A 57,671-nucleotide genomic window follows, 5' to 3' on the forward strand; every position below is an offset into this window, starting at 1 on the left:
AAATATTGTGTTAAGGCAGACTATACTGAAGCTTGTATTGAAAATATAAAAATTGCGCGTGGGCAAACTTTAAGTTAGAAAGAAGGAATTAACTTTGAAAACAAAGATTGCTACTTTAGATGGAGCTAATGATATAAAGTACATAAAAGAAGCAGCACAAGTTATAAAAGATGGAGGAGTAGTTGCATTTCCAACTGAAACTGTATATGGATTAGGAGCAAATGCTTTAAAAGAAGAAAGTGTAGAAAAAATATTTATAGCAAAGGGAAGACCACAAGATAATCCTTTAATTATACATGTTGCTTCAAAAGATATAAGTGAATATGCAAAAAATATTCCTGAGGTTGCAACTAAATTAATGGATAAATTTTGGCCAGGACCGATGACATTAATATTAGAGAAAAAGGATATAATACCAATGAAGACAAGTGCAAATCTAGATACTATAGGTATTAGAATGCCATCAAATGAAGTGGCATTAGAACTTATTAAGGAATCAGGAGTTCCTATTGCAGCACCATCTGCTAATATAAGTGGAAGACCAAGTCCAACAGACATTGAACGATGCATTGAAGATCTTACAGGAAGAGTAGATTATATAATTGGTGGACAAAAGAGTAAAGTTGGGTTAGAATCTACTATAGTGGATTGCACTGTATATCCTCCAGTAGTTTTAAGACCAGGTGGACTAACTTTAGAAATGCTAAGAGAAATAGATAAAAACATAGCAATTGATAAAGGATTACTTAATAATTCAGAAGAATTTAAACCAAAAGCACCAGGCATGAAGTATAGACACTATGCGCCAAATGCAAAGCTTAAAATTATAAAAGGAAATAAAGAAAAAACTATTGAAAAAATTAATGAAATGGTACAAAATTATATAGATGATGGAAAGAGAGTAGGAATACTCATAACTAAAGAGAATAGTCATAGATATCCTAAGGGAGAAAAGGTTATTCTTGGAGAAGAAAACAATTTAGAAGAAATTGCATCAAATCTTTTCGAAGCCTTAAGATCTTTTAATGATCTAGATGTAGATATAATACTTGCAGAGGCTTTTAATGAAGAGGGCTTAGGCGTTGCTATAATGAATAGATTAAGTAAGGCAGCAGGCCATGATGTTATAAATGTGTAATAGTGTTTGGAGGTTTTTTTATGAAAGTACTCTTCGTATGTACAGCAAATACATGTAGAAGCCCAATTGCAGAAGAAATATTTAATAAACTGAATAGTGATAAAAGTTTAAGAGCTAAATCAGCTGGCATTACTATTGTTCCAGGAAGCTTCGTGACTGAAAATTCGGTAGAATTAATAAAAGAAGAATTAGATATAGATATTCAGGATAAAGAAGCTATTCAATTAAATAGGAATATGCTTCAAAGGGCTGATATTGTTTTAACAATGACTAATTACGGTAGAGACTTTATAAAAAATAATTATCCAGATTATAAAGAGAAAGTATTTTCAATATGTGAATATGCTGGCGTTACAGGGGAGATAACTGACCCTTACGGCAGCACAATTTCTGTTTATCATAAAATATATAAAGAATTAGAGGATATAATTCCTCGTATAATAGCTAAATTAAAGAAAGATGGAAGTGTGTAATATTTTTATTACATACTACACTTTCTTTTTTTATAAATTAAAATACTTATGAAAATAATTGGAGGTGGCGTTATGAAAATAGCATTAGGATCAGATCATGGTGGATATAATTTAAAAAATGAAATTGCATCATTTTTAAAAGATAATGGGTATGAAATAAAAGATTTTGGTACTTATAGTACCGAATCATGTGATTATCCAGAATATGCACAAAAGGTTGCAGAAGCTGTTGCAGCAAAAGAATTTGATTTTGGAATATTAGTTTGTGGAACAGGTATAGGAATAAGTATAGCTGCAAATAAAGTACCAGGAATTAGAGCAGCATTATGTTCAGATACTTTTAGTGCACATGCAACTAGACAACATAATAATGCAAATATTCTTGCTCTAGGTGAAAGAGTTGTAGGACCAGGTCTTGCAATAGATATAGTTAAGACATTCTTAGCTTCAGAATTTGAAGGTGAAAGACACCAAAAGAGAATAGATAAAATATCTCTTATAGAAGAAAAATATAATAAATAATTAATTAATATATTGGAGGAATTTAAAAATGAGTAAAGTTACAGAAATCAATCATCCATTAATACTACACAAGTTAGCATTTATAAGAAGTAAGGAAACAGGCTCAAAGGATTTTAGAGAGTTAGTTTCAGAAGTTTCAATGTTAATGGCATATGAAGTTACAAGAAATCTTCCAACTGAAAATGTTGAGATAGAAACACCTGTATGCAAAACGAAATGTAAGATGTTAGCTGGAAAGAAGCTAGCTATTGTACCAATATTAAGAGCGGGACTTGGAATGGTAGATGGTGTTTTAAAACTTATACCAGCAGCTAAGGTTGGACATATTGGATTATATAGAGATGAAGAAACACTACAACCAGTTGAATATTTCTGTAAGTTACCTCAAGATATAGCAGAAAGAGAAATAATCGTTGTAGATCCAATGCTTGCAACTGGTGGATCAGCAGTAGATGCATTAACTATGCTTAAAAATAGAGGCGCAAAGTGCTTAAAGTTAATGTGTTTAATTTCATCACCAGAAGGAATAAAGGCAGTAAAGGAAGCACATCCAGATGTTGATATATTCGTTGCTGAAATAGATGAAAAATTAAACGAGCAAGGATATATAGTACCAGGCCTTGGTGATGCTGGAGATAGATTATTCGGAACTAAATAGTTTCTTTGATTTATAATTAGTAAAATAAATAATAAAATCCCCCTATTTTATAAGAAATAGGGGATTTTATAGATATTATAATTTGAAATATAAGAATTTTAGATATCATCTACATCAAATGAAAGTTCAATTTTCTTAACAGATGGCACAAGTTCTGTTAATCTCACACCAGCAGATTCAAACATTCTCTTGGATGCCTTAACTACATCTGTGTCAGCATATTTATTACTTAAATAGATTACTTCCTTTATGCCACTTTGAATAATAGCTTTAGCACATTCATTACAAGGAAATAGCGCAACATAAAGTTTTGCATTTTCAAGTGAAACACCTCTATTATTTAAAATAGCATTAAGTTCTGCATGCACAACATAAGGATATTTAGTTTCTAAGAAATCACCATCTCTTTCCCATGAATAGCTATCATCTGAGCAGCCAAATGCAAATCCATTATAACCAACAGATAATACTCTATTAGTAGGGCTTACAATACATGCACCAACTTGTGTACTCGGATCTTTACTTCTTTTAGCTGATAAAAGTGCAAGTCCCATAAAATACTCGTCCCAAGATATAAAATCAGTTCTTTTCATAATAGAAACTCCTTCATATAAAAAAATTATGTAATTTATTAATATTATAATATAAAGGCAAGAAAAAGGGAAAAAATCGTCTGAAAAAGTATTTGTTTAAAATTTAACAAAAAACTATTGATTATTATTAAAGTAATGGTTATAATAAAAGTATGTTAAGAGTTTAACAAAGATTAAGAAATTTGTTAATTATAAATTTGGGAGGTTTTATTAATGAGAGATGTAGTAATTGTAAGTGCGGTAAGAACAGCACTAGGTTCATTTGGAGGATCATTAAAGGATGTTCCTGCAGCAGATTTAGGTGCATTAGTAATAAAGGAAGCAGTAAAGAGAGCTGGAATAAAACCAGAAATGGTAGAAGAAGTTTTAATGGGAAATGTTATTCAAGCAGGTCTTGGACAAAACGTTGCTAGACAAGCTACAATAAAAGCAGGTCTTCCAAACGAAGTTTCAGCAATGACTATTAATAAAGTATGTGGATCAGGATTAAGAGCAGTTAGTTTAGCAGCTCAAATGATAAAAGCTGGTGATACAGATATAGTTGTAGCTGGTGGTATGGAAAATATGTCAAGAGCACCATATCTTTTAGACACTGCAAGATGGGGTCAAAGAATGGGTAACGGAAAAATGGTTGACTCAATGATAAATGATGCTTTATGGGATGCATTTAATAACTACCACATGGGAGTTACCGCTGAAAATATAGCTAAAGAATGGAATTTAACAAGAGAAGAGCAAGATGAATTTGCTGTAGCTTCTCAAAATAAAGCAGAAAGAGCTATAAAAGAAGGAAGATTCAAAGACGAAATAGTTCCAGTTGTAATACCACAAAGAAAAGGAGAACCAAAAGTATTTGATACAGATGAGTTCCCAAGATTTGGAGCAACTATAGAAGGATTATCAAAATTAAGACCAGCATTCCAAAAAGAAGGAACAGTTACAGCAGGTAATGCTTCAGGTATAAATGATGGAGCAGCTGCATTTGTAGTAATGAGCGCTGAAAAAGCAGAAGCATTAGGACTTAAGCCAATGGCTAAGATTCTTTCATATGGATCAAGAGGATTAGATCCAGCTATCATGGGATACGGACCATTCCATGCTACAAAGAAAGCTTTAGAAGGAACTGGATTAGAAGTTAAAGACATAGACCTTGTAGAAGCAAACGAAGCATTCGCAGCTCAAAGTTTAGCAGTAGCTAAAGATTTAGGATTTGATATGAGCAAAGTTAATGTAAATGGTGGAGCTATAGCTTTAGGACACCCAGTTGGAGCTTCAGGAGCTAGAATATTAGTTACATTACTTCATGAAATGGAAAAGAGAGATGCTAAAACTGGTTTAGCTACACTTTGCATAGGTGGAGGAATGGGAACAGCATTAGTTGTTGAAAGATAATTATAAAAAAATATAAGTATAATTATACAAATATACCTTAGAATTTTGTTCTAAGGTATATTTTTTTATTTTTGAATAAATATAAAAATTATACTACAATTTTATGAAAACATTTAAAAAAAATCGAAAAATAATAATAAAAAATAAAAAAGCTATAAAAATATTAATTTTACACACAATAAATATGAATAAAGTGAAAACAGTATTAACAATATAATAATGCATTGAATAAGAGGAAAATTTTTTATTCAAACCTAATACTATTTTAATAGAGTGATTATTATACTTATATAGGTTATATATATCAAAAATAGGAAATAACATCAAATATTTTAAAATTTCTATTGGAAATACCAATTTATTATGACTATGAAAAAGAGATATAATTTCAAAATATTCAGAAAATTGAATAGATAACAAAAATTCAATTTGTAAAATGTGAAAAATAAAATAAAACGGATATAGTAGCAGTAAACATGAAGTATTAGAAGATAATTTTGCTTAAAAATCAAAAAATAACAAATTTTAATTAAAAATCAAGTTTTGGACAAAAAAATATATAAACTATAATTAAGAATATAATTGCCGAGGGGGTAAATTATGGTTGGAAATTTAAGTGGAATACTTAGACAAACTTTTAAAAGTAGTGGGATCATTCTTACTGCGGGACTTATAATTACATATTTAATAAATGCAAATTACTGTTTCCCATTTTTAATGGGATCAATTATTAGTATTTTAAATTTCTTAATAAGTGGTGCAGTTACTGAGAAGACTATTAATAGTGACATGAGTTTAAAAGGTATTATGCTTATGGTTAGTTTTGTAATAAGAATAATAATGGTATCAATAGTAGGATTGTTATTATTGCAAAACCAATTCAATATAGTATTTTATCTTATTGGATACATGTCCAACTTCATTTCTCTATTCATGGCAATTAAATATGAAGAAAGGAAGTGATTGAGTGGAAGCGTTATTTAAAGAAATTGGCTCTACTGTGTTACAACAATGGGGAATAATTATTATAGTAGCCATTGTTTTGATACTAATGACAAGAAATCTTTCAGTAGTACCTAAAGGAAAAAGTCAATCAATAATTGAGCTTTTTGTTGAAGGAATTAGCAATTGGACTAAGAACACTATGGGAGATAAATACACAGGATTTGCAGCTTATATCGGTGCGTTAGTTCTTTTCTTATTTTTTATGAATATAACTGACCTTATAGGTTTAAGACCACCAACAGCAGATTATAGTGTTGCATTAGTACTATCATTAACAACATTCTTAATGGTTCAAATAAATGCAATTATAAAGAATGGCGGTTTTGGATATCTTAAAGGATATATTCACCCAAGCCCAGCTTTATTACCTATCAATATACTAGAGAGAGTAATGCTACCAGTTACATTAAGTTTTAGACTTTTCGGTAACATTACAGTTGGAGTAGTAATTGTTGAATTGCTATTACAAGCATTAGGTAACTTAACTTGGTTTGCTCAATTAGCTATCCCAGTGCCATTTATGGCATACTTCGATTTATTTGACGGATTTCTTCAAACATTCATCTTTACTATATTGACAATGATTTATATAAAGATGACAGCAGAGGAGTAGCCCAAAAAAATCAATTTTTAGTCAGAGAAACTTTTAAAGTATTAAGGAGGAATTATTTATGACTGGAGCAGAATTTATAATAGGAATGCGTGCAATAGGTGCAGGTCTTGCAGTTATTGCAGCAGTAGGTGCAGGTGTTGGTATTGGTAATGCAACAGCAAGTCTATTAAAGAGTATAGCAAGACAACCTGAAGCAAGTGGTAAGCTTATGTCAACATACTTCATTGGTTGTGCCTTAGCAGAAACAACAGCAATATACGGATTACTAATTTCATTCATCTTATTATTTGTTGGTATCCACTAAAATTTGAATACTATAAAAAAAGTAGGGTTTTAATAAGCCTGGAAGGGAGGCTTTAAATTTGGAAATTAATATGAATATTAACATACCAGAAATGATAGTAACACTAGTAAATCTACTTATATTATTTTGGTTAGTTAAACATTTTGCTTTTGATAAAGTAAATAAAATCTTAAAACAAAGAAAAGATCTTATTGAAAATACAATAAGTAAAGCTGATGAAGACTTAGAAAAAGCAAGAATATTAAAGCTTCAAAATGAAAGAGAAATCAGTTCAGCTAAAGAAGAAGGAAAAGAAATTGTTAGTCAATATAAGACTAAAGCAGACAATGTTTATAAAGAAATAGTAGAGGATGCTAGAAGAGAAGCAGGAACTATTATTGATAAGTCTAAAGTTGAAATTAATAGAGAGCGTACAAAGGCTCAAGCGGAGATTAAAACACAAGCAGTAGAGCTTGCTGTATTCCTTGCAGAAAAAGCACTTGGAGACTCAATTGATGAAAAGAAACATAGAGAACTTATAGACGATTATATAAGCAAGGTAGGTATGTAATTATGTACGAATATTTAGATCGTAGATATGCTTTAGCTTTATATAAAGTAGCAGAAGAAAAAAATAAAGTCGAGGAGTATCTTGAAGACTTAAGAGAGATTTGCAATATTATTGATAACAATAAAGAATTTTACGAAGTCATTAAATACCCTCAAATAAGTACAAGACAGAAGAAGAAAATTTTCATTGATTTATTTAAGGGTAAAATTGATGAGGAATTATTATCATTTTTACTAATACTTATTGAAAAAGGCAGAATCTTATATTTAAAAGAAAAGCTTAATCAAATGGAACAAATCCATTTAGAAAAAGAAAATAAGGTAATTGCAAAGGTTAAAAGTGTTATAGAACTTACAGAAGATGAGACTTCAAGGCTAAAAGAAAAGCTAGAGAAGAAATATAACAAGACAGTAATTATAGAACATGAAATTGATAAGAGTATAATAGGTGGACTTTATGTAAGAGTTGGAAATGATGTTATTGATGGATCAATAAAATCAAGACTTGAAGACATGAGAGCCTTAATGCTTAAGATGGAATAGAGGTGAAACCATGAATATCAAACCAGAAGAGATTACTTCTATAATCAAAAATGAAATTGAAAAGTACGATAAACAAATTAAAACAATAGATTCAGGTACAATTATTCAAATTGGTGACGGTATTGCGAGAGTATATGGTTTAGATGATTGTATGGAAGGTGAATTATTAGAATTCCCAAATGATGTTTATGGTATGGCATTAAACCTTGAGCAAGATAATGTAGGATGTGTTTTACTTGGTTCTGAAGAAGGAATCAAAGAAGGAGATGTCGTTAAAAGAACTGGTAAAATTGTTGAGGTTGGAGTTGGAGCAGAATTAATAGGTAGAGTTGTAGACGGCTTAGGAAATCCTATTGATGCAAAAGGTCCAATAAAACCAGAGGCATATAGACCAATAGAAGTTCATGCTCCTAGTATCCTAGATAGAAGCTCAGTTAATGAACCATTACAAACAGGAATAAAGGCAATTGACTCAATGATTCCAATTGGTAAGGGACAAAGAGAACTTATCATAGGAGATAGACAAATAGGTAAAACTGCTATAACTATAGATACAATCATTAACCAAAAGGATAAAGATGTAATCTGTATATATGTAGCAATAGGTCAAAAACAATCAACAGTAGCACATATAGTGAATACATTAACAGAATTTGGTGCAATGGATTATACAACTGTTGTTGCTGCAACAGCTTCAGAATCAGCACCATTACAATATTTAGCACCTTATGTTGGATGTTCAATTGGTGAACATTTCATGCATCAAGGAAAAGATGTATTGGTTATATATGATGACTTATCAAAGCACGCTGTTGCTTATAGAACAATGTCATTACTACTTAAAAGACCACCAGGCAGAGAAGCGTATCCAGGGGATGTATTCTATATCCATTCAAGATTACTTGAAAGAGCAGCTAAACTTTCAGAAAAGAATGGCGGAGGTTCATTAACTGCACTTCCAATAATAGAAACACTAGCAGGAGACGTTACAGCATATATCCCAACTAATGTTATATCAATAACAGATGGTCAAATATTCCTAGAATCAGATCTTTTCTATTCAGGACAAAGACCAGCTGTTAATGCAGGTATTTCAGTATCAAGAGTTGGGGGTAACGCTCAGATTAAAGCCATGAAACAAGTTTCAGGTACTTTAAGATTAGAGCTTGCCCAATATAGAGAATTAGCATCATTTGCTCAATTTGGATCAGATTTAGACGCGGACACTTCAAGAAGACTTGAAAAAGGTAAGAGAATGGTTGAAGTTTTAAAACAAAATCAATATTCTCCAATGGCAGTTCAAAATCAAATCATGATTCTTTATGCAGCAGTAAATGATTATTTATCAGATATAAAGGTTGAAGATATAAGAAAGTTCGAAAAAGATTTCTTAGAATACATGGATACTCAATACAGAGAAGTAGGAAAAGAAATAATAGAAAAGAAAGTTTTAACTGATGAATTAAAAGCATCCCTTGAAAAAGGAATTACTGAATTCAAAAAAATATTCTTAAATAACGCATAGCTTATACATTAAGCTATGCCATCTTTTAGGAGGTGGAGGTATGGCAGGAGCTGGACTTATTGAAATTAAGCGTAGAATTAAGTCAGTAGAAAATACTAAAAAAATAACAAAAGCCATGGGACTTGTTGCCACTTCTAAGTTAAGAAGAGTCAGAATGGAATTAAATAAAAATAACAGTTACTTTGAAGCGACTAGAGATATAGCCCAAGAAGCTTATTCATCAATGGATGTTGAAAAAGAAGGTATATATTTTAAAGGCGGTCATTCAAAGAGAAAGTTATATATAGTTGTAACATCAGATTCAGGATTATGTGGAGGATATAATGTTAATATAGCATTATCTCTTAAAAATCATGTTGGAATGGAAAAATCAGATAGTCTAGTTATGTGTTTAGGTAAAAAAGGTGTATCTTACATGAAAAGATATGGCTTTGAAACTGTAGCAGAGTACGTTGATATAAAAGAAGCTAGTGATATGAAAGAAGTTTCAATGATTTATAAGCATGCATTAAGATTATATAATTCAAATGAGGTTGGTGAAATTTATGTTGTTTATACACACTTTAATTCACCAGTTTCTCAAGAAGTTAAAGTTGATAAAATGTTACCTATAGAATTTGACGAAATAAAAGAAGATATTGGATTTATGTTAGAACCAAATGATGAATCTTCAATAGAGGCAACTTTTGATTTTTATTTAAAATCAAAATTAATTAATTGTATTTTAAATGCAAAAACTAGTGAGGAATCTTCAAGAATGACTGCGATGGACGGAGCTACAAAGAATGCAGATGACTTGTTAGATTCATTAAACACTAAATATAATAGAATTAGACAAAGTGCTATAACTCAAGAAATTGCAGAAATAGTTGGTGGAGCAGAAGCACAAAAATAGTGAGGAGGTATCATTAAATGCCTAACAATATAGGAAAAGTAGTTCAAGTTATTGGACCAGTAGTTGATATAAAATTTGATACTGAGTCACTTCCAAATATTTATAATGCTATTGAAATAGAGATGGGTGGAGAAACTTTAGTAACTGAAGTTGAACAACACGTCGGAGATGATATAGTAAGAACAATAGCTATGGAAGCGACAGAAGGATTAAGAAGAGGTATGAAGGCAGTTAATACAGGAAAACCAATATCAGTTCCTGTAGGAGAATGCGTTTTAGGAAGATTATTTAATGTTTTAGGAAAACCAGTTGATAAAGAAATATCTGGAGATGTTGTGACTAAGGAATTCTATCCAATACATAGAGCCGCACCAACATTTGCAGAACAATCAGTTGAACCTGAAATGTTTGAAACAGGAATAAAAGTTGTTGACCTTATAGCTCCTTACCAAAAAGGTGGTAAGATTGGTCTATTTGGGGGTGCTGGAGTTGGTAAGACAGTACTTATTCAAGAACTTATAAACAATATAGCAAAAGAACACGGTGGATTATCAGTATTTACAGGTGTTGGAGAAAGATCAAGAGAAGGTAATGATCTTTACTATGAAATGAAAGAATCAGGAGTTTTAGATAAGACTGCATTAGTATTTGGTCAAATGAATGAACCACCTGGTGCTAGAATGAGAGTTGCACTTACAGGTCTTACAATGGCAGAGTATTTCAGAGATCAAGGTCAAGACGTGTTACTATTTATAGATAACATATTTAGATTCTCCCAAGCAGGTTCAGAAGTTTCAGCACTTCTTGGTAGAATACCTTCAGCAGTTGGATACCAACCAACACTTGCAACTGAAATGGGTGCTCTTCAAGAAAGAATAACATCAACAACACATGGTTCAATTACATCTGTTCAAGCAGTATATGTACCAGCGGATGACTTAACTGACCCAGCGCCAGCTACAACATTCTCTCACTTAGATGCAACAACAGTTTTATCAAGAAGTGTAGCAGAACGTGGTGTTTATCCAGCTGTTGACCCATTAGATTCAACATCAAGAATATTAGATCCAAGAGTAGTTGGAGAAGAACATTATTCTGTTGCATCAAAGGTTAAACATATATTAGAAAGATATAAAGAACTTCAAGATATTATTGCTATATTAGGTGTTGATGAATTATCTGATGAAGATAAATTAACTGTTGGTAGGGCAAGAAAAGTTCAGAACTTCTTATCACAACCATTCACAGTAGCAGAACAATTTACTGGTATGAAAGGTAAATATGTTACAGTAGAAGAAACAATAAGAGGATTTAAAGAAATTATTGAAGGTAAGCACGATGATTTACCAGAATCAGCATTCTTATTTGTTGGAAATATAGATGAAGCTATAGAAAAAGCTAAAACTTTAGCATAAGGGGATGATGCAATATGGCTAATACCTTTAAACTAAAAATCATGACACCTAATAAAGTCAAGATAGATGAAGAAGTTTTAAGCTTAACTACAAATACATCAGAAGGTAAGTTTGAAATTCTTGCAAACCATGCTTCTATAGTAGTTAACACAATACCTTGTGTAACAGAAATTACTAAAGCGAATGGAGAAAAGATAAATTTATTTACTTCAAGAGGTGTAATTGGTTTTAAAAATAATGAATTAAACTTCTGTTGCGGATCCTGTGAAACAAAAGAAGAAATTGATACTGGAAGAGCAGAAGAAGCTAAAAAAAGAGCAGAAAAGCGCTTAAATGATGAAAAATTTGATCGAGAAAGAGCAGAAGCTGCTTTAGGCAGAGCGCTTGCTAGATTAGAATTAAAAAGTAAATAAGAATATAAATTATAAACACCCTAGGTAGCTAAATTAATTTAGATACCTAGGGTGTTTTAATTTAGCCAATTTATGACAATCTATCACAAAAAAATATTAAATTTATATATTATAGTATAAAGGCGAATATGTATATTAAAGGGAAAAAATGACAACAATAAAGGTGAAAGGCGGGGAGGGCGTATGGAATTAAAAAGCTTATTCATCTATTTTATTGTTTTCTCAATTAATTTATTAGCATTACCAAGTGAAGAGAATATAAATATCAATAATTATCAATATATAGAAAGCATAGTTAAGAGTGAAACAATATTTTCTGAAAATGGAGTTAAGATTCAATATAATATTAAGTCTGATATAAATGATGAAATAAAAAGAATTAAGGATATATATAACGAAGGATACAGTATAGAAAATTTAACAGATAAAAATCATTTTTATATTAAAGGAGATAATGATCTAGAAATAAAAGTATGGGAAGAAGAGGATAGAGTTTTTGTTGAAGGGGCTATAATTAATTCTAAAAAAGAAGCTTCCACAGTTGAACTGAAGAAGGAATTGCAAAAATTAGAAGATAATAAAGCAAATTCATTAATATATTTTGAATATTATAAGGGAAAACTAAATTCTGTAAAAAGTATAAAAGATATAAGTTTAAGCAATGAGTTAATTAAAGTGCATAATGGCTATGTTGGAAAAAGCAAACTTAAGGATGGAAATCAAATAAGCTATGGAATTATGGAATATGACACAGGGGTATATGTAATTGTGGGGACTCCTATTATATTTACAACATACTAACAATTAATTATGGAGGAAAATATGGAAAAAATAATAGTAAAAGGGGTTAAGAAACTAACAGGAGAAGTAAATATAAATTCGGCTAAAAATTCGGTGTTACCAATAATAGTATCAACAATACTATCTCCTAATAAAATAATAATAGAAAATACTCCTATGTTAGAAGATGTTCAAGTTATACTAAATCTACTTAATGGCTTGAATACAGATATGAATTATTCAAAGATTAATAACTCACTTGAAATAAATACAAGTAACTTAAAAAGTTTTGATACAACTAATGAGCTTGTAAGAAAAATGAGAGCATCATTTTTAATTATGGGTCCAATGCTCGCAAGGTTTGGACATTGTAAATTATCTATGCCAGGAGGATGTAATATAGGTAGTAGGCCTATTGATTTACATTTAAAAGGCTTTAAGGCATTGGGAGCTGAAATTATACAAGGACATGGATTTGTTGAGGCAAAGGCAAAGAAGCTTATAGGTAATAGAATATATTTAGATTTCCCATCTGTTGGAGCAACAGAAAATATAATGATGGCAGCAGTTTTAGCAAGCGGAACAACAATTATAGAAAATGCTGCTGAAGAACCTGAGATTTGGGATTTAGCAAATTTCTTAAATTCAATGGGTGCTAAGATAAAAGGAGCGGGACTTGGTAAGATTACTATAGAAGGTGTAGAATCTTTAAAAGGAGTAATTTACAGGCCTATTTATGATAGAATAGAAGCGGGTACATTTATGGTAGCTGCTGCTATAACAAATAGTATGATAAAGATAAATAATGTAACTGAAGATCATATGAGACCTTTAATTGAGAAGTTAAAAGAATGTGGAATTATATTAACAGAAGAAGATGATGGAATAATAGTGGATGGTAGATTTGATAAAAAACCAGTAGATATAAAGACACTGCCATATCCGGGTTTCCCAACAGATATGCAACCTCAAATGATGGCTCTATTATCTGTTATTAATGGATCTAGTATAATTACTGAGACTGTATTTGAAAATAGATTTATGCATGTAGCAGAACTTGTTAGAATGGGGGCTAGGATTAAGATAGATGGTAGAACAGCAGTTATTGAAGGAGTTTCTAGGCTTACTGGCTGTGAAGTGAAAGCTACAGACTTAAGAGCAGGAGCAGCTATGATATTAGCAGGGTTAGTAGGGGATGGATATACAGAAATAAGTGATATATATCATATAGATAGAGGATATTTAGATATAGAAGAAAAGTTTAGAGGCTTAGGAGCTGATGTTTGTAGAGTTAAGAAATAGAAGGTGGTATACCTTCTATTTTTTTTATCTTCTTTACATAAACTTCAAAGAGTAAGTATATTTATAAATAATAAACATATAAATAGATGTACATACATTTAGGAGGGATTAGAGAGTGAGAGAAAAAGAGATTATTGAAAATCTTAAAAATATAGGGCTTATTACAGGCTTCATATTAATATTTATGGTAATAATTCCTTTTATACTTATGGGAAGTGGTATAAAGGATTTCACCTCTCCTACTAATACAGGTTCTGATGGGAAAGAGATTAGTATAGCTGTAAAAGGAGAAGATAAAGCAAAGGTATATATAACAAAAGAAAAGAAAGTTAAAGAAATAGATGTAGAAGAATATATATTGGGAGTAGTTTCAAGTGAGATGCCAGCTAGTTTTGAAGAGGAAGCATTAAAGGCTCAAGCTATTGCAGCTAGAACTTTTTATTATAGTAAAAGAAATAAGAGTTGTAATTTATCTAATGGCGGCGAAATATGTGATGGAGTTCATTGTCAGGCTTATATGAGTAAAGAGGAAAGATTAAAAAAATGGTCTGATAAGGATAAAGATAAAAACTATGAGAAAATAAAAAAAGCTGTAGATGATACTAAAGGGAGTGTATTAACATATAATGGTGAGATTGTACTATATCCACAGTTCTTTTCAACTAGTGCTGGGAAAACAGAAAATGCTGAGGATGTTTTTTCATCAAAGGTTCCATATTTAAAATCGGTCAATAGTGAAGGAGAAGAAGTATCTAGTGCATATGAATCAGAAAAAGAAGTAACAAATAAAGATTTTGTAGATATAGTTAATTCAAAATATAGTAAAGCAAAATTAAAAGTTGATAATCTAAAAGAAAAAGTAGAAATAAAATCAAGAACACAAGGTGGTGCAGTTCTTGATGTAAAGCTTGGAGGAGAGACAATAAAGGGAACAGATTTTAGAAAGCTATTTGATTTAAAATCAGCAAATTTTACACTTGAATACTCAAAAGATAAGATAAAGATTAAGTGTAAAGGAAATGGTCATGGTGTTGGGATGAGTCAGTGGGGAGCTAATATTATGGCTAAAGATGGTAAGGGGTATGAGGAAATATTAAAGCATTATTATACTGGTGTAGAGATTGGAAAAATAGTTTATAAATAAATACTGTAAAGTGTTATAAAAAGATGATGTTTGGTAAATAATCAAATATCATCTTTTTTTAATGGATAATATTAAAAATATTAGAAAATATGTATTATTTTTCATAAAAAGGACAAAATGATTATTGGAGGTGTTGATTATGAACCAAAAATCAAACGGATTTAAAGAAAATTCTAAAAACACGATGTCAGGTATTAAAAAGTTTTTCAAAAAGGAAGGATTTTATGTAGCTCTATTTATTGGACTATGCGTAGTTACTATAATTGGTGCTGTTGCAATTAAAAATATAGGCACTAAATCTAAACCAGAAGCAAAAGCGCCTGAAGATAAGGAAATCACTTTAAATGTTGAAGAGAATAAGAATACAAATGTAGAAACATCAGTAGAAAACTCTGAGAGAGTATCTAATGACAAAAAAGAAGAAAAGAAAACAACAAGTAAGGCTGTTGGAACAAATAGTAAGATGAATTTTTCAAATCCTGTAGAAGGAAAGCTTTTAAAAGGGCATAATGAGCCATATTTATTTAAAGATGGTAAAGCAGTTGCAGAAGGTGAAAAAGGTGATTCAAGCTTAAGCTATGGTGGTATATCAGTAGGAGCTAAAATGGGTACTCCTGTAAAAGCTTCAGAAGATGGAGTTATAGAAGATGTAGTTGAAAATGATGTAACTTATGGAGTTACAGTAATTATAAAACATGCAAACGGAGTAAAAACATCATACGCAAACCTAGATAAAAATGTAAAAGTTAAAAAAGATGATAAGGTTAAAAAAGGACAGGAAATAGGTAAAGTTGGTAACACAGCTAGTACATTAAAAATGTGTGTAAAAGATGATTTTATGCATATAAAAGTTTTCTCAAAGAAAGATAATACTTATTCAGAAGTAGATCCATTAAAGTACTTTGCTTATAAAAAATAGGTAAAGAAAAAATTAATCAGCCGTTTTAGGCAAAATGGCTGATTAATATTTTAAGTTTATAAAAATATTATCATTAAAATAAATATAAGTAATTAAGGAGGTAGCATTTTGAAAGACTACATTGAAGAGAGAGTATTAGAAGTAGCACAATATATTATTGATTCAAAAGCTACAATAAGAAAAACTGCAAAAGTTTTTGGTGTTAGCAAAAGTACAATCCATAAGGATATGACTGAAAGATTACCAAAGATAAATCCAATAATAGCTGAAAAAACTCATACTATCTTAGAGTTAAATAAAGCAGAGAGACATATAAGGGGTGGAAAAGCTACAAAAATGAAGTATAAATCTGCCGAATAAATCAAATTTTAGGTAAAAAGTTGAATTAAAATCATATTCCATATATAATTTACTGTATAGTTATATAAAAAAATGTAAAAATTTCTAAAATAAATTGTTAATAATTAGGAGTGGAATTTGGAATGTGGTTTTGGAAGTCAGGAACTGATCTAGGTGTAGATCTAGGAACAGCAACGGTATTAGTATACGTAAAGGGTAAAGGTATAGTATTAAAAGAGCCATCAGTAGTTGCTATAAATACAAGTACTGGAAAGGTATTGGCTGTAGGAGAAGAAGCAAGAAAAATGATTGGAAGAACTCCAGGAAATATCATTGCAGTTAGACCATTGAGAGATGGTGTTATTTCCGATTATGATGTAACAGAAAAGATGCTTAAGGCATTTATAAGTAAAGCATGCGGATCAAAGAAAATTGTAGCGCCTAAAGTAATGGTATGTGTACCATCACAAGCATCAGAAGTCGAAAAGAGAGCTGTTATGGAAGCTGCTAGAAATTCAGGAGCAAAAGTAGTACATCTTATAGAAGAGCCACTTGCAGCTGCAATTGGAGCGGGATTAGACATAACTAAGCCTGATGGATGTATGATTGTAGATATAGGTGGAGGAACATGTGATGTCGCGGTAATATCATTAGGTGGTGTAGTTGTAAGATCATCTATAAAGGTTGCTGGAGACAGATTTGATGAATCTATAATTAGATATGTAAGAGTAAAGTATAAAATAATGATTGGTGAAAAAACAGCAGAACAAATAAAGATGGAAATAGGTTCAGCCTTTAGCGGATCAAGAAATGAAGAGATGACAGTTAAAGGAAGAAACTTAGTGACAGGTTTACCTGATGAAATAAAACTAACTTCAGATGAGATAGGAGAAGCGCTTAAAGAACCGGTTAGCTTAATAGTAGAAGCTGTTAAGGGAGTATTAGAGAAAACCCCTCCAGAAATAGCTGCTGATATTATGGATAAGGGTATTCTTATGACTGGTGGAGGAGCATTATTACATGGCTTAGATAAGCTTATAGAATCAGAAACTGGGGTAACTGTGAATGTTGCTGAAAATTCAGTTGAAGCTGTTGCGGAAGGTACAGGTTCTGTTTTAGGATATATTGATAAATTAGATAAAACAGTAAATAACCAAGAAATCATATTAGTTGAATAGCATAATAAATAAACCCTGAGTATACTCCGGGTTTATTTTTTTACTTTAATGATGGAGTTTTATCTGGATTAGAATATTCATAGTAGGCATGAAGTATACCTTTAGATATAACTCTTGCCATATTTAGAACTAAGGAGAGTCTGATCGATCTAGTATAGAAAAGATCAGCATTTTCATTAGAATCTATAATGCCAACTATAGATTTGCTTCCAACATCGGGCAATGATTTACCAACGCCCTTTCCAGGTCGTATTGCAAAGTTTCTAATATGAATTTCTCCAATAGAAGATTCCTGCCCTAGGCATGCATCTATACCAAGTATATATGCATTAGGATGCTCTTTAGTTATATTATTTAATTGTTTATCTATATTTAAAGCATGTATAGGATTATTGATTGAACCATACACAGGAAGCGGAAATAGACTTTCCTTTAGTAAGGTACCAACTAATGGTCCTAAACAATCACCAATACATTTATCTGTCCCAATACAAACTATTATAGTATTTTCAGAAAAAGAATCTAAAATAGCTTGAGAAATATTATAATAAGCAAGTGGGGATGTGTGATGAATCCTTTTTTCCATATAAGCACCTCCATGCTTATAATATATGAAGATGTATTTGAAAATAGAATAATTTGAATAAAAATATCTTATATGGAAAGTATTCTCTATAGGAGGTGTATTATGAAAAAGATATTAATTACAAGTATATTAGCTATATCAACTTCACTTGCGGTATATTTTGTTGCTTTTTGGCAACCTAAAGAGGAGATTAATAATAACTTAGTATTGGAAAATTCAAAAAAAACAGAAGATAATAATACAAAAAAAGATAATAATGAAGATACAAATAAAGAAAGTAGTATTGATATAAATAAAAATAATAACTATAATAATGAAGAAAAAAATGAGAAAGATAAGATTAATGATAATTCTTCAAAGAATAAAGAAGATAAAGATAATTTAAATATCTCTAATAATGAAGAAAACAAAGAAAATAAAAATTCAAATAATAGTTCTAATAATAAAAAAGAAGAAACACAAGCTACAAATGCAAAAATATTTAATGTGAATAAAGAGGAGATATTAGGTAATCTTAGTTTAGTTGAAAAAACAAAGTTATTTACAATAGCTAATAAAATATCAACTGTAGATGTAGAAAGAATGAAAAATAGTTTAAAGAAAAATGGAGAGAAAGAGGGAATAACAGAGGTTGTTAGAGTTTTAAAGCTTAGACTTAAATCTGATGATTATAATGAAATAAAAAATATATTATCCCCATATATAAATATAGAATTTCTGGAAAGTTTAGTATAAAAATAAATAAGTATATTGTGATGAAAAAATAAGTATATAGAAGAAAAATAGAGAAATTTTAGTTTAATTTCTTATTTTGATATGTTTTGTCATTTGAAATAAAGAGTATATAAATATATACTAACTATTGTCGGTTGGCCGAAAGGCAAAACGACTTAAAACTTGAAAGAAAATCTGGTGGAGTTCCCGAGTGGCCAAAGGGGGCAGACTGTAAATCTGTTGTCAGTTGACTTCGAAGGTTCGAATCCTTCTTCCACCACCATTCTTAAGGGCGCATAGCTCAGCTGGGAGAGCACCTGCCTTACAAGCAGGGGGTCACAGGTTCGAACCCTGTTGTGCCCACCACAAGTTTTAATAAATAAAAAGTTTAAAGAATATATGCGCTGGCGTGGCTCAATTGGCAGAGCAGCTGACTTGTAATCAGCAGGTTATCGGTTCAAGTCCGATCGCTAGCTCCAAAATGAGGTGGAGTTCCCGAGTGGCCAAAGGGGGCAGACTGTAAATCTGTTGTCAGTTGACTTCGAAGGTTCGAATCCTTCTTCCACCACCATTTTTTATGGGCGCATAGCTCAGCTGGGAGAGCACCTGCCTTACAAGCAGGGGGTCACAGGTTCGAACCCTGTTGTGCCCACCAAACTTTAAACTAATTTTTTAAATATATATGCTGGCGTGGCTCAATTGGCAGAGCAGCTGACTTGTAATCAGCAGGTTATCGGTTCAAGTCCGATCGCTAGCTCCAAATAAGGTGGAGTTCCCGAGTGGCCAAAGGGGGCAGACTGTAAATCTGTTGTCAGTTGACTTCGAAGGTTCGAATCCTTCTTCCACCACCAAAAGCACTAAGATTAATCTTAGTGCTTTTTAATTTTATATAAAAATAATTTTATTAATATAGTGTAGTTATAATAAAATTTTATTATCATTTAAAATATAAATCTATATTATTTAAAACTAAAATATGCTCTATAGATTAGAAACTTTAGTATATAAAATAACAAATAATAAATATTAATAAATTTTATATATTAATAAATAAATATTAAGTTATTATTTTACACCTAATAATATCTACTTTTAATATAATATTAGAACCCTCTAAAATAGGGACTTTATGCATTGGAAAATTATATATAAAGTATAAAAGAATTCAAAAAGTAAAAAAATAGGATATTTTTACACACATAAAATCTATTGACTCTGCAAAATCTATGTGTTACAATTTCTACAGAAATTCAATTAATAAATAAAAAATATATAGACTCTTATCAAGAGAGGTGGAGGGAAACGGCCCTGTGAAGCCCAGCAACCTACATATAATCTTTAATGTTGATTATAAAGTGTGGTGCTAATTCCTGTAGAGCAATCTACAAGATAAGAAAGATTAGGAAACTTGATCTCTTCTTATCGAAGAGTTTTTTTTATTGTCAAAATTCGAAGAAATTTGGAAGGAGAAATATAAATGAAAAGATTATTCACATCAGAATCAGTTACTGAAGGACATCCAGATAAAATTTGTGACCAAATATCAGATTCAGTATTAGATGCTATATTAGAAAAAGATCCACATGCTAGAGTTGCTTGTGAAACATGCACAACAACAGGTATGGTAATGGTTATGGGAGAAATAACAACTAATTGTTATGTTGATATTCCTAAAGTTGTTAGAGAAACAATAAGAGAAATAGGATATGATAGAGCAAAATATGGATTTGACTGTGATACTTGTTCAGTAATGACTGCTATAGATGAGCAATCATCAGATATAGCTATGGGAGTTGATGAAGCTCTTGAATCAAGACAAGGTGAAAAAGATGAAGTTGAAGCAGTAGGTGCCGGAGACCAAGGTATGATGTTTGGTTATGCTACAAACGAAACAGAAGAATTTATGCCAGCTCCAATAGCTATGGCTCATAGATTATCAAGAAGACTTACAGAAGTAAGAAAAAATGGTACATTAGAGTACTTAAGACCAGATGGAAAAACTCAAGTTACAGTTGAGTATGAACATGATAAACCAAAGAGAATAGATGCTATAGTTATCTCAACTCAACATGGTGAAGAAGTAACTTTAGAACAAATCCAAGAAGATTTAAGAAGACATGTTATTGACTACGTGATTCCAGCTGAATTACTAGATGAAAATACTAAGTATTATATAAATCCAACAGGAAGATTCGTTGTTGGTGGACCACAAGGAGATAGTGGATTAACAGGAAGAAAAATAATTGTTGATACATACGGTGGAATGGGAAGACACGGTGGTGGAGCATTCTCAGGAAAAGATCCAACTAAGGTTGATAGATCAGCAGCTTATGCAGCAAGATGGGTTGCTAAGAATTTAGTAGCAGCAGGAGTAGCTGATAAGTTAGAAATTCAATTAGCTTATGCAATTGGAGTTGCTAAGCCAGTATCAATTCAAATAGATACATTTGGAACTGGAAAAGTTGATGAAGCTACTATAGTTAATATAGTAGAAAAAGTATTTGATTTAAGACCAGGAGCTATAATAAGAGATCTTGATCTTAGAAGACCAATATACAAGCAAACAGCAGCTTATGGACATTTTGGTAGAACAGATGCTAATTTACCATGGGAACAATTAAATAAAGTTGAAGAAATTAAAGCTTTATTATAATAAAAGATAAAAAATAAAAAGAAAGATACCTAAAATTAGGTATCTTTCTTTTTGGCTTTTAATAATATTAAATGTATATATTGGAAGAATTTATATATATATATTTGTCGATTGTGTGAGAATATGATATAATTCAGTAAAATTCATATATTTTTCACAATATTCATATGGATTTTACGTTTAATTATATATTTTCGGGGGGAAACGTATGCAAATAATAAGTTATTTAATTTCTGGAGTTTTAATAGCTCTTGGGAATTATTTTTTGTTTGAAAAGAACAAAAGAGTTTTAACTACTGTAAAGGAATTCATAATATACGTGATATCATTCAATATAATATCACTAAGTATATTAAAATTTATTTTGAAAAAAACTTATGTGCTTAAAGCTTCTACATACACAACTGCATTTTCTGTTAAATATATTATTTTTACATTATTTTTAGGGATAATATATTTAGTTATAAAAAGAATTATTAAATCAAAATATAGTTACTTTGTATTAGAAACAGATAAAAAGGGTTGGAAGATAGTAGCAATTAAAGTAGTATCAGTTATATTCGTTGGAATAGGATCATTCTTTTTCTTCTTTTCAAAATGGTTTATTGATTATTTTGGAAATATTACACCAGAACAATTTTTATTTAACTTAAATTCACCTATTAAGGGTACAAGTTCTGATATGTATGCAGAAATTATGATGACACCAGTATTTTCAATTGTAGTTAGTATTGTAATATTCTTAATAATAATAAATTTTAGTTATGATTTATTTATAAATGTAAAAAATACTAAGAAAAAAATACTAAGCCAAAAAAGTTTAAGGGTAATAACATTTATAATTTCGATTGTATGTCTTGTAGGTGGAATAGTATATGGAGTGAAGAAGTTAAGTTTAGTTGAAGTATATAAAACATTTGTTTCAGATTCAAGTTATATCAAAGATAATTATACCGATCCACGTAACGTGAAAATGTCATTTCCAGAAAAGAAAAGAAATTTAATTCATATATACTTGGAGTCTGTAGAAAACACATATTTTTCTAAAGATCTAGGTGGTTATATGGATGTAAATCTAATGCCAGAGCTAGCAGAGCTATCTAAGGAAGGTATTCATTTCTCAGAATCTAATAAATTTGGAGGACCATATCAAACCTATGGATCAAGTTGGTCAGTAGCATCTATGATTAATATGGGTACAGGACTTCCGCTTAAAGTACCTATGGGTGGTAATTCTTATGGAAAGTCAGGTAGCTTCCTACCGGGTGCTGTTAGTATAGGAGATATTTTAAAAGCACAAGGATATGAGCAAACAATAATGTTTGGTGCAGATGCTGATTTTGGTGGATTAACTACTTATTTTACTACACATGGTAATTTTAATATTTTTGACTATAAAGCAGCAAAAGAGAAAAAATTAATACCACAAGATTATGATGTATGGTGGGGATTTGAAGATGACAAGTTATATGAGTATGCTAAAGATGAGATAACACGTTTATCTAAGACTGGAAAACCATTTAATTTCACCATGGAAACTGCGGATACTCATTTCCCTGATGGTTATTTATCTAAAAATGCAGCTAAGAAATATGATTCCCAATATGCAAATGTTATTGCTTATTCAACAAAAGAAGCAGTAAAGTTTATAAAATGGATTCAAGAGCAACCATTTTATAAAGATACTACTATTGTAGTAACAGGGGATCATTTAAGTATGGATAAGGAATTCTTTAAGGATTTTGATAAGTCATATCATAGAACAGTATTTAATTTAATACTTAATTCACCAGTAGCAACTGATAGAGTAAATAATAGAAAATTCTCACCTGTTGATATGTATCCAACTATTTTAGCTAGTATGGGTATAGAAATTGAAGGGGATAGATTAGGGCTTGGAACAAATTTATTCTCAGATGAAGATACATTAATTGAAAGAGATGGATTAAAAACAGTTGATAAGGGATTTGGAGATAAGAGCAACTTCTTTAATAATACATTTATTTCTGAAAAGATGAATAGTACGTTTAATAATACGTTAGTAACTGAAAGAAAGAATGATAAATAATAAAATTCAATAAATAATCAAGAATAAAAGAGTCTAGATATATATCTAGGCTCTTTTTGCAATTAATTGAATTAATAAAGCTTTATCGCCCATAGATTTTTGTTTTCTAATAATATTTTCATCAGGTTTTACACATAATATTATAATATTCACATCATCCTCTTATAACTATTAAAATTTTATATAAAATTACTATGTATTTAAAGTAAAATAATAAATCGATGGTTATGATTGGAAATGGCTGAGTATGATTGGAATTTGAAATAAATTGATTATAAATGAATGAAAATGATTGACTTTGAATTTAAAATAGTATATTATATAGACAAGAGGTGATGTAAATGTTATCAGAAGAGAGGTTTGAAAGAATATTAGAAATTCTAAAAAATAATAATACAGTAACGGTAACAGAACTAGTTGATGAGTTAGATACATCAGAATCTACTATTAGAAGAGATTTAAATTATTTAGATAAACAAAAAAAATTAAAGAAAATTCATGGTGGAGCTAAGGCTTTAAAAACCATTTACGATGGTAAAGATGATGAAGTAGTAATAAGACAAGCTCTTAATGTTAAAGATAAGCTAAGTATAGCAAAATATGCAGCTAAATTAATAAAAGAAAATGATTGTGTTTATATAGATGCAGGTACAACTACTGAGTTAATGATAGATTATATAACTGAAAATAATGCAATTTATATTACAAATGGGATTGCACATGCAAAAAAGCTAATTCAAAAAAAATGTAATGTATATATTTTAGGTGGAGAGCTTAAGCTAGCAACAGAAGCTATTGTTGGTATAGAGGCTATTGATAGTTTAAAAAAATATAATTTTACTAAAGGTTTTTTTGGAACAAATGGAATTCATAAAGACTCAGGTTTTACAACTCCAGATATACAAGAAGCATTAGTCAAAAGAGAAGCTTTCAATAAGAGTAATGAGGCTTATATATTAGCAGATGAATCAAAGTTTGATCATATAGCGGCAATAACGTTTGCGGATATAGATAAAGGAATAATAATAACTACAGAATTAGAAGATAAAGATATTAAAAAATATACGGAAATATTGGAGGTTAACAAAAGATGATATATACAATGACATTTAATCCTTCATTAGATTATATAGTAAAGGTTAAAGAATTTAATTTAGGAGCAGTAAATAGAACTTATGCAGAAGAAATTTTTGCAGGAGGAAAAGGAATAAATGTATCTACTGTTCTTGGAAATTTAGGAATAGAGAATAAAGCTTTCGGATTTATAGCTGGATTTACTGGGGATGAAATAGAAAAGAGAGTAGTCAATTCAGGTTGTACAGCTGATTTCATAAAACTGAAAAGTGGAAGTTCAAGAATAAATGTTAAGCTTAAAAGCAAAGAAGAGAGTGAAATAAATGGTCAGGGGCCAGTCATAGATAAAGAAGGAATAGATAGTTTATATAAAAAATTAGATCAATTAAAAGATGGAGATGTGTTAGTTTTAGCGGGTAGTATACCAAACACATTACCTGAAAATATGTATGAAAATATTATTAAATATTTAAATAATAAAAATATTAAATTTATAGTTGATGCAACTAAAAATTTACTTATTAATGTATTAAAGTATAACCCATTTTTAATAAAACCAAACAATCATGAACTCGAAGAAATATTTGAAGTTAAATTAAATGGAGAAGATGACATAATAAAATATGCCAAAAAGCTTCAAGATATGGGAGCTTTAAATGTTCTAATTTCATTAGCTGGAGATGGTGCAATACTACTTACAGAGGATGGAGAAGTATTAAAAAGTAAAGCGCCAAAAGGAGAGGTTAAAAATTCAGTTGGTGCTGGAGACTCAATGGTTGCGGGTTTTATAGCAGGATACATTAAAGAAAAGAACTATAAATATGCGCTAAAGCTTGGAATAGCAACAGGAAGTGCAAGTGCTTTCTCAGAGGATTTAGCCACAAAAGAAAAAATAGAAGAGATACTTCTTCAATTAACTTAGGATTGGGAGGAAAATTTATGCGTATAACAGATCTTTTAAAAGAACAAGGTATTGAATTAAATTCAAAAGTAAGTAATAAAGCTGAAGCCATAGACAAATTAGTAGATCTTATGGATCAAGCTGGAAATTTAAATAATAAAGAAGAATATAAAGAAGCTGTACTTAAAAGAGAAGAGCTAAGCACAACAGGTATCGGTGATGGAATAGCTATACCACATGGTAAATCAAAGGGTGTAAAAAAGGCAGGACTTAGTTCTATAGTTGTAAAAGAAGGTTTGGATTTTGATGCTTTAGATGGTCAAGATGTTAAACTATTCTTTATGATTGCAGCTCCAGAAGAAGCTAACAATCTTCATCTTGAAGTATTAGCAAGATTATCAACAATATTAATGGATGAAGAATTTAGAAATAAGCTTATAAATGCATCAAGTAAAAAAGAGTTCTTAAAGCTTATTGATGATAAAGAAACTGAAAAGTTTGATAAAGAAGAAGAGAAAGAAGAGAATGGATACAGAGTATTAGCAGTTACAGCATGTCCTACAGGTATAGCTCATACTTACATGGCAGCAGAAGCCTTAGAAGAAAAAGGTAAAGAAATGGGTGTTACTATAAAGGTTGAAACTAATGGGTCAGGTGGAGCTAAAAATGTTTTAACTAAAGAAGAAATAGATAATGCTGAATGTATAATAATTGCAGCAGATAAAAATGTAAAGATGGATAGATTTGATGGCAAAAGATTAATAAAGACTAAGGTTGCAAATGGTATACATAAGTCACAAGAACTTATTGAAGAAGCAACTAGTGGAAAGGCTCCAATCTATCACTCTGATGGATCAAGTGAAGATGGAAATGAAGAGATTGAAAAAGAAGGCGTTGGACATCAAATATATAAGCACTTAATGAATGGTGTATCACACATGTTACCATTTGTTATAGGTGGGGGTATATTAATTGCATTAGCATTCTTATTCGATGACTATAGTATAAATCCTGCAAACTTTGGTATGAATACACCATTTGCAGCATTCTTAAAGACAGTTGGTGGAACAGCATTTGGATTCATGTTACCAGTACTTGCTGGATACATTGCAATGAGTATTGGCGATAGACCAGCCCTTGCAGTAGGTTTTGTTGGCGGTATGCTTGCAAACGAAGGTGGTTCAGGATTCTTAGGTGCATTACTTGCTGGATTTATAGCAGGATATGTAGTAGTATTCTTAAAGAAAATATTCAGTAAGTTACCAGAAGATTTAGAAGGTTTAAAACCAGTTTTATTATATCCTTTCTTTGGTATATTAATAATTGGTGCGATTATAATATTTGTAATAAATCCACCAGTGTCAGCGCTTAATTTAGGATTAACTAATGTATTAAATTCAATGGGTGAAAGTAGTAAAGTATTACTTGGTATAGTTCTTGGTGGTATGATGGCAATTGATATGGGAGGTCCTATCAATAAAGCAGCATATGTATTTGGTACAGCAGGCCTTGCTAGTGGTCAATTTGATATGATGGCTGCAGTTATGATAGGTGGTATGGTTCCACCACTTTCAATAGCTTTATGTACAACATTCTTCAAAAATAGATTTACTAAAAGAGAAAGACAATCAGGTATTACAAACTATATAATGGGATTATCATTTATAACAGAAGGCGCAATACCATTTGCAGCAGCAGATCCACTTAGAGTAATACCAGCTTGTGCTATCGGGTCAGCAGTAGCTGGAGGACTGTCAATGTTCTTTAGATGTACATTAAGAGCTCCACATGGTGGAATCTTTGTAGTACCTGTTATAGGAAATCCATTATGGTTCCTAGTAGCTTTAGTTGCAGGCTCAATTGTAGGTATGATATTACTTGCAATATTAAAGAAACCAATAAAAGAAGCAAAATAAGAATTAATAAAGAGATGCTAAAATTTTAGCATCTCTTTTCATATTTTTAATTAATCAAATATTGTAACAAAGTTATTATTGTTTTTGCCTTCAAAGCACATCTCTATTTGTTCCTTTGTATTTCTTCCAGTTGAAAGCTCAGGAAGATTTTCTAAAGAGAAGAATCCACTTTCTTCAGTTTCTATATTTTCTTCAAAAGAACCATCTATAAGATCACAAAGAACGAAAACCTTATATACTCCATAAGGATAAGGCTTTAAGCTATATTTACTTTTATCAAGTACAGCAATTAATCTTTGGGGCTTAATATTTACACCGGCTTCTTCTTTGCTTTCTTTTATAGCATTTTCTTTTATAGATAAATCTACCTCAGCCCATCCACCAGGAAGTGACCATTTATTATCAATACTTTCTTTGACTAATAATATTTTATTATTCTTAAAGATAGCAGATCTAACATCAACCTTAGGCGTCTGATATCCTATTTCATTACAAAATAAATCTTTTACTTTATCCTTTGGAATATCGGTATATTCCCTTAATATTTCACAAGATAAATCTCTTATTTCCTCAAATCTTTCTATATCATATTTATCTTTAGAATATTCAATTCCAGCTTGGGCTATTGATTGAAGTCTTTTAGCCCAAGATAACCACTTTTCTTCCATAAAAGCACCTCTTAAAATAGTATAAATGCTCAATGAGTATTTTCATTGAGCATTTATATAAAATTTATAATAAAAAATATTTTGATTTATTTTTAAGCTTCGTGTACAAGCTTTCCGTTAACTATAACTTTCTTTACATTAATATCTTCATCAAATATAACTAAATCTGCATCGTAACCCTCTTTAATCAGTCCTTTTCTATCTTCAACCTTACAATGCTTAGCGCCATTATAAGAAGCCATTTTAACAACTTCATTTAATGGGTAATCTGAGTTGTTATAAACATTTCTTACTGCCTTATCAAGAGTTAAGATTGAACCTGCAAGTGAACCAGACTTAATTCTAGCAGCTCCATTTTCAACATTTACTTCTTGACCACCTAGTGAATAAACACCATTTGGCATTCCGCAGGCCATCATAGCATCAGTTATTAAAAGTACTTTATCAGTTCCTTTTTGCTTATAAGCAACTCTAAGAGCTGGATAAGCTATATGAATGCCATCTGAAATAGTTTCAGTTGTTATATCTGAATCAAATGTAGCACCAACAACACCAGGAGCTCTATGAGTAAATGGTGTCATAGCGTTATATAAATGTGTTGAATGTGAGCATCCACATTTAATTCCATCTATAGCTTCTTCATAAGTAGCTTTAGTATGTCCGATTGAACAAACTACACCTTTATCACTTAAGTATTTAATAAGTTCTTTTGCACCCTCTACTTCTGGTGCAATAGTTATTGAAACTACAGCATCTTCACAATTACCAACCATTTTATTATAAGTATCAATTGAAGGAGCTTCTAAGAAGTTAGGATTTTGAGCACCAATAGCACTTGGGCTTATAAATGGACCTTCAAGATGAGCACCTAATACGTTTGCACCATCTGTACCATTAATTTTAGCTTCTTTTATAGCACCCATAGATTTTCTAATATCTTCTACAGCAACAGTCATTGTTGTTGGAGTAAAGGAAGTTGTACCAAACTTACAAATTGTTTTAGCAATTTCATTTATAGCTTCATATGTTCCATCCATAGTGTCATGACCTCCAGCACCATGTATATGAACATCAATAAATCCTGGTGAAAGATACATACCCTCAGCATCAATTACTTCTGAATCTTGAACATTTTTAGGATTTATTTCTTTAATTTTACCATTCTCAACTAAAATTGATCCCTTTTCAATTCTATCAAGAAAAATTATATTACAGTTTTTTATTAACATATATAGCACCTCCATAAATTTATAGCCTCAATTTAAGCTACATAAGAATTATATGTTTAACCTTCTATGATATAATTATATAATATATAGTCAAGAATAAAAATAACTAAGTAAGATTTGGAGAGATAGTATGGAAAACATTATTGGCTTTGTTGAAGCTATTGTTTTTAGAAGTGATGATACTGGGTATACAGTTTCAAAAATAAATGTAAATAAAGAAACAATTACAGCCGTTGGAACAGTTCCTTTTATGAAGGATGGCCAAAATGTAAAATTAAAAGGAGAATGGATTGTTCATAAGCAGTTTGGACAACAATTTAAAATAGAAGAATTTGAGGAGATACTTCCAACATCGGTAGATGCAATAGAGAAGTATCTAAGTGCAGGAATAATATATGGTATTGGTCCTGTAACAGCCAAAAAGATAGTAGATCATTTTGGTGAAGAAACTTTTGATATTATGGAAAATCATATAGAGAGACTTATGGAAGTCGATGGAATAGGAAAGAAAAAGTTTGGAATAATATATGAGTCATACATAGAACAAAAAGACTTAAAAGATATAATAATCTTCTTTCAATCTCATGGAGTTAGTAACAATCAATGTTTAAAGATATATAAAAAGTTTGGGCCAGATGCTAAAAATATAGTTTCAGAGAATCCGTACATATTATGCAAAGAAATATCAGGAATAGGGTTTAAAACGGCAGATAAGATAGCAATGAGTTTAGGGGTAGAGGCAATATCTCCATTTAGAATAAAAAGTGGTATAGAATATGTTATAAATGGATTTTGTGCAGCTGGTAATACATATATGCCGAAGGATAAACTTATAAGTGATGCTTGTGAAACCTTAATGGTAGATTCTAAAATTGTAGAAGAAAATATTTATAATTCAGTTTTAGAAGGGAGAATTATAGCTGAAAAGATACAGGATGAAGATGCTGTATTTACTCTTCCATATTATTACTGTGAACTTGGAATAACGAATAAAATAATAACATTAGGTATAGAAAATTTCCAAACTATAAATACGGATGTGCCTTATGAAATAGAGTTATTTGAAAAGAGATATGATATAAAGCTTGCAGAATCTCAAAAGGATGCAATACTTGCAGCTTTCTCAGAAGGGATAGAAATTATAACTGGTGGGCCGGGAACTGGTAAAACAACAATAATAAAGTGTATTATTGACATATATGAAAAAAATGGTATGAAGGTTTTACTTGGAGCACCAACAGGAAGAGCTGCAAAGCGTATGAGTGAATCTACAGGAAGAGAAGCTAAAACCATACATAGATTATTAGATATGGGAGTTTCAAGCGATGAAGATGATAAATCATTATTTGGAAAAAGTGAGTCAGAACCATTAGAAGCAGATGTAGTAATTATTGATGAAGCATCAATGATAGATATTTTATTAATGCACAATCTATTAAAGGCTATAAAACTTGGTACAAGAATAATAATAGTTGGAGATGTGGATCAATTACCATCAGTGGGACCAGGAAATGTACTTAAAGATTTGATAAACAGTTCCTTAATAAAAGTTGTTAGATTGAAAGAAATATTTAGACAAGGTGCTGAAAGTTTAATTACAGTTAATGCACATAGAATTAATAGTGGTGAAATGCCATATCTTAATAAAAAGGGAAATGACTTTTACTTTATAAAAGAAGAAGATATAGATGGTATATTAACTACAATAATAGATTTAATAAATAGAAGATTACCTAAGTTTAATAAAGATTGGGATAAGTTAAGAGATATACAAGTGCTTACGCCTATGAGAAAAGGTACTCTTGGAGTTCTTAATATGAACGAAAGTATTCAAGCAGTATTAAATCCACCTGCAACCTATAAGAAAGAAAAACAAGTAAAAGAGATGACATTTAGAGAAGGAGATAAAGTTATGCAAACTAAAAATAACTATTCTCTTAAATGGACTAGAGTATCAGGTGAAGGTGATGATGAAGGCGTTGGGGTATTTAATGGAGATATGGGCTTTATACAAAGCATAGATGAAGAACAGAAGATTATAACTGTTATATTTGATGATGAAAGAAAAGTTCATTATGATTATGTATACTTAGATGAATTAGAACTTGCATATGCTATAACGATTCATAAAAGTCAAGGAAGTGAATTTAAGGTTATTATAGTTCCTGCTTTTATGGGATCACCATTCCTTATGAATAGAAATCTTCTATATACAGGAATAACAAGAGCTAAGAAATTAGTAGTAGTTGTCGGAATGCCTAAGGCGCTTAAATACATGGTAAGTAATACTAAAAGTATGGAGAGATACTCGGCACTACAATATAGAATAAAGGATATTATACAAAATGATATTATAGATAATTAGAATTAGGAGTGGGTTATTTGGTTAATTCAACTGATAGAGAATTTAGTTATTTAAATAAAAAGATAAGAAATTATCTAGATAATGAAGAGGCTATGCTAACTATTTTAGGAAAGCCTCTTCAAAGTAATGAAATACTTTATGATGTAGTTAAAGATATTATATGTAATAGAAATGGAAGTGTTCTATATATATGGGGAAATTCTAATGTTGATAAAGATCTTATTTATTATATAAATAAAAATAGTAAATATTATGCATATACTAGAGAAGATATAGTAGATAAGAAACTTGTATTTATGAATTGTAGGTATTTATATAATATAAATAAAAATTATGATCTTATTATAATAGATGATATATCATCATATTCAAAATTATCAAAAGAGACTTTTAAAAGTGTATATGATAAATTAAAAAGATATTCTAAAAAGATAATATTATATTCTTCAATAAATTATAATGAACATGCAAATACAATAAATATGTTGAATTTAGAAGATATAAATATGCTTACAGAGCCTAGAGTTATGACAACTAGGATAGACTTAAGATACGATATTCCATATTTCTTATATGAGTATATATTATGGTTTAAAAATAACAATAAAAACGTAATAACCTATGTACCTTACCTTAAGGATATAGATACAATATATGACTATTATAGAAAAAGAATTGATTTAAAAGGCGTTAAATTATTAAAGTCAACTGATGAAAAGTTAAATAATAATGTATTTAAATTTAAAGATAAGTCAATATTTCTAATAACAAATAAAATAGGAGAGGTATTAGAGACTCCAAATGTAGATGGAATTATAGTATTATCAGCAGACGACAAAAGTATAGATTATAAGAAAATATTGTTTATGTGCAGTAAGGTTTGCAAAAGAGATAATGAATTCTCAGAAGTTATTTTAGTTTGTCATGAAGAAACGGAAAATATAGAAAAGGCAAGGGAAGTAACTAGGAGTTTTAATAAAAGGCTATGGGAAGAAGGATATTTAAGTTATTAGATTATTTAAAAGAAAGTGTACTACAAATACTTTTTTCATATCCATCCACTTGCATAATATGCCAGGAAGAAGAGGAAGAGGGAATATGTAAAAGTTGTCTAAGAAGTATAAAGCTCTGCACAGAGGATGAATATTATGGGTACTATAAAGGTGCTCTTAAAGAATTGATTCATCTATTTAAATTTAAGAAGGACTTTTTAGCTGGTGAAATACTAGTAGATATGCTTGAGACAAAGATATCTAATATCAGTAAAGAGTATATTTTAACATATATACCTATAGGCAAAAAATCAAAAAAGACAAGAGGCTTTAATCAATGCGAATATATTGCAAAACTTCTTTCTAAGCGGCTAGATCTAAATTATATGGAGACATTAATTAAATCAAAAGAAACAAAAACTCAAAAGGAATTAAGCAAAAATGAAAGACGAGAGAACATAAAAGATTCATTTTCTATAAGAGACAAATGTGATATAAAAGGAAAAAAATTCATATTAATTGATGATGTTGTTACAACAGGGGCAACCATAGAGGAAGGAATTAAAATTTTAAAAGAAAATGGTGCAAAAAAAATAAAAATATTGACTATTGCTAAAAGTCGTATATAATATTAATGTAAAGTTAGGTCTGTGGTTGAAAGTCGATGCCAGTCGCAGGCGAAACGATCCACATAAGCTAGGCAAAGATTCTAGTGAGCATGGTGCGGTATAGAGGTAAGTCCTACCAGGTAATAAAACTTGAGAGGGTTAGTAGTGAGAGGGTAATTCCGGGTAGCGAAATCTCCAGTAGGCGAGTGTGGGGGCAAAAACCAGGTCAGCTAACTTTTCAAAAAAAGACACTAAAAATTTAGTGTCTTTTTTTGCATTTAGTTAAAATTATATACAAAAACTAAATTTTCAGTAAATTCAGAAAATAGACTTGCCTTTTATTATGAAGAGGAGTACAATATATTTAACAAATAGATAAACTAATCATTTGAAATCGTCTAAGTTAAACTTAGAATGTAGTGAGAGGAGCTGGACTTATGAAGGTAACAGTTGTAACAAAAAACATTGAATTAACTCCTGCGTTAAAAGATATGGTAGAGAAAAAGGTTTCAAAACTTGACAAGTATTTTGAGAGTAATGTGAATGCGAAAGCAACATTATCTGTACAAAAGAATAGGCATAGAGTAGAAGTATCAATACCATTTAATGGGATTCTGCTTAGAGCTGAAGAGATAACAGATGATATGTATAAATCTATAGATAAAGTAGAAGACAAATTAGAAAGACAAATTAGAAAGCAAAGAACAAAACTTTCTAGAAGAATGAATGATTCATTAAGATTTGGAGAAATCGCAACTGATAAATATGAAAATGAGCATGAAGGTGAAGTAGTAAAAACAAAAAGATTTGCTGTTAAGCCTATGAATGTTGATGAAGCAATTCTTCAAATGGAACTTATAGGACATAATTTCTTCGTCTATAAAGATGCAGATACAAATAATGTCAGCGTATTATATAAGAGGAAAGACGGAGATTATGGGTTATTAGAACCAGATTACGTATAAAATTTAAAACTTAATAAATAGAATTTTATACTCCATAAAGTTAATGATTAATCATAAACTTTATGGAGTTTTTAAGTTATAGTACATATAAAATTAATAAAATTGTGATAAAGTTGAAATATATTAATTAAAAATGGTATAATTTATAAATGTATACTAAGTAAAGAAAGAGAAAATGCTTATCAAATTTTTTAGCGTTTGGAAGGATGAAAATATGGGAATGTTTAAAGCTTTATTTGGAACGTATAGCGAAAGAGAAGTTAAGAGAATAAAGCCATTAGTTGACAAAATCGAAAGCTTAGAATCAACTATGGAAAAACTAAGTGATGAAGAATTAAGGGGTAAAACAGAAGAATTTAAAGAAAGATATAAAAATGGTGAAACATTAGATGACTTATTAGTTGAGGCGTTTGCTGTTGTAAGAGAGGCTTCAGGAAGAGTATTGAAAATGAAGCATTACAGAGAGCAATTAATAGGTGGTATTGTTCTTCATCAAGGAAGAATAGCGGAAATGAAAACTGGTGAAGGTAAAACATTAGTTGCTACATTACCAGCATATTTAAATGCTTTATCAGGAGAAGGGGTTCACGTAATAACAGTTAATGATTACCTAGCTTCAAGAGATAGAGATTGGATGAATAATATTTATGAGTTCTTAGGACTTAAAACAGATGTTATCGTTCATGATTTAAATAATGATCAAAGAAGAGCAGCATATAACGCTGATATAACATATGGAACAAATAATGAATTTGGATTTGACTACTTAAGAGACAACATGGTTGTATATAAAGAAGAAAGAGTTCAAAGAGGACTAAACTTTGTTATAGTGGATGAGGTTGACTCAATTCTTATTGATGAAGCTAGAACACCACTTATAATTTCAGGTGCAGGAGAAAAATCAACAGAATTCTATAAAGTTGCAGACTATTTTGTAAAGACATTAGTTGCCGAAAAAGATTATACAATTGATGAAAAAGCAAATGCTGCAATGCTTACAGAAGAAGGTGTTGAAAAGGCAGAAAAGGCATTTAAAGTAGAAAACTATGCAGATGCTGAAAATATGCAATTACAACATTATGTAACTCAAGCATTAAAAGCTAACTATGTAATGAAACTTGATAAAGATTATATGGTTAAAGATGGAGAAGTTATAATAGTTGATGAATTTACAGGAAGACTTATGGAAGGTAGAAGATACTCAGATGGTCTTCACCAAGCTATTGAAGCTAAAGAAGGAGTTAAGATTGCAAGAGAATCAAAAACTTTAGCAACAATAACATTCCAAAACTATTTTAGAATGTACAACAAATTATCAGGTATGACAGGTACAGCATTAACAGAAGAAAATGAATTTAGAGAAATCTATGGATTAGATGTTATAGTTGTTCCAACACATAGACCAATCCAAAGAATAGATAATCACGATATAGTATATAAAACTGCTATGGGTAAGTATAATGCTATAGTTGATGAAATAAAAGCATCTCATGAAAAAGGTCAACCAGTTCTTGTTGGTACTGCAAGTATTGAAAAGTCAGAAATAATTTCTGCACTATTAAAGAAAAAAGGTATTAAGCACAAAGTCTTAAATGCTAAATATCATGAGCAAGAAGCAGAAATTATAGCAGATGCTGGTGAAGTTGGATCAGTAACAATTGCAACAAATATGGCTGGTAGAGGTACTGATATAAAACTTGGAGAAGGAGCACTAGAAACTGGTGGTCTTAAGATAATTGGTACAGAAAGACATGAATCAAGAAGAATAGATAACCAGCTTAGAGGACGTTCAGGTAGACAAGGTGATATTGGAGAATCAACGTTCTTCATTTCATTAGAAGATGATCTAATGAGAATCTTTATGTCAGAAAAAACTCATGCTATGGTTGATAAACTTGGACTTGAAGAAGACGATGCTATTGAAAGTAAGATAATTACAAAATCAATAGAAAGTGCTCAAAAGAAAGTTGAAGGTCATAACTTTGACATCAGAAAGAATCTTTTAGGATATGATGATGTTATGAATATGCAAAGAGAAATTATCTATAAGCAAAGAAGTCAAGTTCTTGAAGGTGAAAATTTAGAAGAACAAATAGAGGTCATGATTAAAGAAGTAATAAGTGAGGCCGTAGATGCTCATATTACTGGAATGGAAGATGATTATCAAAATGAATTTAAGAACTTAATTCTTTATTTAGATGATATTTGTCTACCAGCAAATAGAATAACTATTGAAGATCTAATGGATCTTTCAAATGATCAAATTAAAGAAAAGCTTACAGCAATAGCTTTAGAAATATATAAAGGTAAAGAAGCAGAATTTGGAGAAGAAAAGCTTAGAGAAATAGAAAGAGTAGTTCTTCTTAAGAATGTTGATATTAAGTGGATGGACCATATAGATAATATGGATCACTTAAAACAAGGTATTGGACTTAGAGCATTTAAGCAACAAGATCCAGTTCAAGCATACCAAATGGAAGGTAGTGCTATGTTCGATGAAATGATAGAGTCAATTAAGATAGATACTGTAAAATATTTATTCCACGTTCAAATGGAAAAAGCACCAGAAGAGAGAGAAAGAGTAGTTAAAGAGACAACAGCAACTCATGTAAATCATGGAGGCGATGAATCTTCTTCAAAGAAGCAACCAGCTAAGAAAGAAGTAACTACTGGTAGAAATGAACCTTGTCCATGCGGTAGCGGAAAGAAGTATAAAAACTGCTGTGGAAGAGAAGTATAGAAATTAAAATGGGCATCGTTATCTTTAAGATAACGATGCTTTATTTAAAATTAAGATAGAGGTGATTATATGAGAATAGAACTTGAAAAAGCATTAGCTAAAATGCCAAGTTTAAAATCAAATTTAGAGGAAATGAGGGCTTCACTTTGACAAAGAAGCCTTAGAGAAACAAATAATAGAACTTGACTTAAGAATGCAAGAACAAGGATTTTGGGATGATATAAAGAAAGCTGAAGAAGTAACTAAAGAAAGTAAGTTCTTAAAATCTAAATTAGAAAGATTTGAAACTTTAGAGACAAAGATTGAGGACATAGAAGTTTTAAAGGAAATTATGGAAGAAAATGATGATGAATCAATAGATGAGATAATTTCAGGAGTTAAGTTCCTAGAAAAAGAAGTTGAAGATTATAAGATAGAGATGCTTTTATCAGGTGAGTATGATAAAAATAATGTAATATTCACATTACATGTTGGTGTTGGTGGAACTGACGCAAATGATTGGACAGAAATGCTTTTAAGGATGTACACAAGATGGTGCGAAAGAAAAGGGTTTTCTGTGGAAACTTTGGACCTAATTCAAGGTGAAGAAGCTGGAGTTAAGAGTGTAACTTTGAGTATAAAGGGTGAATTTGCATATGGATATCTAAAAGCAGAAAAAGGTATTCACCGATTAGTTAGAATATCACCATATAATGCAAATGGAAAAAGACAAACATCATTTGCATCTGTTGAAGTTCTGCCAGAACTTACAAAAGATCAAGATATAGATATTAAGTCTGATGATTTAAAGGTTGATACTTATAGAGCAAGTGGGGCTGGTGGTCAGCACGTTAATAAGACAGAATCAGCAGTTAGAATAACACATATTCCAACTGGAATAGTTGTACAGTGTCAAAATGAGAGAAGTCAAATATCAAATAGAGAAACTGCAATGAATATGTTAAAATCTAAGCTTATAGAACTTAAAGATAGAGCTCATAAAGAAAAGATAGAAGATTTAACTGGCGAACTAAAAGATATGGGGTGGGGAAGTCAAATAAGATCTTATGTATTCCATCCATATAATATGGTAAAAGATCATAGAACAGGTGAAGAAACTTCAAATGTTCAAGCAGTTATGGATGGAGATGTTGATGCGTTTATAAATGCATATCTTTCAAGTGAATTAAATTATTAATTTTTAATATTATAGAGAAGAGCGTAAATATATTTATGCTCTTTTTTTTTGTATTCATTAATGCGTTATAGTAAGTGTTATAAATTTATAATAAATGTTTGGAAATCGATTATAAATTGTGTGAATTGTAAATTAAATTTATAGGTTAATAATTTATAGTAGCTAATTTTATTATAATAAAATTGGGAATATTTTTTAAAAATAGAAAAATAAATATGAAAAATGAAGAAAAATGGAGTAAAAAGTATATTTTATATGGAAAAATTAAGTATAATACATGATATAGGCATAAATTGAAGGATTTTTCTGAATATTCAAATTGATTATGTAAACGTATTTATATATAATTTAATTAACAAAAACAAACAAAAACAAACAAAAACAAACAGAAAAGGGAGTTAAATATGAGCAATGAGTTTTTTAAGTTATTTCAACCAGATTTAATCTTTATTGAATGTTTTAATGATGCTAATGAAGCTTTTGAAAAAATTTCAGACAAGCTATTTAGAAAAGGTTTAGTTAAATCAGATTATGTTAAAGCATTAAAAAAAAGAGAAAAAGAATTTCCGACTGGTATTGATTTAAGTGTTGTAGCACCCAATCTACCTAATGTAGCAATTCCACATACGGAAAGTGAATATTGTAATGAGACTAAAGTAATAGTGGTAAAGTTAAAAAATGAATTAAACTTTAAAAATATGATGAATTCATCAGAAAATCTTAATGTTAAGTATCTCTTTATGATTTTAAATGAAGCTGGAGGAGAACAGGCTAATATTCTAGCAAATATAATGAAATTTATTACCAATAAGGAGAATATAGACAAGCTTGAAGAAGCTAACTCAATAGAAGAAATATATAACATAGTAAATCAATAAAATTTAAATAATATAAAAATATATTTAGGGAGGAATTATTATGATAAAAATTTTAGCAGCTTGTGGTGCAGGAGTAAATTCAAGCCACCAAATAAAAAATGCAATTGAGGAGGAAATGAGAAATAGAGGATATGAAGTTCATGCAGATGCAGTAATGATAAAGGATATTACTGAAGATATGGTAGCTAAGTATGATATCTTTGCACCTATTTCTGCACCAAATTGTGGATTTGAAATAAGTATACCTATAGTTGAAGCTGGACCAATATTATATAGAATGCCAGTAATGAGCCAACCAGTATTTGATGAAGTTGAGAGAATAATTAAAACTTTAAATAAATAAATAATAAGGATTTAAATAATTGATAAAACTTTACAAGAAGAAAAATGGGGAGGAAAAATAATGTCAGGAATAATAGATTTTGCTAACAGTATCTTTAAACCATTAATAGATTTAGGGGCACCGCCACTTATGCTTATTGTTTTAACATTACTTGCTATATGTATGAGGGTTAAGTTCTCAAAGGCATTAGAAGGTGGTATAAAACTTGCAATAGCACTTACTGCAATGGGATCAATAATCGGAATATTAACAGGTAACTTTGCACCAGCACTCCAGGCTTTTGTTAAGTCAACAGGCATTGAGTTATCAATAACTGATGTTGGATGGGCACCACTTGCTACAATTACATGGGGATCAGTTTATACACTTTACTTTTTAATGATCATAGTAATCGTTAACATAATAATGCTAGTAATTAATCAAACGGATACATTGGATGTTGATATATTTAATGTATGGCATTTGTCAATAATTGGTTTGATAGTAATGTATTATTCAGATAACAACTTATTATTAGCAACATTACTGGTAATTTTAATAGGTGTTTTAAAGATTAAGAATGCAGATTTAATGAAACCAACGTTTAATGATTTGTTAAATATGCCTGATACAAATCCAACAACTACAACTCATTTAAATTTTATGTTAAATCCAGTGATTATGATATTTGACAAAATATTTGATAAAATTTTTCCTTTCTTAGATAAATATGATTTTGATGCAGCACAATTGAACAGAAGGATAGGTTTCTGGGGAAGTAAATTTGCAATTGGAGTTTATTTAGGAGTATTTATTGGAATACTTGGACGCCAAACTCCACAAATTATATTCACATTAGCATTTATAGGTGGTATGTGTCTTGAATTATTTTCATTTATTGGAAGCTGGTTCATTGAAGCAGTTGAACCATTATCACAAGGTATTACAAACTTTTTAAGTAAGAAATTTGCAGGAAGAAGATTTAATATAGGTATTGACTGGCCTTTCTTAGCATCAAGAGCGGAAATGTGGGCTGCAGCTAATGTTTTAGCACCAATAATGTTAGTTATGGCTTTATTTTTACCAGGAAATAAGATTTTACCTCTAGGTGGAATAATTGCAATTGGATTAACACCAGCATTACTAGTAGTTACTAGGGGAAAGATGATAAGAATGATTATTACAGGATGCTTTATGTTACCAATATTCTTGTGGTCAGGTACTGCAATTGCAGGATTTGTAACAACTACAGCTAAGGCAGTTGGAGCATTTCCAGCAGGATTACCAGCAGGAACATTAATTACTCATGCCACACTTGAAGGACCGATTGAAAAATTTATAGCAATACTTGTTGGACAATTTGGTGGTAATATGACAGCTGGAAATACAATTGCAGTAGTAGCTGCTTTACTTGTATATGTTTTACTTTTCGTTTGGTATGCGAAACAAATGAAGAAGAGAAACAAAGCATATGCTATGGAAGCAAGTGAAAAGTAGACTGTAAAATTCAAAAGATACCTCTATATATGAAGATACTATAAAGTTGTTATAAAAATGAATATTAGATATGGGAATTATTTAGTGTTATAGTATTGTGTAGATAAATTATATGCAACATGGAGGTATAGAAAATGTTGAAAGCTGAAAGACATAAAAAGATAATAGAAAAATTAGAAGAAGAAAATATAATAAAAAATTCTGAATTAATAAAGGAATTTAATGTAACCGAGATGACTCTAAGAAGAGATCTTAAGGATTTAGAAAACAAAGGATATCTTATTAGAATTCATGGTGGGGCAAGAAATAAAAATATGTATCTAAATGGTGAACTTTTGCTTCACGAAAAAAGAGAAATAAATATAGAAAATAAAAGGTATATAGCAAAATTGGCAGCAAGTTTTATAAAAGAGAACGATACAGTATATATAGGACCTGGTACTACAAATGAACTTTTATATGAATATATAAATGTATCATATATAAAAGTAATAACAAATTGTCTATCGGTATTTCAAAAATTTAAAAATGATAAAAGATTTGACTTATTACTAGTAGGTGGAAAGTTTAGAGAAACAACTGATACTTTTGTTGGTAACTTTGCAAATGAAACTCTAAGTAAAATGCGAGTAAATGTGGCCATTGTAGGAGCAAATGGAATATATGAAGATGGACTTATGACATATAACGAAGAAGAAGGATTTTCTCAAAAAATTATACTAGATAATGCATATGAAAAGTACGCATTATGTGATTCCAGTAAGCTAGATAAAAAAGATTTTTATAAATTTTATAAACTAGAAAACTTAACAGCTATAATCACCGATAAAGACATTAGTGAATTTGAGGAAGAACAATATAAAAAATATACTAAAATTATCTATTGATATAAGGAGGATAAAATGAAAATTTTAATTGGATCAGACAAAAATGGATTTGAATTAAAAGAATGTCTAAAGGAGTATTTGAAAGAAAAAGATTATGAGGTTATTGACAAAACGCCAGAGGATAATTTGGATTTTGTAGATTCAGCAGAGAGAGTATGTAGAGGCATATTAGGTGGTGAAGGAGATAGAGGAATACTTATAGATGAGTATGGAGCTGGATCATTTATGTCGGCTAATAAATTTAAAAATATAATTTGTGCTGAAGTTTCAGATGAGCATTCTGCCAAAATGACAAGAAATCATAACAATACATCTATAATTGCAATTGGATCTGGAATTGTAGGAAAAACATTAGCAAAAAACATTGTTAATGCATATTTAGAGTCTGAATATGCGGGGGGAAGACATCAAATAAGAATAGATATGTTAAATAAAATGCTTTAATTGGAGGAGAAAAAATGAAGATATCAATTGGATGTGACCATATAGTAACAGATATTAAAATGAAAGTATCAGATTATTTAAAATCAAAAGGCCATGAAGTAATAGATAATGGAACATATGATCATGTAAGAACTCACTATCCTATATATGGAAAGAAGACTGCGGAAAAAGTAGTTAGCGGAGAGGCTGATTTAGCTATAGTTATTTGTGGAACTGGGGTTGGTATAACAACATCAGCAGATAAAGTATTTGGAGCTAGAGCAGCTCTTGTAAGAGATGTAAGTACTGCAACTTATGCAAAGAAGTGCTTAAATGCAAATGTTATAGGAATGGGTGGAAGAATATCAGGACTAGGATTAATAGAAAACGTAATAGATACATTCTTAGAGACTAAATTTGAAGATAATGAGGAAAATAGAAGATTAATAGAAAAAATAGATAGAATTGCAGAAGTTAAAGAAGGACAACAAGGGAATGAAGATTTCTTTGTTGAGTTTATAGAAAAATGGAATGATGGAGGATATCCAGCAGAATAAAAGTATAGAGGTGAGAAGATGAATGAAGTATTATCAACAAGAGATATGCTCAAAAGAGCTCAAAAATGTGGATATGCAGTTCCAGCATTCAATATACATAACTTAGAAACATTACAAGTTGTTGTAGAGACTGCAAATGAAATGAGATCTCCTGTAATTTTAGCTGGTACTCCATCAACAATTGAGTATGCAGAGGGAGAAAATATAGTCTCAATGGCTAAAGTTGCAGCAAGTAAATACAATATTCCAATTGCAGTACATTTAGACCACTTTGAGAATATTGACGATATTAAACACTATATAGATATTGGATTTAAATCAGCTATGATAGATGCATCACATGAAAATTTTGAAGATAATATAAAAAAGGTTAAAGAGGTAGTAGACTATGCGCATAGATATGATGCAACAGTTGAAGCGGAACTTGGAAGATTAGGTGGGCAAGAAGATGACTTAGTAGTTGATGAGAAAGATGCTATGTATACTAATCCTGATTCAGCAAAAGAGTTTGTAGAAATAACAGGTGTTGATTCATTAGCAGTTGCTATTGGGACAGCTCATGGATTATACAAAGGAGAACCTAAACTTGATTTTGAAAGATTAAAAGAAATAAGAGCTAAAGTAGAGGTACCTCTAGTATTACATGGTGCATCAGATGTCCCAGATGATCTTGTTAAGAAAGCTATATCACTTGGGATATGTAAGGTAAATGTAGCTACAGATTTAAAAATTCCATTTTCAGATGCTGTTAAGAAATATTTTAAAGAAAATCCAGAAGCAAATGATCCAAGAAAATATATGACACCTGGAAAAGAAGCTATGAAAAAGATAGTTCAGCATAAAATAAAAGTTTGTGGAAGTGAAAATAGATATTAAATCTAATTAGGAGGATAAGGATGATATTAGTTTTAAATCTTAATGCATCTGTAGATAAGAAGTATAAGATTAACAATATAGAAAAAGGAACTGTAATGAGAGCTTTTAATGTAGATAATACAGCTGGAGGAAAAGGATTACATGTTGCTAATGTAGCAACTACATTAGGTGAAGATGCTTTAGTAACCGGATTTCTGGGAGGGTACACAGGTAGTTTTATAAGAGACAAGCTATGTGAAATGAACATAAAAAATGATTTTGTGAGCATTAAAAACACAACAAGAGAATGTTTGGCTTTTATAACTGAGGATTTAGAACAAACAGAAATTTTAGAGCCTGGTCCAGAACTTATAGAAGGTGAATTAGACCAATTCTTAGATAAGTATAGAAGATTAATAAAAGATAGCTCCATAGTTGTTGCTTCAGGAAGTATCCCTAAAAATTTATCTACAGATATATATAAGAATCTTATAGAAATTGCAAAGGAAAGTAACAAGAAATTTCTATTGGATACTAGCGGAGATCTTTTAATAAATGGGATTGAAGCTAAACCTTTCTTTATAAAGCCTAATAAAGATGAAATAGAATATATAATTGGTAGAAAAATTGAAACTACTGAAGATGTATTAAAGGAAATAGATGAATTTCATAAAAAGGGAATTGAGTTTGTTGTTGTATCTTTAGGGAAAGATGGATCAATAGCAGGATATAGAGGAGAAAAATATAGAATAAAAGTTCCAAAGGTTAAAGCTGTGAATCCAGTTGGATCAGGAGATGCCTTTGTAGGTGGTATATCAGTTGGAATTGAAAGAGGATACGATATAGAAAAAATATTGTCATTTGCTACTGCCTGCGGAACATCAAATGTATTAGAGGAGGAAACAGGTATAGTAAACATAGAAACTGTAAATCAAATTATGAAAGAAGTTGAAGTATTAAAGCTTTAGCTAAATTACGTATATATGTTAATTAGATAATAGTAATAAGTAGTTTAGATATAATAGTAAAGATAATAGCAAAAGAAATAATTGACCTCATTAAGTAAATTTTTATAAAAATATTAGATGGACTTAATGAGGTTAATCTTATATATAAAACAATTAGGATGGTGAATAATATAATGAAAAAAATAGTTGCTTTTATAATGTCTCTTCTAGTTATTATTTGTAGCATAAATGTACCTGTATTCGCAGCTAACAATGAAAGTAAAATGGATAAAGATGGGGAAGTGAAAATAGGACATAATATTGAGAAAGATCGAAAAATCAATTTCACGGATAATTGGAAATTTAAACTTGGAGATGAAAGTGGAGCGGAAGCTAAAGATTTTAATGATTCAAAATGGAGAAGTCTAAATCTTCCTCATGATTGGAGTATAGAGCTTGATTTTAATAAAAACTCTCCAGCAACTCATGAAGCGGCATTTCTTGATGGTGGAGTAGGATGGTATAGGAAAACGTTTAAACTGCCAGAATCAATGAAAGGTAAAAAAATAAATATTGATTTTGATGGAGTTTATATGGAATCTACTGTTTACGTAAATGGCCAAAAGGTTGGGGAATATCAAAATGGATATACGCCTTTTGGTTTTGATATTACAGATAACCTAAAATTTGATGGTAGCGATAATGTAATAGCTGTCAAAGTAAAAAATACGCAACCAAGTAGTAGATGGTACTCTGGTAGTGGAATCTACAGAAATGTATATATTACTGCTACAAATAAAGTTCATGTAGCTAAGTATGGTACATTTGTTACAACTCCAAACATTAAAGAAGATTTAGCTAATGGAGGAAATGTAGGAGTAAATATTAAGACAAAGATAAGTAATGAGTCAGGAGAAAATTCAGAGGTTACAGTAAGAAATAAGATAATTTCTCCAAATGGAGACGAAGTTTCAAAAGTTGAGTCGACTGAGGTATTAGATTCAAAATTAAAGGAATTTAATCAAAATTTAAAGGTTAAAAATCCTAAACTATGGGGTATTTATAGTGGAAATGTATATAAGGCAGTTACAGAAGTTATTAAAGATGGAAAAGTAATTGATACATATGAAACTCCTTTTGGTTTCAGATACTTTAAATTTGATGCTAATAAAGGATTTTCAATAAACGGGAAAAATGTAAAACTTAAAGGTGTATGTATGCATCATGATTTAGGTGCATTAGGAGCAGCTGTAAATTATAGTGCAGTTGAAAGACAAATTTTAATGTTAAAAGAAATGGGAGTAAACGCTATAAGATCTACGCATAATCCAGCATCACCAGAGTTTAGAGACATATGCGAAAAAAATGGGATATTGCTTATAGATGAAGCTTTTGATTGCTGGGAACAAGGAAAGAAAACATATGATTATCATAGGTTCTTTAAACAATATGCAGAACGTGATATAAAAACAATGGTAGATAGTGCTAAGAATAGCCCAGCTATAATAATGTGGTCTATAGGAAATGAAATCTATGATACAAATACATCAAATGGAGTTCAAATAGCTAAAAATCTTGTAAAGTGGATTAAAGAAATAGATACGACTAGACCTACAACTATAGGAGAGGATAAGTATAGAGGTAGTAAAGTTGATGGTGTTGCAAACTTCCAATCTTCAAGAGATGAAATATTTAATACAGTTGATGTAGTAGGATATAACTATAGTGAAAATGTTTATGATGTACATCATAAATCAAAGCCTGAATGGAAAATGTATGGTTCAGAAACATCTTCAGCAGTAAGATCAAGAGGGGTATATTTAGATCCTAATAATCCTAATATAGTTGATAATTCAAATCTTCAATGCTCATCTTATGATAACACTGTTGTTGGATGGGGACGTAGCGCCGAGGATTCATGGATACGTGATCGTGATAGACAATTCATTGCAGGCCAATTTATTTGGACAGGATTCGATTACTTAGGAGAACCAACTCCGTTTTATGGTAAATATCCAGCTAAGAGTTCATATTTTGGAGCAATTGATACAGCTGGATTTAAGAAAGATATTTTCTATTTCTATCAAAGTCAATGGTCTGATAAACCAATGGTTCATTTATTACCACACTGGAACTGGAAAGATGGGGATAATGTTCAAGTATGGGCTTACTCAAATGCAGATACAGTTGAATTATTCTTAAATGGAAAATCATTGGGAGAACGTAAATTTGAAAAGAAAACTACAAATTATGGAGAATCATACCTTGAAACAAAAGATGGAAAGCTTCATTTAAGATGGGATGTACCATTTAAAGCAGGTACCCTTAAGGCAGTAGCTAAGAAGAATGGTGTAGTAGTTGCAGAAGACGAAATAAAAACAGCGGGACAAGCAGCAGGAGTAAAGATTACACCGGATAAACGTGTTATATCATCAAATGGTAAGAATTTATCATTTATTACTGTTGATATAGTTGATAAAAATGGAGTAGTTGTACCAACGGCTGATAATCTTGTCAATTTTGAAGTAACAGGAGGAAAGTTAGTTGGTGTAGATAATGGTAATGGTGCAAGTGTTGAAAGATATAAAGCTAATAAGAGAAAGGCATTTAATGGTAAGGTAGTTGCAATTGTTGAGCCAGATAAAAATGAAGGAAGTATTACAATTAAAGCAACAGCTCAAGGATTAGATAGTAGTGAGTCTTCTATTTATACAATAAATCCAGAAGACATGAATAAAGATAAAATTATTGGATTTGAAAAAGTAGTAATAAATATTGATAAAGGGAATTCCCCACAATTACCTAAGACAATTAAAGCAATTTATGCAAATAATACTGAAAAAGATGTTAATGTTACTTGGGATAAAATAAATCCAGAACAGTATAACAAAGTTGGATCATTTAATGTAAATGGAACAGTTAAAGGTTCTGATATAAAGGCAAAGGCTGCAATTAATGTTCGGGATATTGTTTTAGTAAAGCCATACTCTACAGTTACAAAAGTAGGAGCATCACCTAAACTACCTGATGAAGCTACAGTTATTTATAGTGATGGAAAAGAAGTTCAATCAAAAGTTACATGGGAAAATATTGATTCAGAAAAGTATAGCAAAGAAGGGAACTTCATTGTATATGGCAAGGTAGACATTACAGATAAATTTAAAGCAGAGGCAAGGATTAGAGTTACTAATAAGACTGAAAAAGTGAATATAGCACTTTATAATTCAAAAGCTCAAGGAAAGGCTTTTGCATCTTTTACAAATCCAGCGGATGACGTTAATAATATAAATGATGGAGTTATATCATATGATAATAATCCAGCTAACAGATGGACAAATTGGCAACGTACTCCACGTACTAATAATGAGTATATAGGTGTAGAATGGAAAGAAAATCAGAATGTAGATAATATTAATTTATATGTTTATGCTGATAATGGTTGCCAAGCACCGAAGAGTTTAATAGTTGAATACCTTGATGGACATGAGTGGAAAAAAGTTTCTAATATGACAATAAAGCCTGTAACTATAACAAATAATATGAAGCATGAAATTAAATTTGATAAGGTAAATACTAATAAAATAAGAGTTAATATGACCCCTAGGGATGGAAAGTCTCTTGCTATAACTGAAATGGAAATAATGGATGATGTTGTAGTGCCAAATAACACAGCTAAGCTTTCATCAATATCAATTAATGGAAAAGAAATAGAAGATTTTTCAAGTGATAAGACTAATTATAATGTAGAACTTCCATATGGATCAGAGATTCCAAAAATAAAAGCTACAGCTATTGATAATGCAACTGAAGCAATTATTTTACCAACAAATCTTCATGGAGAAGCAAAAATCCTTGTTACTTCAGAAGATGGAAAAGTAATAAATATATATAAAATAAACTTTAATGTTAAAAATCCATTACTAAATAAAGTTGAAGTATCTTCAGATAAAATAAATTATAATGAAGATGATATTGGGGATTTAAATGTAAATGCTACATTACAAAATGGAGAAAAAATAGATTTGAATAATGCTAAAGTTGAGTATGTCACATCTAATAAAGATGTTGCAGTTATAAAAAATGGAAAGATTAATATTGTTGGAGAAGGAACAGCCGAGGTAAGTGTTAAAGTTACTTATAAAAATGTTACAAAAGAATCAAATAAACTTGTAATAAATGCGAAGAAATCAAATAAAGAAAAAATTATTATAGGTTTTGAACCAATTAAAGTAGTGGTGGATAAAGGTGAAGAACCAAAACTTCCAAAGGAAGTAGAAGCAAAATATAATGTTGGATTATCAAGAAATAAACAGGTTACTTGGGAAAAAATTAAAGCGGATCAATACGGAAAGCTTGGAACATTTAAGGTTTATGGTAAAGTTTATGGAACATCATTGAAAGCTGTTGCTGAAGTGGAAGTTAAAGGCGAAGTTGCAGTAGAATCAGTGTCAGCAGTTACTTTAATTAATGAAGAGCCAATATTCCCCAAAACATTAATGGTATATTATAGTGATAATACAGAAAGACAGCATTCAGTTAAATGGAATAAAATATTAGAGGATAAATACGGAAAAGTTGGAGAGTTTATTGTAGAAGGTGAAGTTAAAGATTCAAGTTTAACAGCTGTTGCAAAAGTAAGAGTATCGGATAAATTTGAAAAAGGACTAAATATTTCAAGGTTCCAAAATGGATATGATTATCCAAGAGTTCAATCATCATATTCAAATGAGCCGCCAGTAACCCCTACATCAAAGGATAGAGTTGAGCATATACACAACGATATAATTTCATTTAATGATGATCCACATGATCGTTGGACTAATTGGAGACCAAATCCAGATAAAACAGGGTGGGTATCTATAGAATTTGGAAGAACAGGACCTCAAGAATATTATGTAAATGAAATGACTGTACATTACTTTAAGGATTCAGGTATAGCACTTCCAGAATCAGCTATAGTTCAATATGAAAAAGATGATAAGTGGATAGATGTTAAAAATCAAAAAATTGAAAATGGCAAAAGTGAAAATACGAAAATTTACAAGTTTGATAAAATAAAAGCATCTAAGGTAAGAATATTTATGAATGCAAAAGCTAATAAGTCTTTAGGAATTACAGAAGTTCAAATATTTAAAGATGATGTTATTAAGAATTCAAAATCTTTTGCAAAGGAAATTAAGATAGGTGCAAATAAATTAAAAGAATTTAATCCTGAAAATATGAAATATACAATAAATGTTGATAATAATATAATTCCTGAAATTTCTGCAATAGCTGAAGATAATGCTGCTGTTACAGTTGTAGAGCCAGTTACTATTCCAGGTAAAGGAAAGGTTATTGTAAAGGGAGAAGATGGATTAAAAACTAATGTGTATGAATTACTCTTTGCTAAGAATATACCTATTGAAAAATCAGATTTAAATAAAAAGATAAACGATATTAAAAATACGGATTTATCAAAATACACTGAAGGTAGTAAACAGCTTTTAAATAATGCTCTTTTATTAGCAGAAAAGGTATCAAAATCTAAAGACTCAACTCAAGATGATGTTAATAATGCAACTGCAATGCTTGATGATGCAGTTAAAAGATTATCAAACATAGAAGAAAATAAGCCAAATGTTTCAACATATAAAATAGAAGTAGTTAAAGGGCCAAATGGTAAAGTTTCACCAAATGGATCCTTTGAAGTTGAAAAGGGAGAAAATAAGAAGTTTATCTTTACTCCTGATAAGGGCTATAAAGTTGATGAAGTTCTTTTAAATGGGAAAAAAGTTAATGTTTTGGACAATTCATACGTACTAAAAGATATAAATTCAAATAACAAACTAGAGGTAACATTTAAAGACGCAAGAGATAACAACAATGATAAGAATAATAATACAGGCGCTAATCCTAGCAATGGTGTAGTTATAGATAATGATGTTTCTAATAAAAATATTGATAAAAATAAAGAAAAGAACAGTAAAAAGTATGAATCAAATATCAAAGATTCAGATAAAAAAATAAATCAAGAGAATAAAGGTATTTCTAAAGAGATACTACCAAGTACAGGGAAATCTAATGGATTATTATTTGTAAATACTGGAGGAATATTTTTTATATTAGGAATAGCTATAAAGAGATTAAGATAAATTTATAAAATAGGGTGTCAATTAAAGGCACTCTATTTTTATTTAAAGCTTCTAAAAAGATTAAAAAATTTTGAGTGTAGCCTTAGTTAATAAAAATATATCGAATAGCAATAAAAATATATTGAATATTATTGAGAAAAACTGTAATATATATAATATAAAGGTAATTTTTAGGAGGGGGAATATGAGATATTTAAAGTTGACCGCTATTGTACTTAATTTAGCACTATTGGCTTTAGGGATTATGATAATTGGAGGAGCCATTAATTTGTTTGGTAATTTAAATAATATGAATAATGAGGGCATTTTATTTATTTTTACTAGATTTATAATTTTAACAGGATTGTTTATAATATTAATTAAAATAAAAATGTTAGTTAAAAATATTAATGATAAGATTATATTTGCAGATAAGAATATAAAAATTTTAATTACTATATCTAATATTTTATTTATAATGGCTATAGCAACATATTTTATAAAAAATGATAATACATCACTTCAAATATTAGAGTTTGGTGGATTTGCTATTAAGTTTGAAACTTTATTATTAGCATCTATTGGATTAATTGCTAGAATAATTGGAGATGTATTTAATGAATCTATAAAGATAAAATATAAATCTGATGAACTAGAAGAAGAGAGCAAATATACAGTATAGGTGAATGGATGATAATAACAAATTTAGATGTAATGATGGCAAAGAGGAAAATAAGCTTAACAGAACTTGCAGATCAGGTTGGCGTTACTCAAGCAAACCTATCTATTCTTAAGAATGGAAAGGCAAAAGCTATAAGATTCTCTACTTTAGAGGCGATATGCAAAGTATTAGAATGTCAACCTGAAGATATTTTAGAATTTAGAAACGATGAATAAAGAATAATTAGCAAAAGCCCTAAAATTATAAATTTATAATTTTAGGGCTTTTGTTAATTAGGTTTTTAGATAAAACTTTCATATATGCCTAATATAATAAGAAGTAGACTAGATACAAGTGAAGCATATTTTCCAAGAAGTTTTCCAAGGAAACTATTGCCAAGCCATGATCCTAAAATGATACTTATTGAAGTCACAATAAACGTAAAAAGTGTTGAATAAAATATGCTTATTCCTGTAATACTTGCAGAAATTCCTACACCTAAATTATTTATTGTAAGTGCAAAGGCAAGAGGAATAGTCTCTTTTAATTCAATAACTCTAGAATTATTAGAATCAGCATTTATAAAAGCAGGTGTTTCCTTATTTCTAATACTACTTATTAAAAACCAAGTCCCTATTAAGACTAATGATATTCCACCAATAAAGTTAGAAATACTATTAGGTAAAATATTTTCTAGGAAACTACCAAATAACATAGATAGGAAAGTTCCAATTGATGTTATTATAGCAATCAGTATATTGCTTGATAAAGGTAGTTTTATTTTATGCATACCATAAGATACAGATACAGTAAAGGTATCTAAATTAGATGATATTGATAAAATAAAGGCTGATAAAAATTGTTGCATATAAACTCTCTCCATTTTATTGGTATAATATCATTATATTATATTGTACTAATATGGACATAATTGTGATAATAAAATGAATATTAAGTTAAAGTATTGCAATGTGTAATAAAATATAAAAATTGTAATAAAAAAGGAGCATAAATGCCCCTTTTACTTTCCAAAATTATTTAAATTTAAATAGTTTAATATATCTAGATGAAATACGTTATTAGCTATCAAATATATATTATATAATATGTAAAGCGAAATTATAAATTTTAAAAATCTATTGAAGTACTTTTCTCCATTAGAGTTGGTTTTAATAAAAAATACATTAAGATTAGCCTTAAAAGGGTATAATAATTCAATCCCTTCTTTTGTAAGCAAATCTAAAATTAAATGTGAAGCATAACCTATAAAAAATCCATAACACATACTTATAATTATAATATTATCATTACTTATAATTATAATAAGTTTAAAAATTACATATAAAATAAGCATAGCTAATAAACTATGTGTAAAACCTCTATGTCTACAACGTTTTCCAAAAATCTTAGAGATAAAAGGATGCCTTTTACTAATAAAAGAACTTTTCATATCTATGTCAGGAAATAATGATCCAATATGAGAAGCATAGAAAAAAATTACTATTGATAGCAATCCATAACTAATACTATAGTGAATCAAATATTTTGTTATAAATACATTTAATGTAATTAGAGCAATTAAAAATCCTCCAGATGAGTGTGTTTGTTTTGTCATTTATTTTGCACCTTTTTTTAGATTATATTATTAAATATTAAATACATTATATATTAATATTTGTATTAATTAAATCTTATTTTGTTAACTCTTTTAAAATTTAATTATGATATAAATTTTTAGTTATAAAAATATACTATTAAAAGTTAAATTTTATTTATATAGAAAAATAAGAGACATAGTTTATTAATCAACTAATTTAAATTGATTAATAACTATGTCTCTATTTTATATATTTATATTTTATTATGAAATAATATAACGTTAATTAATAACTATAACTATATCTTATTTAAATAAATTAAAAAAAACATATTAATTATTGACACATTTTCACTATGCAGTTATTATTATAATAATAAAACCTAGTAAACATATATGAATAATATAAAAAGGGGGATTAATTATGAATAGTACATTTTTTTCAGATTTTCTTATGATTACAGATTTTAAAACAATTTTATTTATTTTATTTTTAGTAGGGGTATTTTTTATTATTAAAAAGTTTGAAAAGAATAAGTCTAGTTTTTCAAAACGTATGATACTAGCAACAATACTAGGTCTCGTTCTTGGGGGTATTATACAAGCTGTTTCTGGTTTCTCAGATACTCCAGATAAGATATCTTGGGTAAATGAAACCGTTAAGTGGTATGGATTAATTGGTTATGGATTTATGGATTTATTAAAAATGTTAGTTATTCCATTGGTTTTCATATCAATAATAAAAGTTATTACTGATATGAAAAATGGAGAAAATTTAAGTAAGCTTACTGTTAGAACAATACTTGTATTACTTTTAACAACAGCAATTGCAGCAATAATTGGAATTATTGTAGGAAACTTATTTAAACTAGGGGTGGGACTTGAAGTTATGAATTCAACGTCAGATATGAAGGAGGTAACTTCAATAATTGATACAATAAGAGGTTTATTACCATCAAATCCAATTAAGGCTATGGCAGAAGGAAATGTAGTTGCAGTAGTAATTTTCGCAGCATTTATTGGTATTGCTATGAAGAGACTATCAAAGAAGCATCATGATAAGATAAAGCCAGTTGAGGATTTAGTTGAAGGATCATATAAGATAATTGTTAGTATTGCTATGACAGTAATAAAATTTATGCCATATGCAGTTATTCCGCTATTGGCTAATACAATTGCAAGTAGAGGTCTTGCAGCAATATTAGGAGTTATCAATTTTATTTTGGCACTTTATGTAAGTATAATATTAATGTTTATAGTACATCTTATAATAGTTGCATTAAATGGACTTAATCCAATTAGATATGTAAAAAATGTTATGGAGCCATTAATACTTGCATTCACTTCACGTTCAAGTCTTGGAACATTACCAGTTACAATAGAGACATTAACAGAAAAAGTTGGTCTTGAAAATGGAATATCAAGTTTTGTTGGTAGTATTGGATCAAATGCAGGGATGAATGGATGTGCTGCTATATATCCAGCTTTAATGGCAGTTACTATAGCAAATATGTCAGGAACACCTATGAATTTTTCATTTTATATAATGCTTCTTATAATAATTGTTATAAGTTCTGTTGGGATAGCAGGAATACCAGGAACAGCAACAGTTTCAGTATCAGTTGTTATTTCAGGTATGGGAATGGGAAGCTATTTCTCTTTAGCAGGTGGAATACTTGCTATAGATCCAATCCTTGATATGGGACGTACAATGCTTAATGTAAATGGGACTATGGTTACAGCAATAACTGTAGGAAATAGTTTTAAAGCTATTGACAAAAATATTTTTTATGGAGAGAATAGTAACCATGGAAATAATTAAAGCAAATGGCTTTTAAGGAATGGTGATTATATGAAAATTTCAACAAAAGGAAGATATGGATTAAAAGCATTGATAGATATATATATGTACTCTTCTTGTGAAACAGTAACTTTAAAGTCTGTATCAAAAAGACAGGATATATCAGAAAAATATTTAGAACAAATATTTTCTTCTTTAAGAAAAGACGGAATAATAGAAGGAAAGAAAGGTCCGCAAGGAGGATATTTTTTAACAAGAGATGCTAAAACTATTACTGTTGGTGAAATTTTAAGAAGTCTTGAAGGAAAGTTAGTTTTAATTGATAATGAAAAAGATAATAATCAACTTTCAGAATACCTTTATGAAAATCTTTGGGATGTTATAAATAAAAAAATTAATGAGTACTTTGATTCAATTACATTAGAAGAATTAGCTAATAATTATAAATATAGTATAGAGGATATAGCGTATTATATTTAATTTTAGCAAATTATAAAATATTAAATAATAATTTATATAAAAAGGCTGTGTTATAACTAGCTTAGTAAGCTAGTTTATAACACAGCCTTTTAAAATTATATCATTATCTATTTAGCTCTTTTATGTTTATCTATCCTTTTTAGAATTGGATATCCAATAAACATTAAAAATATAATAAATGAAGCAGCATGAACTATATCATTAAATAATATTTTAAAAATTGGATTATAATTATTATCAATAATATATTTATTGCATAAATCATAAGCTGATTTTATTGCATCTTCAGAGATAAATTCTATCTTATCATCTGGAGTATGAATTCTACTTACATCACTATGAGAGATAGTAAGAGAATCAAATCCATTATTGATGAAGCTAGCATGATCACTGGCATCTTCATATTTAATATTAGATTCTAGACCTAATTCTTTGCATATACTTTCAAGGTTATCAAGAAGATCAGATTTAACATCAAGAGATTTTTCGCCTCGCATAAATGTTATAGGATAGTCTGGGGCACCAATCATATCAAAATTTATAACCTTAGCACCTTTTAAAGTATCCTTATATTTTGATGCAAATTTATTAGAGCCTATAAGTCCGAATTCTTCTCCATTTAATCCAACAAAAATAATATCTCTATTAGGTTTTGGTAGAGTGGATAGATAACGAGCAAGTTCTAATAAAAATGATGCACCAGATGCATTATCTAGAGCACCTGCATATATATTATCTAAGCAATCAGCGCCCATATGATCAAAATGAGCTGTAAGTATAAGTGGAGGACTCGTACTATCTTTTCCTTCAATTTTACCAGCTACATTATAAACTTCTGTTGTCTTTAAAGTATAAGGTAGGGATATAGATATTTCAGAATTATTTTTTATAGCAGTTACTATTTCATTATATGTATCCTTTGTAATAGCTATGGCAAAAGATACTGGTGATTCATGTACAAAAGAGCTTCTAAAATTAAAATTATCTTCCTTACTGACATAAAGCAAGAATAAGTCCCCACCCTTTTTAAAAGATATAGAAGATGGAAATATGTTTAAATTATCTTCAGAGGATAGGGTCACATCTGAAACTTTAAAATTAAGCATATCCTCTTTAAAATCAGTACCATAATTAAACTTTTTCACAGTATTATCATCTTTCTTTATTTCAAGTGTTGGAACTTCATCATTTTTAAATGGAGCTACAACTTGAAAGCCTTGAGTATAGTCTTTATCTATAGGCTTAAGGTCTAATTCCTTAAATTCTTCAGCTATATAATTTGCAACTTGTTCATTTTCATTAGTTCCACATAATCTACCGTTAAATTGTTCAGAGGATAAAAAGGCTATATCATTTTTAACATCAGTGGAACTAAAGTGATGAACAGTACATCTAAGAACTAAGAAAAAAATAAATATTATTGCAGAAATAACAGTGCAAACTTTATATATTTTAGATTTCATTAACTTCTCCCATCAATAATTGTTATACTTAAGTTTATTATATGTTTATAATTATTATGATTAAAAGAAGTTGTGTTTAAGCTAAGCTTTTTTATAAAGCATATCTACAATAGCATATGATAGAGTAAATAAAAGACATATATACACGCTTAAATTAAGTTTTGAATTAATTATTACATAGATTCCACCAAATATAGCACTAATTAGTATTATATAATTTATAAACTTATAGATACCTGATTTTTTCCCATTTATTACTGTAACTGATGAAATTATAATTAAAATTAATGTTAAGAATGAAAATGAATCTTTTAGTACTTTAGAAAATTGTATTATTTTAAAATGGTTAAATGTTAGTAATAAGATAAGTACTACTAGCAATAGAGAGATTAATTTTTCTATATATTTATTCATAACAAGACCACCTTTACTGGAAAATATTTACAATTTAAATTATACTAGAACTTAACATAATTACAATATGTAATAAAGAATTAATAAGCAAAATAACCCAAAAAAGTTTATCGCGGTAGTGAAGAAGGGTATAATAAAGATATAACTAATTTTGGAGGTTTTAGGATGAATATCAATGAGAGATTAGCTAAAGAGCTTGGACTTAAATTAAGTGTAATTAATAATGTTGTTGAATTATTGGATGGAGGAAATACAGTTCCTTTCATTGCAAGATATAGAAAAGAAATGACAGGTGGACTTTCTGATGAAGTTTTAAGAAACTTAGAAGAAAGGTTAACATATTTAAGAAATTTAGAAGATAGAAAAGAAGCAGTAACTAAGATTATAGATGAGCAAGGAAATCTTACAGAAGAGATAAGT

At 29.7% G+C, this 57,671-nt stretch carries 55 protein-coding genes, 7 tRNA genes and 1 riboswitch (2 of these 63 cut by a window edge); of the genes, 54 read left to right on the forward strand and 8 right to left on the reverse strand.

Annotation, left to right across the window (positions count from 1 at the left end; genetic code table 11):
• From K5V21_RS09680 to upp, 5 genes are all read left to right on the forward strand, one after another.
• A protein-coding gene (locus tag K5V21_RS09680; protein WP_204595491.1) for a hypothetical protein crosses the window boundary here: on the forward strand, positions 1-78 show its final stretch. Its footprint begins 510 nt before the window's first position; 78 of the gene's 588 nt are visible here — the last part of the coding sequence; the start codon falls outside the window, past its left edge; it ends in the stop codon at positions 76-78.
• Positions 79-94: 16 nt separating this feature from the next.
• Positions 95-1,138, forward strand: coding sequence for an L-threonylcarbamoyladenylate synthase (locus K5V21_RS09685; protein ID WP_221861092.1), 1,044 nt, complete (start codon positions 95-97; stop codon positions 1,136-1,138).
• A 20-nt stretch (positions 1,139-1,158) separates the two neighbouring features.
• Complete coding sequence (locus K5V21_RS09690) at positions 1,159-1,611, forward strand: low molecular weight protein arginine phosphatase (protein ID WP_221861093.1); 453 nt, start codon at positions 1,159-1,161, stop codon at positions 1,609-1,611.
• A gap of 72 nt (positions 1,612-1,683) precedes the next feature.
• Positions 1,684-2,133: a ribose 5-phosphate isomerase B gene (gene rpiB / locus K5V21_RS09695; protein ID WP_221861094.1), complete on the forward strand. Its 450-nt coding sequence runs from the start codon at positions 1,684-1,686 to the stop codon at positions 2,131-2,133.
• Between the two features lie 28 nt (positions 2,134-2,161).
• Entirely contained in the window at positions 2,162-2,791 is a 630-nt protein-coding gene (gene upp / locus K5V21_RS09700) for a uracil phosphoribosyltransferase (RefSeq protein ID WP_221861095.1), read from the forward strand.
• A 98-nt stretch (positions 2,792-2,889) separates the two neighbouring features.
• Here upp and K5V21_RS09705 read toward each other — a convergent pair whose 3' ends face one another.
• A complete protein-coding gene (locus tag K5V21_RS09705; protein ID WP_204595496.1) occupies positions 2,890-3,384 on the reverse strand; it encodes a deoxycytidylate deaminase in 495 nt (164 codons plus the stop codon).
• Between the two features lie 213 nt (positions 3,385-3,597).
• On the opposite strand from K5V21_RS09705, the gene K5V21_RS09710 reads away from it, so the two are divergent.
• The 16 genes from K5V21_RS09710 to mreB all read left to right on the forward strand — a co-directional run bounded on the left by K5V21_RS09710 (position 3,598) and on the right by mreB (position 17,700).
• Positions 3,598-4,776, forward strand: a complete 1,179-nt coding sequence (locus tag K5V21_RS09710; RefSeq protein ID WP_221861096.1) for an acetyl-CoA C-acetyltransferase — start codon at positions 3,598-3,600, stop codon at positions 4,774-4,776.
• Between the two features lie 600 nt (positions 4,777-5,376).
• Positions 5,377-5,739: a hypothetical protein gene (locus tag K5V21_RS09715; RefSeq protein ID WP_204595498.1), complete on the forward strand. Its 363-nt coding sequence runs from the start codon at positions 5,377-5,379 to the stop codon at positions 5,737-5,739.
• A 4-nt stretch (positions 5,740-5,743) separates the two neighbouring features.
• Positions 5,744-6,394, forward strand: a complete 651-nt coding sequence (locus K5V21_RS09720) for a F0F1 ATP synthase subunit A (protein WP_204595499.1) — start codon at positions 5,744-5,746, stop codon at positions 6,392-6,394.
• A 58-nt stretch (positions 6,395-6,452) separates the two neighbouring features.
• Positions 6,453-6,698 (forward strand): ATP synthase F0 subunit C, encoded by a 246-nt coding sequence (gene atpE, locus K5V21_RS09725; RefSeq protein ID WP_204595500.1) that lies wholly within the window; start codon positions 6,453-6,455, stop codon positions 6,696-6,698.
• A gap of 70 nt (positions 6,699-6,768) precedes the next feature.
• A complete protein-coding gene (locus tag K5V21_RS09730; RefSeq protein WP_204595522.1) occupies positions 6,769-7,248 on the forward strand; it encodes a F0F1 ATP synthase subunit B in 480 nt (159 codons plus the stop codon).
• Positions 7,249-7,250: 2 nt separating this feature from the next.
• A complete protein-coding gene (locus K5V21_RS09735; protein WP_204595501.1) occupies positions 7,251-7,790 on the forward strand; it encodes a F0F1 ATP synthase subunit delta in 540 nt (179 codons plus the stop codon).
• Between the two features lie 10 nt (positions 7,791-7,800).
• On the forward strand, positions 7,801-9,315 hold the full coding sequence (gene atpA / locus K5V21_RS09740) for a F0F1 ATP synthase subunit alpha (protein ID WP_204595502.1): 1,515 nt from the start codon (positions 7,801-7,803) through the stop codon (positions 9,313-9,315).
• Positions 9,316-9,355: 40 nt separating this feature from the next.
• Positions 9,356-10,210: an ATP synthase F1 subunit gamma gene (gene atpG, locus K5V21_RS09745; protein ID WP_221861097.1), complete on the forward strand. Its 855-nt coding sequence runs from the start codon at positions 9,356-9,358 to the stop codon at positions 10,208-10,210.
• Positions 10,211-10,227: 17 nt separating this feature from the next.
• Positions 10,228-11,625, forward strand: coding sequence for a F0F1 ATP synthase subunit beta (gene atpD, locus K5V21_RS09750; RefSeq protein ID WP_204595504.1), 1,398 nt, complete (start codon positions 10,228-10,230; stop codon positions 11,623-11,625).
• 14 nt (positions 11,626-11,639) lie between these two features.
• Entirely contained in the window at positions 11,640-12,038 is a 399-nt protein-coding gene (locus K5V21_RS09755; RefSeq protein ID WP_221861098.1) for an ATP synthase delta/epsilon chain alpha-helix domain-containing protein, read from the forward strand.
• A gap of 183 nt (positions 12,039-12,221) precedes the next feature.
• Positions 12,222-12,839: a hypothetical protein gene (locus K5V21_RS09760; protein WP_221861099.1), complete on the forward strand. Its 618-nt coding sequence runs from the start codon at positions 12,222-12,224 to the stop codon at positions 12,837-12,839.
• Between the two features lie 21 nt (positions 12,840-12,860).
• Positions 12,861-14,120: a UDP-N-acetylglucosamine 1-carboxyvinyltransferase gene (murA, locus tag K5V21_RS09765; protein ID WP_221861100.1), complete on the forward strand. Its 1,260-nt coding sequence runs from the start codon at positions 12,861-12,863 to the stop codon at positions 14,118-14,120.
• 115 nt (positions 14,121-14,235) lie between these two features.
• The gene (gene spoIID / locus K5V21_RS09770) at positions 14,236-15,264 is read left to right on the forward strand and encodes a stage II sporulation protein D (protein ID WP_307495223.1); all 1,029 of its coding nucleotides are present in this window, start codon (positions 14,236-14,238) and stop codon (positions 15,262-15,264) included.
• 139 nt (positions 15,265-15,403) lie between these two features.
• Positions 15,404-16,183 carry a peptidoglycan DD-metalloendopeptidase family protein gene (locus K5V21_RS09775; RefSeq protein WP_221861101.1) on the forward strand — a complete coding sequence of 260 codons (780 nt, stop codon included), beginning with the start codon at positions 15,404-15,406 and terminating at the stop codon, positions 16,181-16,183.
• A gap of 108 nt (positions 16,184-16,291) precedes the next feature.
• Positions 16,292-16,543, forward strand: coding sequence for a sporulation transcriptional regulator SpoIIID (gene spoIIID, locus K5V21_RS09780; RefSeq protein WP_204595509.1), 252 nt, complete (start codon positions 16,292-16,294; stop codon positions 16,541-16,543).
• A 122-nt stretch (positions 16,544-16,665) separates the two neighbouring features.
• On the forward strand, positions 16,666-17,700 hold the full coding sequence (gene mreB / locus K5V21_RS09785) for a rod shape-determining protein MreB (RefSeq protein ID WP_221861102.1): 1,035 nt from the start codon (positions 16,666-16,668) through the stop codon (positions 17,698-17,700).
• A 40-nt stretch (positions 17,701-17,740) separates the two neighbouring features.
• Here mreB and yyaC read toward each other — a convergent pair whose 3' ends face one another.
• Positions 17,741-18,286: a spore protease YyaC gene (yyaC, locus tag K5V21_RS09790; RefSeq protein ID WP_221861103.1), complete on the reverse strand. Its 546-nt coding sequence runs from the start codon at positions 18,284-18,286 to the stop codon at positions 17,741-17,743.
• A 102-nt stretch (positions 18,287-18,388) separates the two neighbouring features.
• On the opposite strand from yyaC, the gene K5V21_RS09795 reads away from it, so the two are divergent.
• From K5V21_RS09795 to K5V21_RS09855, 13 genes are all read left to right on the forward strand, one after another.
• Positions 18,389-19,021 carry a hypothetical protein gene (locus K5V21_RS09795; RefSeq protein WP_221861104.1) on the forward strand — a complete coding sequence of 211 codons (633 nt, stop codon included), beginning with the start codon at positions 18,389-18,391 and terminating at the stop codon, positions 19,019-19,021.
• Positions 19,022-19,197: 176 nt separating this feature from the next.
• Positions 19,198-19,283, forward strand: a tRNA-Tyr gene (locus K5V21_RS09800).
• Between the two features lie 7 nt (positions 19,284-19,290).
• Positions 19,291-19,366 (forward strand) — tRNA-Val (locus K5V21_RS09805).
• A 37-nt stretch (positions 19,367-19,403) separates the two neighbouring features.
• A tRNA-Thr gene (locus tag K5V21_RS09810) sits at positions 19,404-19,479 on the forward strand.
• A 6-nt stretch (positions 19,480-19,485) separates the two neighbouring features.
• Positions 19,486-19,571 (forward strand) — tRNA-Tyr (locus K5V21_RS09815).
• Positions 19,572-19,579: 8 nt separating this feature from the next.
• A tRNA-Val gene (locus K5V21_RS09820) sits at positions 19,580-19,655 on the forward strand.
• A gap of 29 nt (positions 19,656-19,684) precedes the next feature.
• Positions 19,685-19,760, forward strand: a tRNA-Thr gene (locus tag K5V21_RS09825).
• Between the two features lie 5 nt (positions 19,761-19,765).
• Positions 19,766-19,851 (forward strand) — tRNA-Tyr (locus K5V21_RS09830).
• Between the two features lie 426 nt (positions 19,852-20,277).
• A riboswitch (SAM riboswitch) is annotated at positions 20,278-20,396 on the forward strand.
• An 81-nt stretch (positions 20,397-20,477) separates the two neighbouring features.
• Entirely contained in the window at positions 20,478-21,653 is a 1,176-nt protein-coding gene (metK, locus tag K5V21_RS09835; RefSeq protein ID WP_221861105.1) for a methionine adenosyltransferase, read from the forward strand.
• Positions 21,654-21,861: 208 nt separating this feature from the next.
• On the forward strand, positions 21,862-23,721 hold the full coding sequence (locus K5V21_RS09840) for an LTA synthase family protein (protein ID WP_221861106.1): 1,860 nt from the start codon (positions 21,862-21,864) through the stop codon (positions 23,719-23,721).
• Between the two features lie 341 nt (positions 23,722-24,062).
• Complete coding sequence (locus tag K5V21_RS09845; protein ID WP_221861107.1) at positions 24,063-24,815, forward strand: DeoR/GlpR family DNA-binding transcription regulator; 753 nt, start codon at positions 24,063-24,065, stop codon at positions 24,813-24,815.
• Entirely contained in the window at positions 24,812-25,717 is a 906-nt protein-coding gene (pfkB, locus tag K5V21_RS09850; protein WP_221861108.1) for a 1-phosphofructokinase, read from the forward strand. The genes K5V21_RS09845 and pfkB overlap by 4 nt, the downstream gene beginning before the upstream one ends.
• A 17-nt stretch (positions 25,718-25,734) precedes the next feature.
• Positions 25,735-27,612 carry a PTS fructose transporter subunit IIABC gene (locus K5V21_RS09855; RefSeq protein ID WP_221861109.1) on the forward strand — a complete coding sequence of 626 codons (1,878 nt, stop codon included), beginning with the start codon at positions 25,735-25,737 and terminating at the stop codon, positions 27,610-27,612.
• Positions 27,613-27,662: 50 nt separating this feature from the next.
• Here the strand turns inward: K5V21_RS09855 and K5V21_RS09860 are convergent, their stop codons facing one another.
• Together K5V21_RS09860 and nagA are read right to left on the reverse strand one after the other, a co-directional pair.
• Positions 27,663-28,280, reverse strand: coding sequence for an NUDIX hydrolase N-terminal domain-containing protein (locus tag K5V21_RS09860; protein WP_221861110.1), 618 nt, complete (start codon positions 28,278-28,280; stop codon positions 27,663-27,665).
• A gap of 92 nt (positions 28,281-28,372) precedes the next feature.
• Positions 28,373-29,509: an N-acetylglucosamine-6-phosphate deacetylase gene (nagA, locus tag K5V21_RS09865; RefSeq protein ID WP_221861111.1), complete on the reverse strand. Its 1,137-nt coding sequence runs from the start codon at positions 29,507-29,509 to the stop codon at positions 28,373-28,375.
• Between the two features lie 130 nt (positions 29,510-29,639).
• Here nagA and recD2 point away from each other — a divergent pair, with 130 nt between their 5' ends.
• The 17 genes from recD2 to K5V21_RS09950 all read left to right on the forward strand — a co-directional run bounded on the left by recD2 (position 29,640) and on the right by K5V21_RS09950 (position 51,732).
• Positions 29,640-31,874, forward strand: a complete 2,235-nt coding sequence (recD2, locus tag K5V21_RS09870) for an SF1B family DNA helicase RecD2 (RefSeq protein WP_221861112.1) — start codon at positions 29,640-29,642, stop codon at positions 31,872-31,874.
• 17 nt (positions 31,875-31,891) lie between these two features.
• Positions 31,892-32,887: a hypothetical protein gene (locus tag K5V21_RS09875; RefSeq protein WP_221861113.1), complete on the forward strand. Its 996-nt coding sequence runs from the start codon at positions 31,892-31,894 to the stop codon at positions 32,885-32,887.
• A complete protein-coding gene (locus K5V21_RS09880) occupies positions 32,860-33,495 on the forward strand; it encodes a ComF family protein (protein WP_221861114.1) in 636 nt (211 codons plus the stop codon). Before K5V21_RS09875 ends, K5V21_RS09880 begins: the two co-directional genes overlap by 28 nt.
• 416 nt (positions 33,496-33,911) lie before the next feature.
• A complete protein-coding gene (hpf, locus tag K5V21_RS09885; RefSeq protein ID WP_204595872.1) occupies positions 33,912-34,439 on the forward strand; it encodes a ribosome hibernation-promoting factor, HPF/YfiA family in 528 nt (175 codons plus the stop codon).
• 214 nt (positions 34,440-34,653) lie between these two features.
• Complete coding sequence (gene secA, locus K5V21_RS09890) at positions 34,654-37,179, forward strand: preprotein translocase subunit SecA (protein WP_204595873.1); 2,526 nt, start codon at positions 34,654-34,656, stop codon at positions 37,177-37,179.
• A 69-nt stretch (positions 37,180-37,248) separates the two neighbouring features.
• Positions 37,249-38,356, forward strand: a protein-coding gene (prfB, locus tag K5V21_RS09895) for a peptide chain release factor 2 (protein ID WP_221861115.1) whose coding sequence is annotated in 2 segments (ribosomal slippage) — positions 37,249-37,314 and positions 37,316-38,356 — 1,107 coding nt in all. Because the reading frame shifts where the segments join, the coding sequence is not laid out codon by codon here.
• Positions 38,357-38,760: 404 nt separating this feature from the next.
• Positions 38,761-39,234, forward strand: a complete 474-nt coding sequence (locus K5V21_RS09900) for a PTS sugar transporter subunit IIA (RefSeq protein WP_221861116.1) — start codon at positions 38,761-38,763, stop codon at positions 39,232-39,234.
• 40 nt (positions 39,235-39,274) lie between these two features.
• On the forward strand, positions 39,275-39,577 hold the full coding sequence (locus tag K5V21_RS09905) for a PTS sugar transporter subunit IIB (RefSeq protein WP_204595876.1): 303 nt from the start codon (positions 39,275-39,277) through the stop codon (positions 39,575-39,577).
• A gap of 60 nt (positions 39,578-39,637) precedes the next feature.
• A complete protein-coding gene (locus K5V21_RS09910; protein WP_221861117.1) occupies positions 39,638-41,053 on the forward strand; it encodes a PTS galactitol transporter subunit IIC in 1,416 nt (471 codons plus the stop codon).
• 134 nt (positions 41,054-41,187) lie between these two features.
• Positions 41,188-41,940: a DeoR/GlpR family DNA-binding transcription regulator gene (locus K5V21_RS09915; RefSeq protein ID WP_204595878.1), complete on the forward strand. Its 753-nt coding sequence runs from the start codon at positions 41,188-41,190 to the stop codon at positions 41,938-41,940.
• A gap of 15 nt (positions 41,941-41,955) precedes the next feature.
• Positions 41,956-42,384, forward strand: coding sequence for a galactose-6-phosphate isomerase subunit LacA (lacA, locus tag K5V21_RS09920; RefSeq protein ID WP_204595879.1), 429 nt, complete (start codon positions 41,956-41,958; stop codon positions 42,382-42,384).
• Between the two features lie 14 nt (positions 42,385-42,398).
• Positions 42,399-42,920, forward strand: a complete 522-nt coding sequence (gene lacB, locus K5V21_RS09925) for a galactose-6-phosphate isomerase subunit LacB (RefSeq protein ID WP_221861118.1) — start codon at positions 42,399-42,401, stop codon at positions 42,918-42,920.
• 18 nt (positions 42,921-42,938) lie between these two features.
• On the forward strand, positions 42,939-43,796 hold the full coding sequence (locus tag K5V21_RS09930) for a tagatose bisphosphate family class II aldolase (protein WP_221861119.1): 858 nt from the start codon (positions 42,939-42,941) through the stop codon (positions 43,794-43,796).
• A 20-nt stretch (positions 43,797-43,816) separates the two neighbouring features.
• Entirely contained in the window at positions 43,817-44,743 is a 927-nt protein-coding gene (locus K5V21_RS09935) for a 1-phosphofructokinase family hexose kinase (RefSeq protein ID WP_221861120.1), read from the forward strand.
• A gap of 173 nt (positions 44,744-44,916) precedes the next feature.
• A complete protein-coding gene (locus K5V21_RS09940; RefSeq protein ID WP_221861121.1) occupies positions 44,917-50,856 on the forward strand; it encodes an Ig-like domain-containing protein in 5,940 nt (1,979 codons plus the stop codon).
• A gap of 184 nt (positions 50,857-51,040) precedes the next feature.
• Positions 51,041-51,517 carry a hypothetical protein gene (locus K5V21_RS09945; RefSeq protein WP_221861122.1) on the forward strand — a complete coding sequence of 159 codons (477 nt, stop codon included), beginning with the start codon at positions 51,041-51,043 and terminating at the stop codon, positions 51,515-51,517.
• A gap of 8 nt (positions 51,518-51,525) precedes the next feature.
• Positions 51,526-51,732, forward strand: coding sequence for a helix-turn-helix domain-containing protein (locus K5V21_RS09950; protein ID WP_221861123.1), 207 nt, complete (start codon positions 51,526-51,528; stop codon positions 51,730-51,732).
• A 65-nt stretch (positions 51,733-51,797) separates the two neighbouring features.
• Here K5V21_RS09950 and K5V21_RS09955 read toward each other — a convergent pair whose 3' ends face one another.
• Together K5V21_RS09955 and K5V21_RS09960 are read right to left on the reverse strand one after the other, a co-directional pair.
• Entirely contained in the window at positions 51,798-52,364 is a 567-nt protein-coding gene (locus tag K5V21_RS09955) for a manganese efflux pump MntP (RefSeq protein ID WP_221861124.1), read from the reverse strand.
• A 153-nt stretch (positions 52,365-52,517) separates the two neighbouring features.
• Complete coding sequence (locus K5V21_RS09960) at positions 52,518-53,111, reverse strand: metal-dependent hydrolase (RefSeq protein WP_221861125.1); 594 nt, start codon at positions 53,109-53,111, stop codon at positions 52,518-52,520.
• Between the two features lie 406 nt (positions 53,112-53,517).
• Here K5V21_RS09960 and K5V21_RS09965 point away from each other — a divergent pair, with 406 nt between their 5' ends.
• Together K5V21_RS09965 and K5V21_RS09970 are read left to right on the forward strand one after the other, a co-directional pair.
• The gene (locus tag K5V21_RS09965) at positions 53,518-54,915 is read left to right on the forward strand and encodes a cation:dicarboxylate symporter family transporter (protein WP_221861126.1); all 1,398 of its coding nucleotides are present in this window, start codon (positions 53,518-53,520) and stop codon (positions 54,913-54,915) included.
• 30 nt (positions 54,916-54,945) lie between these two features.
• Positions 54,946-55,374 carry an RrF2 family transcriptional regulator gene (locus tag K5V21_RS09970; RefSeq protein ID WP_204595893.1) on the forward strand — a complete coding sequence of 143 codons (429 nt, stop codon included), beginning with the start codon at positions 54,946-54,948 and terminating at the stop codon, positions 55,372-55,374.
• Positions 55,375-55,481: 107 nt separating this feature from the next.
• On the opposite strand, the gene K5V21_RS09975 is transcribed toward K5V21_RS09970, so the two are convergent.
• Together K5V21_RS09975 and K5V21_RS09980 are read right to left on the reverse strand one after the other, a co-directional pair.
• Positions 55,482-56,837, reverse strand: coding sequence for a M28 family metallopeptidase (locus tag K5V21_RS09975; protein ID WP_221861127.1), 1,356 nt, complete (start codon positions 56,835-56,837; stop codon positions 55,482-55,484).
• A gap of 81 nt (positions 56,838-56,918) precedes the next feature.
• Positions 56,919-57,251 carry a hypothetical protein gene (locus tag K5V21_RS09980; RefSeq protein WP_221861128.1) on the reverse strand — a complete coding sequence of 111 codons (333 nt, stop codon included), beginning with the start codon at positions 57,249-57,251 and terminating at the stop codon, positions 56,919-56,921.
• Between the two features lie 165 nt (positions 57,252-57,416).
• On the opposite strand from K5V21_RS09980, the gene K5V21_RS09985 reads away from it, so the two are divergent.
• On the forward strand, positions 57,417-57,671 hold the 5' end (the start) of the coding sequence (locus K5V21_RS09985) for a Tex family protein (protein ID WP_221861129.1). It continues 1,905 nt past the right edge of the window; the window shows 255 of its 2,160 coding nt (coding positions 1-255); it begins with the start codon at positions 57,417-57,419; its stop codon lies beyond the right edge, outside the window.

The sequence above is a fragment of the Clostridium sardiniense genome (assembly GCF_019753795.1).
Lineage (GTDB): Bacteria > Bacillota > Clostridia > Clostridiales > Clostridiaceae > Clostridium > Clostridium sardiniense.

Excerpts from the sequence above, each read along its gene's own strand:
- lacA (WP_204595879.1), top strand. The coding sequence starts at position 41,956 with ATGAAAATTTTAATTGGATCAGACAAAAATGGATTTGAATTAAAAGAA.
- K5V21_RS09690 (WP_221861093.1), top strand. The coding sequence starts at position 1,159 with ATGAAAGTACTCTTCGTATGTACAGCAAATACATGTAGAAGCCCAATT.
- K5V21_RS09715 (WP_204595498.1), top strand. The coding sequence starts at position 5,377 with ATGGTTGGAAATTTAAGTGGAATACTTAGACAAACTTTTAAAAGTAGT.
- atpG (WP_221861097.1), top strand. The coding sequence starts at position 9,356 with ATGGCAGGAGCTGGACTTATTGAAATTAAGCGTAGAATTAAGTCAGTA.
- K5V21_RS09910 (WP_221861117.1), top strand. The coding sequence starts at position 39,638 with ATGTCAGGAATAATAGATTTTGCTAACAGTATCTTTAAACCATTAATA.
- K5V21_RS09980 (WP_221861128.1), bottom strand. The coding sequence starts at position 57,251 with ATGAATAAATATATAGAAAAATTAATCTCTCTATTGCTAGTAGTACTT.
- nagA (WP_221861111.1), bottom strand. The coding sequence starts at position 29,509 with ATGTTAATAAAAAACTGTAATATAATTTTTCTTGATAGAATTGAAAAG.
- K5V21_RS09710 (WP_221861096.1), top strand. The coding sequence starts at position 3,598 with ATGAGAGATGTAGTAATTGTAAGTGCGGTAAGAACAGCACTAGGTTCA.
- atpE (WP_204595500.1), top strand. The coding sequence starts at position 6,453 with ATGACTGGAGCAGAATTTATAATAGGAATGCGTGCAATAGGTGCAGGT.
- K5V21_RS09950 (WP_221861123.1), top strand. The coding sequence starts at position 51,526 with ATGATAATAACAAATTTAGATGTAATGATGGCAAAGAGGAAAATAAGC.
- K5V21_RS09880 (WP_221861114.1), top strand. The coding sequence starts at position 32,860 with ATGGGAAGAAGGATATTTAAGTTATTAGATTATTTAAAAGAAAGTGTA.
- rpiB (WP_221861094.1), top strand. The coding sequence starts at position 1,684 with ATGAAAATAGCATTAGGATCAGATCATGGTGGATATAATTTAAAAAAT.
- pfkB (WP_221861108.1), top strand. The coding sequence starts at position 24,812 with ATGATATATACAATGACATTTAATCCTTCATTAGATTATATAGTAAAG.
- K5V21_RS09900 (WP_221861116.1), top strand. The coding sequence starts at position 38,761 with ATGAGCAATGAGTTTTTTAAGTTATTTCAACCAGATTTAATCTTTATT.
- K5V21_RS09975 (WP_221861127.1), bottom strand. The coding sequence starts at position 56,837 with ATGAAATCTAAAATATATAAAGTTTGCACTGTTATTTCTGCAATAATA.
- K5V21_RS09940 (WP_221861121.1), top strand. The coding sequence starts at position 44,917 with ATGAAAAAAATAGTTGCTTTTATAATGTCTCTTCTAGTTATTATTTGT.
- atpD (WP_204595504.1), top strand. The coding sequence starts at position 10,228 with ATGCCTAACAATATAGGAAAAGTAGTTCAAGTTATTGGACCAGTAGTT.
- K5V21_RS09915 (WP_204595878.1), top strand. The coding sequence starts at position 41,188 with ATGTTGAAAGCTGAAAGACATAAAAAGATAATAGAAAAATTAGAAGAA.
- lacB (WP_221861118.1), top strand. The coding sequence starts at position 42,399 with ATGAAGATATCAATTGGATGTGACCATATAGTAACAGATATTAAAATG.
- K5V21_RS09860 (WP_221861110.1), bottom strand. The coding sequence starts at position 28,280 with ATGGAAGAAAAGTGGTTATCTTGGGCTAAAAGACTTCAATCAATAGCC.
- K5V21_RS09775 (WP_221861101.1), top strand. The coding sequence starts at position 15,404 with ATGAACCAAAAATCAAACGGATTTAAAGAAAATTCTAAAAACACGATG.
- yyaC (WP_221861103.1), bottom strand. The coding sequence starts at position 18,286 with ATGGAAAAAAGGATTCATCACACATCCCCACTTGCTTATTATAATATT.
- recD2 (WP_221861112.1), top strand. The coding sequence starts at position 29,640 with ATGGAAAACATTATTGGCTTTGTTGAAGCTATTGTTTTTAGAAGTGAT.
- K5V21_RS09840 (WP_221861106.1), top strand. The coding sequence starts at position 21,862 with ATGCAAATAATAAGTTATTTAATTTCTGGAGTTTTAATAGCTCTTGGG.
- K5V21_RS09965 (WP_221861126.1), top strand. The coding sequence starts at position 53,518 with ATGAATAGTACATTTTTTTCAGATTTTCTTATGATTACAGATTTTAAA.
- K5V21_RS09755 (WP_221861098.1), top strand. The coding sequence starts at position 11,640 with ATGGCTAATACCTTTAAACTAAAAATCATGACACCTAATAAAGTCAAG.
- K5V21_RS09845 (WP_221861107.1), top strand. The coding sequence starts at position 24,063 with ATGTTATCAGAAGAGAGGTTTGAAAGAATATTAGAAATTCTAAAAAAT.
- metK (WP_221861105.1), top strand. The coding sequence starts at position 20,478 with ATGAAAAGATTATTCACATCAGAATCAGTTACTGAAGGACATCCAGAT.
- K5V21_RS09945 (WP_221861122.1), top strand. The coding sequence starts at position 51,041 with ATGAGATATTTAAAGTTGACCGCTATTGTACTTAATTTAGCACTATTG.
- K5V21_RS09795 (WP_221861104.1), top strand. The coding sequence starts at position 18,389 with ATGAAAAAGATATTAATTACAAGTATATTAGCTATATCAACTTCACTT.
- mreB (WP_221861102.1), top strand. The coding sequence starts at position 16,666 with ATGTGGTTTTGGAAGTCAGGAACTGATCTAGGTGTAGATCTAGGAACA.
- murA (WP_221861100.1), top strand. The coding sequence starts at position 12,861 with ATGGAAAAAATAATAGTAAAAGGGGTTAAGAAACTAACAGGAGAAGTA.
- atpA (WP_204595502.1), top strand. The coding sequence starts at position 7,801 with ATGAATATCAAACCAGAAGAGATTACTTCTATAATCAAAAATGAAATT.
- K5V21_RS09730 (WP_204595522.1), top strand. The coding sequence starts at position 6,769 with ATGAATATTAACATACCAGAAATGATAGTAACACTAGTAAATCTACTT.
- K5V21_RS09960 (WP_221861125.1), bottom strand. The coding sequence starts at position 53,111 with ATGACAAAACAAACACACTCATCTGGAGGATTTTTAATTGCTCTAATT.
- K5V21_RS09855 (WP_221861109.1), top strand. The coding sequence starts at position 25,735 with ATGCGTATAACAGATCTTTTAAAAGAACAAGGTATTGAATTAAATTCA.
- hpf (WP_204595872.1), top strand. The coding sequence starts at position 33,912 with ATGAAGGTAACAGTTGTAACAAAAAACATTGAATTAACTCCTGCGTTA.
- K5V21_RS09705 (WP_204595496.1), bottom strand. The coding sequence starts at position 3,384 with ATGAAAAGAACTGATTTTATATCTTGGGACGAGTATTTTATGGGACTT.
- K5V21_RS09905 (WP_204595876.1), top strand. The coding sequence starts at position 39,275 with ATGATAAAAATTTTAGCAGCTTGTGGTGCAGGAGTAAATTCAAGCCAC.
- K5V21_RS09935 (WP_221861120.1), top strand. The coding sequence starts at position 43,817 with ATGATATTAGTTTTAAATCTTAATGCATCTGTAGATAAGAAGTATAAG.
- secA (WP_204595873.1), top strand. The coding sequence starts at position 34,654 with ATGGGAATGTTTAAAGCTTTATTTGGAACGTATAGCGAAAGAGAAGTT.
- K5V21_RS09735 (WP_204595501.1), top strand. The coding sequence starts at position 7,251 with ATGTACGAATATTTAGATCGTAGATATGCTTTAGCTTTATATAAAGTA.
- K5V21_RS09970 (WP_204595893.1), top strand. The coding sequence starts at position 54,946 with ATGAAAATTTCAACAAAAGGAAGATATGGATTAAAAGCATTGATAGAT.
- K5V21_RS09930 (WP_221861119.1), top strand. The coding sequence starts at position 42,939 with ATGAATGAAGTATTATCAACAAGAGATATGCTCAAAAGAGCTCAAAAA.
- upp (WP_221861095.1), top strand. The coding sequence starts at position 2,162 with ATGAGTAAAGTTACAGAAATCAATCATCCATTAATACTACACAAGTTA.
- K5V21_RS09760 (WP_221861099.1), top strand. The coding sequence starts at position 12,222 with ATGGAATTAAAAAGCTTATTCATCTATTTTATTGTTTTCTCAATTAAT.
- K5V21_RS09955 (WP_221861124.1), bottom strand. The coding sequence starts at position 52,364 with ATGCAACAATTTTTATCAGCCTTTATTTTATCAATATCATCTAATTTA.